Origin of the sequence: Cedecea sp. NFIX57, from assembly GCF_900177785.1 — a bacterium.
Lineage (GTDB): Bacteria > Pseudomonadota > Gammaproteobacteria > Enterobacterales > Enterobacteriaceae > Cedecea > Cedecea neteri_C.
This window is the reverse complement of the sequence record NZ_FXAS01000009.1, coordinates 56,745-113,646: the sequence shown is the minus strand read 5'-3', so window position 1 is coordinate 113,646 and position 56,902 is coordinate 56,745. Positions and strand designations below refer to the sequence as shown.

Annotated in this window: 51 protein-coding genes and 3 tRNA genes (2 of these 54 only partly in view); 37 read left to right on the top strand and 17 right to left on the bottom strand. The window is 55.1% G+C overall.

What is annotated here, in order from left to right; translation table 11 throughout:
- On the top strand, nt 1-1,816 hold the 3' portion of the coding sequence (recD, locus tag B9Y90_RS09865; protein WP_085541113.1) for an exodeoxyribonuclease V subunit alpha. Its footprint begins 26 nt before the window's first position; 1,816 of the gene's 1,842 nt are visible here — the last part of the coding sequence; the start codon falls outside the window, past its left edge; it ends in the stop codon at nt 1,814-1,816.
- Between the two features lie 37 nt (nt 1,817-1,853).
- Here recD and argA read toward each other — a convergent pair whose 3' ends face one another.
- The gene (argA, locus tag B9Y90_RS09860) at nt 1,854-3,185 is read right to left on the bottom strand and encodes an amino-acid N-acetyltransferase (protein ID WP_039287316.1); all 1,332 of its coding nucleotides are present in this window, start codon (nt 3,183-3,185) and stop codon (nt 1,854-1,856) included.
- Between the two features lie 227 nt (nt 3,186-3,412).
- Between argA and amiC the strand changes: the two genes are divergently transcribed.
- Nucleotides 3,413-4,663 (top strand): N-acetylmuramoyl-L-alanine amidase AmiC, encoded by a 1,251-nt coding sequence (amiC, locus tag B9Y90_RS09855; RefSeq protein ID WP_085541112.1) that lies wholly within the window; start codon nt 3,413-3,415, stop codon nt 4,661-4,663.
- 87 nt (nt 4,664-4,750) lie between these two features.
- Here the strand turns inward: amiC and B9Y90_RS09850 are convergent.
- From B9Y90_RS09850 to B9Y90_RS09840, 3 genes are all read right to left on the bottom strand, one after another.
- A tRNA-Met gene (locus B9Y90_RS09850) sits at nt 4,751-4,827 on the bottom strand.
- Between the two features lie 63 nt (nt 4,828-4,890).
- Nucleotides 4,891-4,967 (bottom strand) — tRNA-Met (locus tag B9Y90_RS09845).
- A gap of 59 nt (nt 4,968-5,026) precedes the next feature.
- Nucleotides 5,027-5,103 (bottom strand) — tRNA-Met (locus B9Y90_RS09840).
- A gap of 210 nt (nt 5,104-5,313) precedes the next feature.
- On the opposite strand from B9Y90_RS09840, the gene mltA reads away from it, so the two are divergent.
- Together mltA and tcdA are read left to right on the top strand one after the other, a co-directional pair.
- Nucleotides 5,314-6,411, top strand: coding sequence for a murein transglycosylase A (gene mltA / locus B9Y90_RS09835; RefSeq protein ID WP_085541111.1), 1,098 nt, complete (start codon nt 5,314-5,316; stop codon nt 6,409-6,411).
- A 71-nt stretch (nt 6,412-6,482) separates the two neighbouring features.
- Entirely contained in the window at nt 6,483-7,292 is an 810-nt protein-coding gene (gene tcdA, locus B9Y90_RS09830; protein ID WP_085541110.1) for a tRNA cyclic N6-threonylcarbamoyladenosine(37) synthase TcdA, read from the top strand.
- On the opposite strand, the gene csdE is transcribed toward tcdA, so the two are convergent.
- Both csdE and csdA read right to left on the bottom strand, forming a co-directional pair.
- Complete coding sequence (csdE, locus tag B9Y90_RS09825; protein WP_085541109.1) at nt 7,293-7,724, bottom strand: cysteine desulfurase sulfur acceptor subunit CsdE; 432 nt, start codon at nt 7,722-7,724, stop codon at nt 7,293-7,295.
- A complete protein-coding gene (gene csdA / locus B9Y90_RS09820) occupies nt 7,725-8,930 on the bottom strand; it encodes a cysteine desulfurase CsdA (protein ID WP_085541108.1) in 1,206 nt (401 codons plus the stop codon).
- A 196-nt stretch (nt 8,931-9,126) separates the two neighbouring features.
- Between csdA and B9Y90_RS09815 the strand changes: the two genes are divergently transcribed.
- From B9Y90_RS09815 to rlmM, 4 genes are all read left to right on the top strand, one after another.
- A complete protein-coding gene (locus B9Y90_RS09815) occupies nt 9,127-9,354 on the top strand; it encodes a YgdI/YgdR family lipoprotein (protein WP_038479329.1) in 228 nt (75 codons plus the stop codon).
- A 345-nt stretch (nt 9,355-9,699) separates the two neighbouring features.
- The gene (gene gcvA, locus B9Y90_RS09810; protein WP_016538028.1) at nt 9,700-10,617 is read left to right on the top strand and encodes a glycine cleavage system transcriptional regulator GcvA; all 918 of its coding nucleotides are present in this window, start codon (nt 9,700-9,702) and stop codon (nt 10,615-10,617) included.
- A 45-nt stretch (nt 10,618-10,662) separates the two neighbouring features.
- Nucleotides 10,663-11,058 carry a DUF423 domain-containing protein gene (locus B9Y90_RS09805; RefSeq protein ID WP_008458426.1) on the top strand — a complete coding sequence of 132 codons (396 nt, stop codon included), beginning with the start codon at nt 10,663-10,665 and terminating at the stop codon, nt 11,056-11,058.
- Nucleotides 11,051-12,151 carry a 23S rRNA (cytidine(2498)-2'-O)-methyltransferase RlmM gene (gene rlmM, locus B9Y90_RS09800; protein WP_039287269.1) on the top strand — a complete coding sequence of 367 codons (1,101 nt, stop codon included), beginning with the start codon at nt 11,051-11,053 and terminating at the stop codon, nt 12,149-12,151. The genes B9Y90_RS09805 and rlmM overlap by 8 nt, the downstream gene beginning before the upstream one ends.
- A gap of 43 nt (nt 12,152-12,194) precedes the next feature.
- On the opposite strand, the gene xni is transcribed toward rlmM, so the two are convergent.
- Entirely contained in the window at nt 12,195-12,965 is a 771-nt protein-coding gene (gene xni, locus B9Y90_RS09795) for a flap endonuclease Xni (protein ID WP_085541107.1), read from the bottom strand.
- A 182-nt stretch (nt 12,966-13,147) separates the two neighbouring features.
- Here xni and B9Y90_RS09790 point away from each other — a divergent pair, with 182 nt between their 5' ends.
- Nucleotides 13,148-14,332, top strand: a complete 1,185-nt coding sequence (locus tag B9Y90_RS09790; protein ID WP_039287253.1) for an aminotransferase-like domain-containing protein — start codon at nt 13,148-13,150, stop codon at nt 14,330-14,332.
- Between the two features lie 31 nt (nt 14,333-14,363).
- Here the strand turns inward: B9Y90_RS09790 and B9Y90_RS09785 are convergent, their stop codons facing one another.
- The 4 genes from B9Y90_RS09785 to queF all read right to left on the bottom strand — a co-directional run bounded on the left by B9Y90_RS09785 (nt 14,364) and on the right by queF (nt 19,870).
- Nucleotides 14,364-15,731, bottom strand: coding sequence for an L-serine ammonia-lyase (locus B9Y90_RS09785; protein WP_039287250.1), 1,368 nt, complete (start codon nt 15,729-15,731; stop codon nt 14,364-14,366).
- 63 nt (nt 15,732-15,794) lie between these two features.
- On the bottom strand, nt 15,795-17,084 hold the full coding sequence (locus B9Y90_RS09780) for an HAAAP family serine/threonine permease (protein WP_039287247.1): 1,290 nt from the start codon (nt 17,082-17,084) through the stop codon (nt 15,795-15,797).
- A gap of 463 nt (nt 17,085-17,547) precedes the next feature.
- Nucleotides 17,548-18,912 carry a nucleotide 5'-monophosphate nucleosidase PpnN gene (gene ppnN, locus B9Y90_RS09775; RefSeq protein WP_085541106.1) on the bottom strand — a complete coding sequence of 455 codons (1,365 nt, stop codon included), beginning with the start codon at nt 18,910-18,912 and terminating at the stop codon, nt 17,548-17,550.
- Nucleotides 18,913-19,027: 115 nt separating this feature from the next.
- Complete coding sequence (gene queF, locus B9Y90_RS09770; protein ID WP_085541105.1) at nt 19,028-19,870, bottom strand: NADPH-dependent 7-cyano-7-deazaguanine reductase QueF; 843 nt, start codon at nt 19,868-19,870, stop codon at nt 19,028-19,030.
- Between the two features lie 64 nt (nt 19,871-19,934).
- Between queF and syd the strand changes: the two genes are divergently transcribed.
- From syd to B9Y90_RS09750, 4 genes are all read left to right on the top strand, one after another.
- A complete protein-coding gene (gene syd, locus B9Y90_RS09765) occupies nt 19,935-20,480 on the top strand; it encodes a SecY-interacting protein (RefSeq protein WP_085541104.1) in 546 nt (181 codons plus the stop codon).
- A gap of 650 nt (nt 20,481-21,130) precedes the next feature.
- Nucleotides 21,131-21,460, top strand: coding sequence for a YqcC family protein (locus B9Y90_RS09760; protein ID WP_039287235.1), 330 nt, complete (start codon nt 21,131-21,133; stop codon nt 21,458-21,460).
- Nucleotides 21,460-22,239, top strand: coding sequence for a tRNA pseudouridine(65) synthase TruC (gene truC, locus B9Y90_RS09755; protein ID WP_039287232.1), 780 nt, complete (start codon nt 21,460-21,462; stop codon nt 22,237-22,239). The genes B9Y90_RS09760 and truC overlap by 1 nt, the downstream gene beginning before the upstream one ends.
- A 17-nt stretch (nt 22,240-22,256) precedes the next feature.
- Nucleotides 22,257-22,706 carry a flavodoxin gene (locus B9Y90_RS09750; protein WP_039287229.1) on the top strand — a complete coding sequence of 150 codons (450 nt, stop codon included), beginning with the start codon at nt 22,257-22,259 and terminating at the stop codon, nt 22,704-22,706.
- Between the two features lie 46 nt (nt 22,707-22,752).
- Here the strand turns inward: B9Y90_RS09750 and B9Y90_RS09745 are convergent, their stop codons facing one another.
- On the bottom strand, nt 22,753-23,094 hold the full coding sequence (locus tag B9Y90_RS09745) for a helix-turn-helix domain-containing protein (RefSeq protein ID WP_039287227.1): 342 nt from the start codon (nt 23,092-23,094) through the stop codon (nt 22,753-22,755).
- Nucleotides 23,095-23,136: 42 nt separating this feature from the next.
- Nucleotides 23,137-24,264, bottom strand: a complete 1,128-nt coding sequence (locus tag B9Y90_RS09740) for an MBL fold metallo-hydrolase (RefSeq protein WP_085541103.1) — start codon at nt 24,262-24,264, stop codon at nt 23,137-23,139.
- A gap of 182 nt (nt 24,265-24,446) precedes the next feature.
- On the opposite strand from B9Y90_RS09740, the gene B9Y90_RS09735 reads away from it, so the two are divergent.
- Nucleotides 24,447-25,019, top strand: a complete 573-nt coding sequence (locus B9Y90_RS09735; RefSeq protein WP_039287224.1) for a TetR/AcrR family transcriptional regulator — start codon at nt 24,447-24,449, stop codon at nt 25,017-25,019.
- Nucleotides 25,020-25,074: 55 nt separating this feature from the next.
- Here the strand turns inward: B9Y90_RS09735 and barA are convergent, their stop codons facing one another.
- Complete coding sequence (barA, locus tag B9Y90_RS09730; protein WP_085541102.1) at nt 25,075-27,831, bottom strand: two-component sensor histidine kinase BarA; 2,757 nt, start codon at nt 27,829-27,831, stop codon at nt 25,075-25,077.
- Nucleotides 27,832-27,892: 61 nt separating this feature from the next.
- Here barA and rlmD point away from each other — a divergent pair, with 61 nt between their 5' ends.
- The 7 genes from rlmD to queE all read left to right on the top strand — a co-directional run bounded on the left by rlmD (nt 27,893) and on the right by queE (nt 37,625).
- Nucleotides 27,893-29,206: a 23S rRNA (uracil(1939)-C(5))-methyltransferase RlmD gene (gene rlmD, locus B9Y90_RS09725; protein ID WP_085541101.1), complete on the top strand. Its 1,314-nt coding sequence runs from the start codon at nt 27,893-27,895 to the stop codon at nt 29,204-29,206.
- A 51-nt stretch (nt 29,207-29,257) separates the two neighbouring features.
- Nucleotides 29,258-31,489, top strand: a complete 2,232-nt coding sequence (gene relA, locus B9Y90_RS09720) for a GTP diphosphokinase (RefSeq protein ID WP_008458386.1) — start codon at nt 29,258-29,260, stop codon at nt 31,487-31,489.
- Between the two features lie 92 nt (nt 31,490-31,581).
- Nucleotides 31,582-32,373 (top strand): nucleoside triphosphate pyrophosphohydrolase, encoded by a 792-nt coding sequence (mazG, locus tag B9Y90_RS09715; RefSeq protein ID WP_085541100.1) that lies wholly within the window; start codon nt 31,582-31,584, stop codon nt 32,371-32,373.
- Between the two features lie 225 nt (nt 32,374-32,598).
- The gene (gene pyrG, locus B9Y90_RS09710) at nt 32,599-34,236 is read left to right on the top strand and encodes a glutamine hydrolyzing CTP synthase (RefSeq protein WP_008458383.1); all 1,638 of its coding nucleotides are present in this window, start codon (nt 32,599-32,601) and stop codon (nt 34,234-34,236) included.
- 87 nt (nt 34,237-34,323) lie between these two features.
- Nucleotides 34,324-35,628, top strand: coding sequence for a phosphopyruvate hydratase (gene eno, locus B9Y90_RS09705; RefSeq protein WP_016538007.1), 1,305 nt, complete (start codon nt 34,324-34,326; stop codon nt 35,626-35,628).
- Nucleotides 35,629-35,795: 167 nt separating this feature from the next.
- Complete coding sequence (gene adhP, locus B9Y90_RS09700; RefSeq protein WP_085541099.1) at nt 35,796-36,812, top strand: alcohol dehydrogenase AdhP; 1,017 nt, start codon at nt 35,796-35,798, stop codon at nt 36,810-36,812.
- Between the two features lie 141 nt (nt 36,813-36,953).
- A complete protein-coding gene (queE, locus tag B9Y90_RS09695; RefSeq protein ID WP_085541098.1) occupies nt 36,954-37,625 on the top strand; it encodes a 7-carboxy-7-deazaguanine synthase QueE in 672 nt (223 codons plus the stop codon).
- A gap of 298 nt (nt 37,626-37,923) precedes the next feature.
- Here the strand turns inward: queE and queD are convergent, their stop codons facing one another.
- Nucleotides 37,924-38,289: a 6-carboxytetrahydropterin synthase QueD gene (queD, locus tag B9Y90_RS09690; RefSeq protein WP_176227858.1), complete on the bottom strand. Its 366-nt coding sequence runs from the start codon at nt 38,287-38,289 to the stop codon at nt 37,924-37,926.
- A 302-nt stretch (nt 38,290-38,591) separates the two neighbouring features.
- Here queD and cysJ point away from each other — a divergent pair, with 302 nt between their 5' ends.
- The 3 genes from cysJ to cysH all read left to right on the top strand — a co-directional run bounded on the left by cysJ (nt 38,592) and on the right by cysH (nt 42,922).
- The gene (gene cysJ / locus B9Y90_RS09685; RefSeq protein WP_085541097.1) at nt 38,592-40,397 is read left to right on the top strand and encodes an NADPH-dependent assimilatory sulfite reductase flavoprotein subunit; all 1,806 of its coding nucleotides are present in this window, start codon (nt 38,592-38,594) and stop codon (nt 40,395-40,397) included.
- Nucleotides 40,397-42,109, top strand: a complete 1,713-nt coding sequence (cysI, locus tag B9Y90_RS09680; RefSeq protein ID WP_085541096.1) for an assimilatory sulfite reductase (NADPH) hemoprotein subunit — start codon at nt 40,397-40,399, stop codon at nt 42,107-42,109. Before cysJ ends, cysI begins: the two co-directional genes overlap by 1 nt.
- A gap of 81 nt (nt 42,110-42,190) precedes the next feature.
- A complete protein-coding gene (cysH, locus tag B9Y90_RS09675) occupies nt 42,191-42,922 on the top strand; it encodes a phosphoadenosine phosphosulfate reductase (protein ID WP_085541095.1) in 732 nt (243 codons plus the stop codon).
- Between the two features lie 31 nt (nt 42,923-42,953).
- Here the strand turns inward: cysH and B9Y90_RS09670 are convergent, their stop codons facing one another.
- A complete protein-coding gene (locus B9Y90_RS09670; protein ID WP_085541094.1) occupies nt 42,954-43,994 on the bottom strand; it encodes an aminopeptidase in 1,041 nt (346 codons plus the stop codon).
- Nucleotides 43,995-44,272: 278 nt separating this feature from the next.
- Between B9Y90_RS09670 and cysD the strand changes: the two genes are divergently transcribed.
- The 12 genes from cysD (at nt 44,273) to rpoS (ending at nt 54,041) form a co-directional block, all read left to right on the top strand.
- Nucleotides 44,273-45,181 carry a sulfate adenylyltransferase subunit CysD gene (cysD, locus tag B9Y90_RS09665; RefSeq protein ID WP_008458345.1) on the top strand — a complete coding sequence of 303 codons (909 nt, stop codon included), beginning with the start codon at nt 44,273-44,275 and terminating at the stop codon, nt 45,179-45,181.
- Between the two features lie 11 nt (nt 45,182-45,192).
- On the top strand, nt 45,193-46,620 hold the full coding sequence (gene cysN / locus B9Y90_RS09660; protein WP_085541093.1) for a sulfate adenylyltransferase subunit CysN: 1,428 nt from the start codon (nt 45,193-45,195) through the stop codon (nt 46,618-46,620).
- Nucleotides 46,620-47,225 carry an adenylyl-sulfate kinase gene (cysC, locus tag B9Y90_RS09655; RefSeq protein ID WP_085541092.1) on the top strand — a complete coding sequence of 202 codons (606 nt, stop codon included), beginning with the start codon at nt 46,620-46,622 and terminating at the stop codon, nt 47,223-47,225. Before cysN ends, cysC begins: the two co-directional genes overlap by 1 nt.
- A gap of 50 nt (nt 47,226-47,275) precedes the next feature.
- Nucleotides 47,276-47,599 carry a DUF3561 family protein gene (locus tag B9Y90_RS09650; RefSeq protein WP_008458338.1) on the top strand — a complete coding sequence of 108 codons (324 nt, stop codon included), beginning with the start codon at nt 47,276-47,278 and terminating at the stop codon, nt 47,597-47,599.
- Between the two features lie 185 nt (nt 47,600-47,784).
- On the top strand, nt 47,785-48,111 hold the full coding sequence (ftsB, locus tag B9Y90_RS09645) for a cell division protein FtsB (RefSeq protein WP_008458337.1): 327 nt from the start codon (nt 47,785-47,787) through the stop codon (nt 48,109-48,111).
- 19 nt (nt 48,112-48,130) lie between these two features.
- Nucleotides 48,131-48,841, top strand: coding sequence for a 2-C-methyl-D-erythritol 4-phosphate cytidylyltransferase (gene ispD, locus B9Y90_RS09640; RefSeq protein WP_085541091.1), 711 nt, complete (start codon nt 48,131-48,133; stop codon nt 48,839-48,841).
- Nucleotides 48,841-49,320 (top strand): 2-C-methyl-D-erythritol 2,4-cyclodiphosphate synthase, encoded by a 480-nt coding sequence (gene ispF / locus B9Y90_RS09635; protein ID WP_038479457.1) that lies wholly within the window; start codon nt 48,841-48,843, stop codon nt 49,318-49,320. Before ispD ends, ispF begins: the two co-directional genes overlap by 1 nt.
- Entirely contained in the window at nt 49,320-50,366 is a 1,047-nt protein-coding gene (gene truD, locus B9Y90_RS09630; RefSeq protein WP_085541090.1) for a tRNA pseudouridine(13) synthase TruD, read from the top strand. The genes ispF and truD overlap by 1 nt, the downstream gene beginning before the upstream one ends.
- Nucleotides 50,347-51,108 carry a 5'/3'-nucleotidase SurE gene (surE, locus tag B9Y90_RS09625; RefSeq protein ID WP_039287134.1) on the top strand — a complete coding sequence of 254 codons (762 nt, stop codon included), beginning with the start codon at nt 50,347-50,349 and terminating at the stop codon, nt 51,106-51,108. The genes truD and surE overlap by 20 nt, the downstream gene beginning before the upstream one ends.
- The gene (locus tag B9Y90_RS09620) at nt 51,102-51,728 is read left to right on the top strand and encodes a protein-L-isoaspartate(D-aspartate) O-methyltransferase (RefSeq protein WP_039287131.1); all 627 of its coding nucleotides are present in this window, start codon (nt 51,102-51,104) and stop codon (nt 51,726-51,728) included. Before surE ends, B9Y90_RS09620 begins: the two co-directional genes overlap by 7 nt.
- A 130-nt stretch (nt 51,729-51,858) precedes the next feature.
- The gene (gene nlpD, locus B9Y90_RS09615) at nt 51,859-52,992 is read left to right on the top strand and encodes a murein hydrolase activator NlpD (RefSeq protein WP_085541089.1); all 1,134 of its coding nucleotides are present in this window, start codon (nt 51,859-51,861) and stop codon (nt 52,990-52,992) included.
- A 56-nt stretch (nt 52,993-53,048) separates the two neighbouring features.
- A complete protein-coding gene (gene rpoS / locus B9Y90_RS09610; RefSeq protein ID WP_008458325.1) occupies nt 53,049-54,041 on the top strand; it encodes an RNA polymerase sigma factor RpoS in 993 nt (330 codons plus the stop codon).
- 68 nt (nt 54,042-54,109) lie between these two features.
- Here the strand turns inward: rpoS and mutS are convergent, their stop codons facing one another.
- On the bottom strand, nt 54,110-56,677 hold the full coding sequence (gene mutS / locus B9Y90_RS09605) for a DNA mismatch repair protein MutS (RefSeq protein ID WP_085541088.1): 2,568 nt from the start codon (nt 56,675-56,677) through the stop codon (nt 54,110-54,112).
- Nucleotides 56,678-56,836: 159 nt separating this feature from the next.
- Here mutS and B9Y90_RS09600 point away from each other — a divergent pair, with 159 nt between their 5' ends.
- Nucleotides 56,837-56,902: the 5' portion of a tyrosine-type recombinase/integrase gene (locus B9Y90_RS09600; protein WP_080916715.1), read on the top strand. Its footprint extends 1,404 nt past the window's final position; only the first 66 of its 1,470 coding nucleotides appear in the window; it begins with the start codon at nt 56,837-56,839; its stop codon lies off the right edge, out of view.

The window sequence follows — 56,902 nt, the reverse complement described above, 5'->3', positions numbered from 1 at the left end:
GGCGGTGGCGCTGAAAGCCCTCAGGCCGCTGGATTCACAGTTTGCCATGATGGTGGCTAACGATCAGCAGCCCGCCGTCATGCTGGCCGCAGCGCTACTGAGCCGTGAATCAGGCGAAGGGCATGTCTGCCTGCCGCTTGAGCGCATCCGGCCCGAATATGCCTTTGCTGGCAAACATCCTGAACTTGTGGCTCAGCTTTTTGCCGAGGCGGAGCCCGCATCAGGCTGGCACAGCGCGTTACTGGCTTCCCATTCAGTGAGCTCGGGCGACGAACCTACGCCGCTGAAACTCATTGATAACCGCCTCTACCTCAATCGTATGTGGAGTAACGAGCAGCGGGTGGCGGCCTTTTTCGGTGAACATAACCAGCCTGTTGCGGTGGATGAGACCCGGCTTCGCGAAATCCTCGATGCACTGTTTGGTAGCAGCCCACAGACGGACTGGCAGAAAGTGGCCGCAGCAGTGGCGCTGACCCGCCGTATTTCAGTTATTTCCGGCGGGCCGGGGACCGGTAAAACCACAACGGTGGCAAAACTGCTGGGCGCGCTGGTTCAGCTTTCCGATGGCCAGCCCGTACGTATTCAGCTTGCAGCGCCCACGGGTAAGGCAGCCGCACGCTTAACGGAATCGTTGGGAAGTGCGCTGCGCCAGCTGCCGCTCAGCGATGAGCAGAAAAAACGCCTGCCTGAAGAGGCTTCGACACTGCACCGGCTTTTAGGCGCGCAGCCGAACAGCCAGCGTCTGCGTCACCATGCCGGGAATCCTCTACACCTGGATGTGCTGGTGGTGGATGAGGCGTCGATGGTAGACCTGCCGATGATGTCCAGGCTTATCGAGGCTCTGCCGGAGCGGGCAAGGGTCATTTTCCTCGGGGACAGAGATCAACTGGCTTCCGTTGAAGCGGGCGCGGTACTGGGCGATATCTGCCATTACGTGAATGATGGTTATTCGGTGCAGCGTGCGGAGCAATTACAGCGGCTCACGGGCTGTGAGGTTCCCGTAGGCGATAGTGACCGGGCAAGCGCGCTACGAGACGGGCTTTGCCTGCTGCGTAAAAGCTACCGATTCGACAGCCAGTCCGGCATCGGGCAACTGGCGTTTGCGGTGAATGCCAGCGATAGCCGGCAGGTGAAAGCCGCATTTGGACAGGGATTTACGGACATCTCGCTGCAGCCGCTGCTGGAGCCTGAAGATTATACGGCGATGATTGCCGACGTGGTCAGCGGCTACGGTGAGTATTTGCAGCTGGTGCGCCAGAAAGCCGGCCCTGCGGAGATCATTAATGCTTTTGGCCGTTATCAGCTGCTGTGTGCCTTACGTGAAGGCCCCTTCGGCGTGAGTGGCCTGAATGAGCGTATTGAGCAGGCGCTTGTACAGGCGCGTTTGATTCAGCGACCTTCGCAGGCGTTGTCCCGTTGGTACAACGGGCGTCCGGTGATGATTGCCCGCAATGACAGCTCTCTTGGCTTGTTTAACGGCGATATCGGGATTGCTCTGCAGCGTGAGGAAGGGCTTCGTGTCTGGTTTTCGATGCCGGATGGCTCGGTGAAATCCGTTCAGCCAAGCCGCCTGCCTGCACACGATACGGCCTTCGCCATGACCGTGCATAAATCTCAGGGGTCTGAGTTTGACCACGCCGCGCTGGTATTGCCGAATCAGTTTGTGCCGGTGGTGACGCGTGAACTGGTGTACACCGCGATCACGCGCGCTCGTAAGCAGCTGTCGCTGTATGCCGATGAACGCGTTTTGAATAAAGCGATAGCCACGCGTACGGAGCGCCGCAGCGGGCTTATGGCGATTTTCTCTGGAGAATAAAAGATAAGGGAAGGCACACTTTATGCCTTCCCTTTTTTCAGGTCAGGTCAGCCATCAGCACTTTTGATTTGCGCTGATAGTTGTACATCTCTTTTTTGCTCGCCGGCAGCAGCTCAACGTCCACCGGCAGGAAGCCCCGTTCCTGGAACCAGTGAATGCTGCGGGTGGTCAGCACGAACAGCTTGCTCAGCCCCATTTGCCGCGCCTGGTTGGCGACGCGGTTCAGTAGCTCTTCGCCCCGGGACGAACTGCGATAGTCCGGATGCACCGCGACGCAGGCCATTTCACCGATGCTTTCTTCCGGGAATGGATAGAGCGCGGCGCAGGCGATGGTCAGGTTATCCCGCTGAATTATGGTGAACTTGTCGATCTCCATTTCCAACTGCTCACGGGAGCGGCGGACCAGGATCCCTTGCTGTTCCAGCGGGCGGATCAGCTCAAGAATACCGCCGATGTCGTTGATGGTGGCGCGGCGGATCTGCTCGGCGCTTTCCATCACAATCTGCGTACCGATCCCGTCGCGGGAGAACAGTTCCTGCAGCAGGGCACCATCTTCCTGATAGCTGAGCAGGTGGCTGCGGCGCACGCCGCTGCGGCAGGCCTTCACCGCTCCACGCAGGAAGCGTACGGTACCGGAATGATAGTCGCCGCTGTTTTCCAGGGCTTCAATGCGCTGCTGGGCCTCGTTCGGGAACAGTTCGGAAATCACGTTTCCCTGGTCGTCGGTCACGCCCTGAGCGGAGCAGAACCCAATCATTTTCTCTGCCTTCAACTTAACCGCTAGCTGGGTGGCGACTTCTTCGGAGGTGAGGTTAAAGCTTTCCCCCGTGACGGAGACCGCAACCGGCCCCATCAGCACAATCGCGCCGCTGTCCAGCTGGCGGTGAATGGCTTCTTCATCGATCCGGCGGACGCGACCGCTATGGCAATAGTCCACGCCATCGTCCACGCCCAGAGGCTGCGCGATAATGAAATTACCGCTGACCACGTTGATATGGGCGCCCTGAAGCGGCGTATTACCCAGACTCATGGAAAGCCGCGCGGTGATGTCGAGCTGAAGTAGCCCTGCCGCCTGCTTTACCAGTTCGAGGGTTTTTGCGTCGGTGACTCGGGTATGTTTATGGTAAACCGGCTCATGGTGGTGCTCAGCCAGGTTTTCGTCAATCTGCGGGCGTGCGCCGTACACCACGACCAGGCGAATGCCCAGACTGTGAAGCAGGCCGATATCGTTGACGATGCTGGAAAAGTTTTCATGTTCAATGGCTTCGCCGCCGAGCATGATGACAAACGTTTTTCCCCGGTGGGCATTAATATAGGGAACAGAATGGCGAAATCCCTGGACCAGTTCAGTTCTGCGTTCCTTTACCACGGCACACCCTCATTGCATGATTATTCGTAATTTGTGTATTTTTATTCTTTTATGGTGTCTGGTGCAAGTGCCAATTTTCATCCAGGATAAAATTCCTTCCGCCTGACTTTTGGTGACCTTTTCTGAACGTTTACCCTTTTATAGATGACAGTAACCGCGTGTTTCGCTAAAGTTTTTGGCTCAAATAAATAAATTCATCCATTTAGTGATTATCGCTCAGGGGAGCCATGCCAGATTCCAGTTCGTTAATGAGTCGCCGCCGTTTACTTCAGGGTGCAGGAGCCATGTGGTTGTTGAGCGTCAGCAAGGTCGGTTTTGCTGCCTCAAGCCAGGTGATCGCCGTGCGCGTCTGGCCGGCCTCGTCTTATACCCGTGTGACGCTGGAATCTAACCATCAGCTGAAGTATCGCCAGTTTGCGCTCAGCAACCCGGAGCGGGTGGTCGTAGATATTGAAGGGGCGCATTTAAATTCAGTTTTAAAAGGCATCGGCAGCCAGGTTCGCGGCGACGATCCCTTTATTAAATCCGCTCGCGTGGGGCAGTTCGATCCCAGGACCGTGCGCATGGTTTTTGAATTGAAGCAAAACGTGACCCCGCATTTGTTTGCGCTGGCCCCGGTCGCCGAATTTAAAGAGCGTCTGGTGATGGATCTGTATCCTGCCAATATGAATAGCGAACAAGATCCGCTGCTGGCATTACTGGAAGATTACAACAACGGCCAGCTAGACAAGAAAATGCCGGCGGAAAAAGGGCCGCAGCCGGGTAAAGCCGGGCGGGACAGGCCGATTGTCATCATGCTTGACCCGGGGCACGGCGGTGAAGACCCCGGCGCGATTGGCCCGAACAAGACCCGTGAAAAAGATATTGTGCTCAGCATTGCGCGCAGACTGAAGGCCTTGCTCGATAAAGAGGGCAATATGAAAGCCTACATGACGCGTAATGAAGATGTGTTTATCCCGCTGAAAGTGCGCGTTGCCAAAGCACAAAAACAGCGAGCCGATCTGTTTGTTTCTATTCATGCAGATGCATTTACGACCGCCGCCGCACGCGGATCGTCAGTCTTTGCATTGTCCACCAAAGGGGCGACCAGTACGGCAGCGAAATATCTGGCGCAAACGCAGAACGCCTCGGATTTAATTGGCGGCGTGGGTAAAAGCGGGGATCGCTATCTCGACCACACGATGTTCGACATGGTGCAGTCGCTGACCATTAACGACAGCCTGAAGTTTGGGAAAGAGGTGCTTAACCGGCTGGGGAAAGTGAACAAACTGCATAAAAACAGCGTCGATCAGGCCGGGTTTGCAGTGCTAAAAGCGCCGGATATTCCCTCTATTCTGGTGGAGACCGCGTTCCTGAGTAATCCAGAAGAAGAGCGCAAGCTGCGTACGGCCAGGTTCCAGCAGGAGGTTGCGGAGTCAATTCTGGCGGGGATCAAGGCGTACTTCTCGGACAGCTCGCGGCTGGCAAGACGAGGCTAAAATATCTGATAAGGGCGGGGGAAAACCTGCCTTATTTTTTTATCAACGGCAGAAACAAAAAAACACCCGTAAGGGTGTTCTCAATGTTGGTTGCGGGGGCCGGATTTGAACCGACGACCTTCGGGTTATGAGCCCGACGAGCTACCAGGCTGCTCCACCCCGCGTCCGTCATACTACTCTTTTTAATGATTTTTCATCATTGCGCTGTTAAATCAGCGACTTTTAATTGGTTGCGGGGGCCGGATTTGAACCGACGACCTTCGGGTTATGAGCCCGACGAGCTACCAGGCTGCTCCACCCCGCGTCCGTCATACTTCTTAATGATTATTCATCATTGCGCCGTTGAATCCGCGACTTTTTAGTTGGTTGCGGGGGCCGGATTTGAACCGACGACCTTCGGGTTATGAGCCCGACGAGCTACCAGGCTGCTCCACCCCGCGTCCGTGGATGCGCACTATACTCTGCTCGCTTTTTGTTGCAACCCTTTTTTGCCAGAAATGCCTGAATTTCCCATTGGTTGTTGAATTTACCCGCACAATGGCACTAAACAGACGTTTTTGCTACGCAGGCCGTTCAACACGTTTAATTCTCGCGGCGCGTTTGCTATCTTCGGCGAGGCATACAGAGGCAACGAGCAGGGCGAAAGGTAAATGAAAGGACGTTGGATTAAGTACATAGCAGCGGGAGCCATGTTAACCATGCTGGCTGCCTGTTCATCAAAACCGACCGATCGCGGTCAGCAATATAAAGACGGGAAATTCTCCCAGCCTTTCTCACTGGTGAATCAGCCTGATGCGGTTGGCGCGCCCATCAACGGCGGCGACTATGCCGAGCAGGTTAACCAGATTCGTTCTGCTTCTCCCCGCCTCTATAACAGCGGCAGCGATATTTATAATGCCGTGCAGCAGTGGCTGCGTGCCGGGGGAGATACCCGCCAGCTGAAACAGTTCGGCCTTGATGCCTGGCAAATGGAAGGGGCTGACAACTACGGTAATGTGCAGTTTACCGGCTACTACACCCCGGTGATTCAGGCTCGCCATACCCGTCAGGGCGAATTCCAGTACCCTATTTACCGCATGCCACCCAAACGTGGGCGTCTGCCGTCCCGCGCGGAAATCTACAGCGGCGGGCTGAGCGACAGCTACGTGCTGGCTTACAGCAACTCCCTGATGGATAACTTCATCATGGATGTGCAGGGCAGCGGCTACATTGATTTTGGCGATGGTCAGCCTTTGACCTTCTTCGGCTATGCCGGTAAAAATGGCCACGCTTACCGCAGCATCGGTAAAGTGCTGATCGACCGCGGCGAAGTGAAGAAAGAAGACATGTCGATGCAGGCGATTCGCCACTGGGGAGAAACCCACAGCGAAGCGGCAGTGCGGGAGCTGCTTGAGCAGAATCCTTCTTTTGTCTTCTTTAAGCCGGCAAGCTATGCGCCGGTGAAAGGTGCGAGCGCGGTACCTTTGATTGGGCGTGCTTCCGTGGCGTCTGACCGCTCCATCATTCCTGCGGGTACCACGCTGCTGACCGAAGTCCCGTTGCTGGACAACAATGGTAAATTCACCGGCCAGTATGAGCTGCGCGTGATGGTGGCACTCGATGTGGGTGGCGCGATTAAAGGCCAGCACTTCGATATCTATCAGGGCATTGGCCCGGATGCCGGGCACCGCGCGGGTTGGTACAACCATTACGGGCGCGTCTGGGTGCTGAAAGCGGCCCCTGGCACGGGCAGCGTTTTTAACGGTTAATGCTGCAACGTTTCCACCCTGAACAACGGGCTGTATAATCAGCCCGTTTTTTATTTCTGAGGATTTCCCCGATGTCTGTCGTTCTCTCTGATGCCTGGCTGCAACGCTTTGGCGGCACCGCTCGTCTGTATGGCCAGGCGGCGCTACAGCTTTTTGCTGAGGCTCACGTTTGCGTGATTGGCATCGGTGGGGTGGGCTCGTGGGCGGCAGAGGCGCTGGCGCGAACCGGCATTGGGGCAATTACGCTTATCGACATGGATGATGTTTGTGTCACCAACACCAACCGGCAAATCCATGCCCTGAAAGGCAGCGTCGGTCAGGCCAAAACGGAAGTGATGGCGGCGCGTATCAAAGAGATCAATCCGGAGTGCCGGGTTACGGTGGTGGATGATTTTATTACCGCTGACAACGCCGCTGAGCTGCTTAACCAGGGGTTCAGCTATGTCATTGATGCCATTGACAGCGTGCGCCCAAAAGCAGCGCTGATAGCCTATTGCCGTCGCTATAAGATCCCGCTGGTGACCACGGGGGGAGCCGGCGGGCAAATCGATCCGACGCAGATCCAGGTCAGCGATCTGGCCAAAACCATTCAGGATCCGCTGGCGGCCAAACTGCGCGAGCGCCTGAAAAGTGACTTTGGCGTGGTGAAAAACAGCAAAGGGAAGCTGGGCGTAGACTGCGTATTTTCCACGGAAGCGCTGGTGTATCCGCAGGCTGACGGGTCGGTTTGTGCCATGAAAAGTACCGCCGAAGGCCCAAAACGAATGGACTGCGCCTCGGGTTTTGGCGCGGCGACCATGGTAACCGCCAGCTTTGGTTTTGTAGCGGTGTCTCATGTGCTGACGAAGATGATGGCGAAGGCGGCGCGAACCGCCTCCTGATTAATCCTTTTGCGCGGCCTGTTGAACGGCCGCAGCCAGAGCCGTGAGTCCGCTGCTGCGGGAAGCGCTGAGCTGATGGCGCAGCCCCAGATCGTCAAACAGGCTGAGCGGATCGTTGTCCAACAGCTGCTGGGCGGTTTTCCCTTCTACTGCCGTTAACAGCACCGCCAATAATCCGCGAACGATGCGTCCTTCGCTGTCGCCATAGAAGTGCAGCGTGCCGTCCGGCAGGCATTCGTGGCCCAGCCAGACGCGGTTTTCGCAGCCGCTGATTTCAATACGCTCGGTTTTTAATGCCTCCGGCAGCGCCGGCAGCTTCTTGCCCAATAAAATCAGCTGGCGGTATTTCTCTTCCCACTGCCGCTGCGCCCCAAACGTGGTACGCAGCATCTCTGTGTTAATCTCTGTCCCGAAAGGATGATCAGTCTGCATTCAGTCCACCAGAATATCGAGGGCGCGATCGACTGCGGCGAGCAGTTCGTGCACATCCTGCTGTGTGTTGTAAGGGGCGAAAGAGGCGCGCAGTGTTCCGCTAACCCCTAATGCGGCCATCAAGGGTTGTGCGCAGTGCTGGCCCGCCCGCAGCGCAATGCCTGATTCGGCCAGCAGCGTGACCATATCGCTATGGTGAACATCAGCAAAATCAAACGCCAGCAGGCTGGAGTCCTGACAGCGGAAGCTGCGGAAACCCGGGCGCGTCGCCAGCTCTGACTCGGCGAGCGTGGCCAGGCTACGGCTCCAGTTTTCCGCCTGCTGTAAATCGACAGTTTCAAGCCATTCCAGCGCAGCGCTGAGGCCAATGACGCCCGCGACGTTTGGCGTCCCGGCTTCAAAACGATAAGGCACTGGCTGAGTTTTAAAACCGTCGAACGAGACATGGGTAATCATTTTACCGCCGCCGAGCCACGGTGACATTTGCTCGAGGAGCTGAGCTTTGCCATAGAGCGCGCCGATGCCGGTTGGGCCATACAGCTTATGGGCTGAGAAGGCGTAAAAGTCGATATCCAGCGCTTGCACGTCCGGCGGGCAGTGAACAATGCCCTGTGCGCCATCGACCATCACGATAGCCCCCGCTTCGTGAGCAAGCTCGATGGCTTTCGCAAGGTCGGGGCAGCCCCCGGTGACATTAGACATCTGTCCAATCGCCAGGATACGTGTGCGGTCATTCAGCAATGCCGGGAGCTGGTGAAGATCGGGCAGAGCCTGATCATTCAGAGGCAGTTTCACCACTTTCGCACCGGTTTGTTCAGCCACCATCAGCCACGGTACAAAATTGGCGTGATGTTCTGCTTCACTCACAATGATTTCATCCCCGGCCCTGAGGCGAGGGCGGGCATAGCATTGCGCGACCATATTGATGGCTTCTGTTGTGCCACGGGTCCAGACCACGGCTGTACTGCTTTCGGCGTTGATCCATCGTGCTACCTGGTCGCGAGCTGCTTCGTAACGCGCGGTCAGACGCTGCGCTTCGGGAAACTGGCTGCGGTGCACGTTCCCGGCGCTCAGGCTGTAAAACTGCTGGGTCGCGTCGATCACGGCCTGGGGTTTTAACGCCGTGGCCGCGCTGTCGAGATAGACGCCTGCATCTGCCAGCGCGGGAAACTGCGCGCGAAAATGGGCGGGGTTAAATGCTGTCATGGGGATCCTCGGTTCAATGCACAGATCGTCGCGCAAAACTGACGTTGGCACAAGGTTTCCGTCTTTCTCGGAATCGTCTGTTTCTCCTGGCAGAATCCGAGAAGCAGGTTATGCTAATTATTGTTGTACTAATATTTAAGCATGTTAGTAGAAGAGATTTAAGTAGCATTAAACTCTATCCACAAGGAGAAGAATAATGAACAAAGCCACCGCTATCGTTTCTGCCTGTATGATGACCTTTGCACTTGCAGCTTGTTCCAGCCCGAACTACATCATGCATACCAATGATGGACGCGCGATCGTCTCCGAAGGTAAACCGAAGACCGATGACGAAACCGGGATGATCAAGTACAAAGATGCCAACGGAAATATGCAGCAGATTAACCGCTCGGACGTGAAAGAGATGGTTGAGCTGAAGAAGTAATACGCCAGGCAAAAAAAAGCACCGCATTCGGCGGTGCTACATTAATCACTATGGACAGACAGGGTAAATGTACAGGAAGTGAAAAGGGGTAGCTTCGCTACCGTGGTCCGAAATGTCAGACCAATTGCAAACACAACAACACAACATCACAACCGTAAGCCAAAAGCCCTCCAGAACACGCATTCCAGACAACTTTTCGTTCCGACTCAGGAAGTGCCGCCACTATAGGTATTTGCTGGTGCATCCTCAACGGACAATTTATAATGGCTCAGATAAAAAAAACTAATAGGTAAACAAACGCTATCTGTTTGTTAACTATTATTAACACTTAAGCCAAATAACCCTATGTCTAAGCGATTACCCCCTCTGAATGCGCTGCGCGTTTTTGACGCTGCGGCTCGTCACTTGAGTTTTACTAAAGCGGCTGAGGAACTGTTTGTTACCCAGGCTGCGGTAAGCCACCAGATCAAGTCCCTGGAGGATTTTCTTGGCCTGAAGCTGTTCCGCCGCCGCAACCGTTCGCTGCTGCTGACGGAAGAGGGGCAGAGTTATTATCAGGATATTAAAGAGATTTTTTCCCAGCTGACGGAAGCCACCCGCAAATTGCAGGCACGCAGTGCAAAAGGCGCGTTAACGGTGAGTTTATTGCCGAGTTTCGCGATTCACTGGCTGGTGCCTCGTTTAACAAGCTTTAACTCAGCTTATCCGGGCATCGACGTGCGAATTCAGGCGGTGGACCGCCAGGAAGACAAGTTGTCCGACGATGTGGACGTGGCGATATTCTATGGGCGCGGCAACTGGCCAGGGCTAAGGGTTGAGAAACTTTATGCTGAGTATTTGCTGCCGGTGTGCTCGCCTATGCTATTAACCGGCGACAAACCGATTAAAACGCCGGAAGATTTGGCAAAGCACACTTTATTGCATGACGCTTCGCGCCGCGACTGGCAGACTTATACCCGCCAGCTTGGCGTGAGCCATATTAATGTCCAGCAAGGGCCTATTTTCAGCCACAGCGCAATGGTACTCCAGGCCGCGATTCACGGGCAGGGGATTGCGCTGGCCAATAACGTCATGGCCCAAACGGAAATCGAAGCGGGCCGTCTGGTATGCCCGTTCAATGATGTGCTGGTAAGTAAAAACGCCTTTTATCTGGTTTGTCATGACAGCCAGGCAGAACTGGGTAAAATAGCCGCGTTTCGACAGTGGATCCTGGCAAAGGCGGCCAGTGAGCAAGAAAAATTCCGTTTTCGCTACGAACAATAAGCAACCTTCGCGTGGCGCCGCCACGCCTTACTTTAGGGTTACACCATGACCAGCCGATTCATGCTGATTTTTGCCGCCATCAGCGGTTTTGTTTTTGTTGCCCTGGGCGCCTTTGGGGCGCACGTATTGAGCAAATCTCTGGGTGTTGCAGAGATGGGATGGATCCAGACCGGGCTTGAGTATCAGGCGTTTCACACGCTCGCGATTTTTGGCCTTGCGGTAGCGATGCAGCGTCGGATCAGCATTTGGTTCTACTGGAGCAGCGTCTTTATGGCGCTAGGCACCGTATTGTTTAGCGGCAGTCTTTACTGCCTGGCTCTGTCGCACCTGCGGCTGTGGGCGTTTGTTACCCCGGTGGGCGGCGTCAGCTTCTTGGCCGGCTGGATATTGATGTTAATTGGTGCTGTGCGCCTGAAACGTAAGGGCGTAAGCCATGAATAAAGTGATTTTGTACTGCCGCCAGGGATTTGAGAAAGAGTGCGCGGCAGAGATAACCGACAAAGCGGGTCAGCGTGGTGTCTATGGCTTTGCCCGCGTCAAAGAGCAGAGCGGCTATGTCGTTTTTGAATGCTACCAGCCGGAAGAAGCGGATAAGCTGGCGCGCGAGCTGCCGTTCAGCGACCTGATTTTTGCCCGCCAGATGTTTGTTGCCGGGGAACTGCTAAAAGATTTACCGCCGGAGGATCGCATCACGCCTGTTGTCGGCATGCTGCAGGGCGTGGTGGAGAAGGGCGGCGACCTGCGGGTTGAAGTGGCCGACACCAACGAAAGCAAAGAGCTGATGAAGTTCTGCCGCAAGTTTACCGTGCCGCTGCGTGCCAGCCTGCGCGAAGCCGGAGTGTTGACCAACTACGAAACGCCGAAGCGCCCGGTTGTGCATGTGTTCTTTATCGCGCCAGGCTGCTGCTACACGGGTTACTCCTACACCACCAACAATTCGCCGTTCTATATGGGCATCCCGCGCCTCAAGTTCCCGGCGGATGCGCCAAGTCGCTCCACGCTGAAGCTGGAAGAGGCGTTTCACGTCTTTATTCCCGCCGATGAATGGGACGAGCGTCTGGCCAACGGCATGTATGCTGTGGATTTGGGTGCCTGCCCGGGCGGCTGGACCTATCAGTTGGTGAAACGCAATATGTGGGTTTCTTCCGTTGATAACGGCCCGATGGCGCAGAGCCTGATGGACACCGGGCAGGTGACCTGGCTGCGCGAAGACGGCTTCAAATACCGCCCAACCCGCACCAACATCTCCTGGATGGTCTGCGACATGGTAGAGAAACCGGCAAAAGTGGCCCATTTAATGGCGACCTGGCTGGTGAACGGCTGGTGCCGTGAGACTATCTTTAACCTCAAGTTACCGATGAAAAAGCGCTACGAAGAGGTGTCGCAAAACCTGGCGCAGATCCGCGAAATCCTTGAGAGCAACGGGATTAATGCTGAGATCAAAGCCCGCCAGCTTTACCACGATCGTGAAGAAGTGACCGTTCACATTCGCCGCTGGTGGGCGGCCGTGGGTGGCCGTCGCGACGAACGTTAATGACTAACCCCTTGCTCATTTGGGCAAGGGGAATTCTTTTCCGTTACGCAGAAGGCAATGCACCAGGCAGCCTTAACTGCTGTAAATTCCCGTCGAGTTGTAAATCCGTTTCAAGCCTTGCCACCTGGCGGCTGATAAACGCACTTTCTCTGTGCTGCTCCAGCTTCTTACGCCATTTTTCCGGGACTTCATCCAGCCGCTGATACAGCGTTTCCAGGTCAGAAAACTGGTTAATGAGCTGCGTGGCGCTTTTGGGGCCAATACCGGGCACACCAGGAATTTTGCTGCTGCTGATGCCTGCCAGCCCCCAGAAGTCCCCCAGTTGTTCCGGCTGAACGCCATATTCCTGAGCAATGAAAGGCGCATCCAGCCAACGTTTTTGGAAGTAGTCGCGAATTTGCAGCGTTGGGGCCAGCAGCTGGCAATAGCCTTTGTCGGTGGACACAATGGTTGCCCAATGGCCGCTGGAAGCGACTTTCACCGCCAGCGTGGCCGCAAGATCGTCCGCTTCGCTGCCTTTTGAATGCCAGCACTGGACGCCACGGCGGGTAAACGCCTCCCGCAGGGCGGGCATTTCGGCATGCAGATCGTCTGGCATCGGCGAACGACCTGCTTTGTAGTCGGGCAGAACCTGATGCCGCCAGCCTTCGCGGCGTTCTTCGTCATCAAACACCGCCACCGCATGCGTGGGCTGGCTGTGGCCGATAAGCTGGTCTAGCGCATGCAGACATGTATCGACACAGGGCGAACCCTGCACCGCATGTATACGGCGAATCAGGTTCAGGGCATCGACGATAAGTAAATGAATAGCCATAAGAAATTAACTCGTCACTCTGATGGGCCTACCCTAACACTTCCCGGCATGATGAGCTATTCTCATCGCAGTATTCAGGAATGCCTCTCGCAAAACCTTATGGGGACCGGGTGGAAAGCCATTGCGTAGTTGTTAGCGGGCTATGTATATTTCTAACGCATAAAAAAATAGAGAACATCAATATGAGTAATACTAAACACCTCGCGCAACGCATTCAAAACCTGCAACCCTCGGCCATCCGCGAACTTCTTAAGCACAGCAAAATGCCCGGCGTGATTTCGCTGGCTGGCGGTATTCCTTCCAGCGAGCTGTTTGATAAGCAAGGGCTGGAGCTGGCGACCCGTAAAGTGCTGGAAGAGAACTTCAACGATGCTTTTCAGTATGGCCTGACCGAAGGCAATTCTGAGCTGCGCGACCAGCTCGTTGAGCTGTGCAAGGCTCGCGGGATTACTACACGCAGCGACCAGTTGCTGATTACCTCAGGTTCTCAGCAGGCGTTGGATTTGCTGATTCGCGCGCTGGCAGACGAAGGCGACGTTTTCGTCGTTGAGCGCCCAACCTACCTTGCCACGTTGCAAATCCTCAGTTTGACCGCCGCGAAGGTTGAGTCCGTAGGTGGGGACGAGCACGGCATGATTGTCGATGAGCTCGAAGCGCTGCTGAAAACCACGCGGGTGAAAGGCGTTTATCTCGTGCCAACCTTTGGTAACCCAAGCGGCACAACCCTGAGCGCTGAGCGTCGTGAAAAGCTGGTGAAACTGGCTGCCGAACATGATTTTGTGATTATTGAAGACGATCCGTACGGGGCGATTAGCTTTACCGATCGCCGCGAGAAGACCCTGATTCAGGTCGCCAAAGAGTTAGGGTATGAAGACCACGTGGTCTATACCTCAACATTCTCGAAAATTCTGGCCCCGGGGCTGCGTGTTGGCTGGATCATTCTGCCGGAGTGGATGAAGCAAAAGGTCGCGATCATTAAGCAGGCGACTGATTTACACGCTAACTCGTTTACGCAGGCGCTGGCGGCGGCTTACCTGAAACTGGGGCGTCTTGATCAGCAGATTGAGCTGATTCGTGAGGCTTATAAGCAGAAGTGTCTGACGTTGTCGCGCCTGCTGGAAGACGAACTTGGCGAGCACATTACTTTTAACCAGCCACAGGGTGGGATGTTCCTTTGGGCCTCTTTCCGCTATGACTTCGATACTACGGCGTGGCTACAAAAAACGCTGGAGAAAGGTGTGGTATATGTGCCGGGTGAATTCTTCTTTAGCGATCATGCAGATAAACGAACCCTGCGCTTCTCCTATGCGACGGCAACCGATGAACAACTGGTTGAAGCTGTGAAGCGTTTGAAAGCGGCGCTCTAAGAAAAAGGCTCCCAACCGGGAGCCTTAATTTTTAGTCACAGGCGACAATTTTCAGCGCCAGGCCACCGCGAGAGGTTTCGCGGTATTTGGCGTTCATGTCCTTGCCCGTTTCATACATCGTCTCGATAACCTTATCCAGGCAGACGCGAGGCTCGCTGGTGCGGCGCATCGCCATACGCGCAGCGTTAACTGCTTTTACGGCGGCAATGGCGTTACGCTCAATGCACGGAACCTGAACCTGGCCCGCAACCGGGTCACACGTCAGCCCCAGGTTGTGTTCCATGCCGATTTCCGCGGCGATACACACTTGAGTCGGGCTACCGCCCAGCAGCTCGGCAAGTCCGGCGGCTGCCATTGAACAGGCTACGCCCACTTCCCCCTGGCAGCCTACTTCGGCACCAGAGATAGACGCGTTCATTTTATACAGAGAACCGATAGCACCGGCGGCCAGGAAATAGCGGGCGCAGGAGTTAGCGTTCACCTGACGAATGAATTTGTCGTAGTACGCCAACACAGCTGGAACAATACCGCAGGCACCGTTCGTTGGGGCGGTGACCACGCGGCCACCGGCAGCGTTTTCTTCGTTCACCGCCAGCGCGAACATATTGATCCAGTCCACAACTGCCATCGGGTCAGAGTTATTTTTATCGGTGGTCACCAGCATACGACGCAGGGCTGCAGCACGACGCGGAACGCGCATTTTGCCCGGCAGCACGCCTTCCGTAGTGATACCGCGTTCAATCCCGCTGCTCATCACTTCCCAGACCGCTGCAAAGTGGGCGTCGATCTCTTCCTGGCTGTGCAGGGCGCGTTCGTTCTGCATCATCAGGCCGGAAAGCGATAAGCCCGTTTCACGGCAGTGTTTTTGCAGGTCTGCAGCATTCTTATACGGATACGGCACGCTGACCGGATTTTCACTCTCTACGCCAAAATGCGCTTCATCAACGATAAAGCCGCCGCCGATGGAGTAGTACGTTTGGGAGTACAGGACTTTGTCGCCCGCCAGCGCGGTAATACGCATGCCATTCTCGTGAAGCGCCAGGTTGTCGGCATGGAAGTTCATGCAGCAGTCCACCGGGAATTCAACTTCATGTTGGCCGTTGGCCAGCATCAGGCGCCCGTGGGTATTCACATCCTGGATGAAGTGCGGAATAGCGTCGATATCGACGGTGTCCGGCAGGTTACCCGCCAGGCCCATAATAATCGCGATATCGGTATGGTGACCTTTACCGGTCAGGGATAGTGAACCGTAAACGTCCACGACAACGCGGGTAACGTCGCGCAAGATCCCTTGCTCAATCAGGTCATCGGAAAATTGTTTACCGGCTTTCATCGGGCCGACGGTATGTGAGCTGGAGGGGCCAATACCGATTTTGAAAATGTCGAATACGCTAATCATAAGATTTCCCTGCGTAAGTGACTTGAGAAGAGAGAGCCGCCCGAGCGGGCGGCTTTATAAGGCTTAGCTGAACAGCGAGTAGAAGATAGCGGAGATAGCAATCAGGCCCATAATCACAACGAAGATGTTGCTGATATGGCCGCTGTATTTACGCATCGCCGGTACTTTCTGAATCGCATACATCGGCATCAGGAACAGAATCATCGCAATAACCGGGCCGCCCAGGGTTTCAATCATCCCGAGGATGCTTGGGTTCAGGGTCGCGACAATCCAGGTTGTGACGAGCATAAAGATCGCGGTGATGCGGTTCAGCTTGTTCAGTTCAATGGTTTTGCCTTTGCTGCGCAGAGACTTAATGACCATGCCGTTAAAGCCTTCACGCGCGCCCAGGTAGTGGCCGAGGAAGGATTTAGTGATGGCAATCATTGCAATGATTGGTGCCATCCAGGCGATAACCGGTGCATTAAAGTGGTTAGCCAGGTAAGACAGGATAGAGATGTTCTGCGCTTTTGCCGCGGCCAGGTCTGCCGGGGTCAGGCTCAGCACACAGCTGAACACGAAGAACATAACGGTCAACACCATCATGACGTGGGCACGTGCCAGAATGCTGGAGCATTTTTTCTCAGCGCCTGCGCCGTACTCTTCGCGTTTAGCCACGGCGAAGGAGGAGATGATCGGCGAGTGGTTGAACGAGAAGACCATCACCGGAATCGCCAGCCACAGGGTCATCCACAGGCCGCTGCCGGTTGCCGGGGTTGCGCTGAAGGACAGGGTTTCAAACGCTGCACCGCTCCAGTTTGGAATCAGGTACAGAGCCAGAATCATCAGTGCTGCAACAAACGGGAATACCAGGATGCTCATCGCTTTGACGATCATCTGCTCGCCAAAGCGCACGATGGTCATCATGCCGATGATCAGGATCAGGGAAAGAATCGCGCGCGGCGGCGCGGTCATGCCCAACTGGTGGGTGATGAAGCTGTCCACGGTGTTGGTGATCGCCACGCTGTAAACCAGCAGGATCGGGTAGATAGCAAAGAAGTACAGCAGGGTGATGAGCTTACCTGCGCCGATACCAAAGTGCTCTTCTACAACTTCGGTAATGTCTTCACCTGGGTTTTTACCCGACAAAACAAAGCGCGTCAGGCCACGGTGGGCAAAGAAAGTCATCGGGAAAGCCAGAATCGCCATGATGAACAGCGGAATCAGGCCACCAACGCCGGCGTTGATTGGCAGGAACAGGACGCCTGCACCGATAGCCGTGCCATAAAGGCCCAGCATCCACATGGTGTCGGTCTTGCGCCATGCGCCTTTTTTCTCAGCAGAGACAATACTGCCGGTTTGAGTGGTTTCCATTTACATCTCCAAAGGAATGTTTCGTGCAATGTTTAAAAATTCGCAGTTAACGCAATGTGTGTGGCGTAACTGCTGAAACTAAATTCTGGCCGGGGGCGTTTTTGTAGTAGTTGTGGCCCGTAACTATCGGCGGGCGGAAAGATACATTTATGTCATCTATGTATCAGTGATCGCGATCCCAAATGCGATAATCTACGTTTGTTAAGCGACAAATCCGCATAACAGTCTGTTCATAGACATCAATATGACATTTATGGTCGCGAAGCCTAACACTTGTGGATGATGCAATAAATTAAACCTGACCAAATAACTCGGTTTTTGCCAAAGAAAGTGCCTAAAACAGCATTTTTCAACGAGTATTTGCTTCAGGTCGCAATGTTTGTGCTTTTAAGTGTGAGCGCAATCGATTAAATGGCTTCGGGGAGCGTAAAAAGAAGGGCGACTGATGGGTCGCCCTGGAAGGTTAGCGTACGATTTCGTAGCAGGGGATGTAGGCGCTGCCGGGCAGCTTCATGCGGTGTTGGGCGACAAAGCCCTGCAGCAGAACGTCCATGCGTTTCATCATGTCCGGATCTCCGTGCAGTTTGTACGGGCCGTATTTTTCGATGGCATGAATGCCGGGTTCCTTCACGTTGCCGGCAACAATGCCTGAGAAGGCGCGGCGCAGTGATGCCGCCAGTTTTTCTGCAGGCTGGTCAGGGTAGAGTTGCAGGTTAGCCATGTTTTCGTGGGTCGGCTCAAACGGCATCTGCAGATCCGGCGAGATGCGAATAGACCAGTTGAAGCCGTAGGCATCGCCGGTCTCACGGCGGTTCTCTTTCACCTGCGGCATGGCTTTTTTCATCAGGCGGGCGACTTCAGTTGCGTCGTCGATGATGATTTTATAATGCCGGCGCGCTTTCTCGCCCAGGGTACTAACGATAAATTCATCCAGCACGCGGAAGTAATCAGCGCTTTCTTTCGGCCCGGTCAGGATCAGCGGCAGAACCTGATCGTGGTTATGCGGGTTCATCAGAATACCTAACAGGTAGAGTAACTCTTCTGCGGTTCCGACCCCGCCAGGGAAGATAATAATACCGTGGGCAATACGCACGAACGCCTCAAGCCGCTTTTCAATATCTGGCATGATGATCAGTTCATTGACCAGTGGGTTAGGCGGCTCGGCGGCGATAATAGAAGGTTCCGTCAGGCCGATAAAACGCCCTTCTTTATAGCGCTGCTGAGCGTGGCCGACGGCGGCACCTTTCATCGGCGCTTCCATCGCACCTGGCCCACAGCCGGTACAGATGTTCAGCTCGCGCAGGCCAAGCTGAGTGCCCACGCGGCGGGCATAAAGGTATTCATTTTCGTTAATGGAGTGGCCGCCCCAGCACACCACCAGGTTAGGTGCTTCACCCACGTGCAGCGCACGGGCATTTCGTAAAATAGAAAACACCATGTTTGTGATGTGAATAGAGTTTTCTTTGTTCAAATGTTGAAAACGGCCTGCGTTGTCAATTTGGCCGTTAACAAACAGAATATCGCGCAGGACGGCAAACAGGTTAGCCTGCAACGCGCGGATGATTCTGCCGTCAACAAAGGCGTCTTCCGGGGGATTAATCAGTTCGAGTTTTACGCCACGTTCACGGCGTAACACATTGATGTCAAAGTTCTGGTAGCGGGAAAGCAGCTCTTTGCTGCTGTCGGTTTGACTGCCGGAATTAAGGACCGCCAGTGAGCAGTTGCGAAACAGTTGATAAAGGTCGCTGCTGGCGGTGCGTTTAAGCATATCGACTTCCAGCTGCGACAACATATCCATTGAGCCAAGCGGGCTAATATGTGTAATCAAGTGAACTCCTTACGGAACGAAAAGTGCCGTTCTCACAGATTACAATAGCCCTGGCTTGTTCACTTTAACAACCCGTAAACCACATTCACTTTTGGCGCTGGGAGCTATTTCGCACTTATTGGCGGGTCAGGCGGCCAAAAGCAGGATGGAAACCGGTATTGGTACGCCACGGGTTAATGTCCAGCCCGCCCCGGCGCGTGTAACGTGCATAAACGCTGAGGGATTGCGGTTGGCAGAAGCGTTGCAGGTCATTAAAGATGCGCTCCACGCACTGTTCATGAAACTCGTTGTGATGGCGGAAGGAGACCAGATAGCGCAGCAGTTTTTCGCGATCGATTTTCGGGCCGCGATAGCGAATCTGTACGGAGCCCCAGTCTGGCTGGTGGGTGATCAGGCAGTTGGACTTCAGCAGGTGGCTAACCAGCGTTTCTTCCACGATCTCTTCACCCGCGGCCTCTTGCAGGTAATCTGCGTTAAAGTCGTAGCTGTCGATGGTGATGTCCTGCTCGTCGATGCATTCTCCGCTGAAAGCTGCAATTTCCTGACCTTCCAGCTCATGCAGGCGGAACAGCACCACGCTGACGTCACCTTCGGCGCAGGCACTTAGGTCGCGCTTCAGCGTTGCCTGGACGGTTTCCCAGTCGGCGAAGCGAGTCTGGTTAAAGCTGTTCAGGTAGAGCTTAAAGCTTTTGGACTCCACAAGATTGACGCTGTTGGCGTCTAATTGCACATGGCCCACGGCGACCTGAGGCAGGCCTTTACTGTTCAGCCATGAGAGTTCGTATAGCGTCCAGATGTCGCCGCCGCTAAATGGCAGGCTGTCGGCGTGGAGGCCAAGCGGGTCGCGATTCAGGCTACGTGGTACGGCCTGCAGTAACGAAGGCTGGTATTGATCCTGATAAGCCGTGGGCTTACCCAGCGTCAGGCCACTAAGTGCCTGGTGATTTTCGTAGGACATGTTTCACCGAGATAAAGGTACAATTGGCTTTTATTGTACCCCAGCCTACGCGAGTGAGAAATTAATGAACGAAGTCGCCTTTGCCCTTAAAGAGTTTACCCGCCGTTTTTGCGACCAGTGGCAGGAGGAAACAGGAGGCTGGCCTGCCAGTGAAGCGCTATACGGCATTCCGTCGCCGTGTATTGTAACGACCACCGGGGGAGACGTGCGCTGGCAGCCCCAACCGTTTACCCCAGAAGCGGATTTAAGCGCCGTAGAGCGAGCATTGGATATTTCCCTCCAACCTGCCGTTGAAGCGTTTTACACCACGCAGTTTGCCGGAGATATGCCTGCCGTACATGGGAATACTGCGCTGACGCTGCTGCAGGCCTGGAGTGAAGATGACTTTGTTCGCGTGCAGGAGAACCTGATTGGCCACCTGGTGACACAGAAGCGTTTGAAGTTATCCCCGACGCTGTTTTTAGCCACCACTGAAGATGAAATGGAAGTCGTTTCACTATGCAACTTGACAGGTGAAGTGGTGATTGAAAGAATCGGCACCCCGCAGCGCACCGTGCTTTCCAGCTCCCTTTCTGACTTTCTTAATGCCTTAACACCCCAGGTGATTTAGCTTTTTTGCCCAAGGTCTTGTGAGAGATCTCTTACAAGCCGTGTGAGAGATCGCTACATTTGATGGCAGATGAAAGCGACTCTCATTTATCGATGCCTTTATAAAACAATAAGTTATTTTTGTTTTAGGAAAGTTCCGAATGAAAGTTTTTGCCCGCGGCACCGCTGCATCCCTTGTCACATGCGGGCAAATAGGGGATTCTATATACATCGACAGGATGTCGACGTAATGAAGGAGATATCAGGATGATGTCGCTTCTTACAAAAGGAACCCGCCGGGATGGCGAACAAGGAAGGCTTCACAGATGAAGCACGGATAACTCAGGCAGAGTTAAAGGACACCTCCAGGACGGAGAATGAGAGCCGTAACAGGAGTACGGTGGGTCAGGAAGACTCAAGGATTTAGCGTCAGGATGATGTTGGACACCCATCAGGATGATGGCAGCAGGAAGCCCTGGCGATGGATTGCTGGTCAGGAGACCAGAGGACAAAGTTGTCATGGATGAGCAGGGAGCATAAAAAGTAGCTGGATTAGCTGCGAAACGAACCGGGAGCACTGTGTAAACAGTGCTCCCTTTTTTATGCCTTTTTCACGGGCAGTGAAGAAGTGGTATTCTGTACCGCTCTTTTCCACTGACGTATGAGGTTTTCATGGAGCGCCAGACGCTGGTTCGCCATCATTTACTCACCATTGAGCAGATCCTGCGCGATCATTCCCTCTGGCAGGGCCTGCCTCCCGATCCCACAGCATTTGAGAGCACTCAGCCTTTCTGCATGGATACGCTGCAGCCCCACGAATGGCTGCAATGGGTACTGATCCCTCGTATGCACGCGTTACTGGACAGCCAGCATCCTCTGCCTGAAGCCTTTGCTATCGCCCCTTATTATGAGATGGCGCTGGATGCGACGCATGCCGTGCGTGAACCTCTCCTTGCCGTGCTGCTTGAGCTGGATGCATTGTTTGACGCGGAACAGGGTTAATGCTGGAGATTATTTACCAGGATGAATGGCTGGTTGCCGTGAACAAACCGTCCGGCTGGCTGGTTCACCGTAGCTGGCTGGACAGGCACGAAAAAGTCGTGGTGATGCAAACCGTTCGCGACCAGATTGGCCAGCACGTGTTTACCGTTCATCGCCTCGACAGGCCAACTTCCGGCGTGCTGTTGATGGGGTTGTCCAGCGAAGTCGGCCGTCTGCTGTCGCAGCAGTTCGAGCAGCATCAAATGCAGAAACGTTATCATGCCGTTGTGCGCGGCTGGCTGCAGGACGAAGCCGTGCTGGATTATCCTCTGGTTGAAGAGCTGGATAAAATCGCCGATAAATTTAGCGACCAGGACAAAGGGCCACAGCCCGCAGTGACGCATTATCGCGGGCTGGCAACGGTCGAAATGCCGGTGGCGGTGGGGCGCTATCCAAGCGCGCGTTACAGTCTGGTGGAACTTGAGCCAAAGACGGGCCGAAAACATCAGCTCCGGCGGCATTTGGCGCATCTTCGGCATCCCATCATTGGCGATTCCAAACACGGCGATTTGCGCCAGAATCGCGGTGCGGCGGAGCATTTCGGCTGTCAGCGCCTGATGCTGCATGCCAGCCAGCTTTCTTTAAATCATCCTGTCACCGGGGAACCGCTGACGCTAAAAGCGGGGCTGGATGAAACCTGGATGCAAATGCTGACACAATTTGGCTGGCGTGGTCTGTTGCCGGATGTTGAAAATAGTGAGTGTGATCCGGCGAGCTGCCAGGATAAGCCTTGTCTCTAATTCTTAAGGAGTTACCGATGGCCGAAGTGGGTATTTTTGTAGGTACAATGTACGGCAATGCGTTGTTAGTGGCGGAAGAAGCCGAAACCATTCTGAAAAAACACGGCCATCAGGCAAAGGTGTTTGAAGATCCTGACCTGACCGAGTGGCAATACTACCGCAACCATTATGCGCTGGTGGTCACGTCCACGACCGGGCAGGGCGATCTGCCGGACAGCATTGTCCCGCTGTTTCAGGCTATCAAAGATCAACTGGGTTACCAGCCTGAACTGCATTACGGCTTGATTGCGCTGGGCGACAGTAATTACGACCACTTCTGCGGTGGCGGCAAGCAGTTTGATGCGTTATTGCAGGAGCAGGGCGCAACCCGCATCGCCGACGTTTTAACGATTGACGCTAACGACCATCCGGAGCCTGAAGTGGTTTCTGGCCCATGGGTTGAACAGTGGTCGACTTTACTGAAGTAAGTGAAAACTGGGTGGGTAAGCGGCGCATACCCACCCAGAAAAGGTCTTAATTAAGCGGCTGTTCGTGCTCGCGGCGGTAGGCGCCGGGAGAGGTATTGAACCGTTTTCCAAATGTGCGGGTAAAAGATTGCTGCGAATCAAAACCGTAGCGCACTGAGATATCGAGGATTTTGTCCTCGGTATTTTTCAGATCTTCTGCCGCTAACTGCAATTTACGTTCACGAATGTAGGCCCCGAGGCTCTTCCCCGCCCAGTCTGAGAACATCCGCTGCAGGTACCACTTCGAGTAGCCGGACTGCCTGGCGACTTCTTCAATACGCAGCGGGCGCTGCATATTGCCATCGACCCACTCAAGCAGAGATTCCATAAAATCTTTAGGCATGGACATATCACCTCCTTCTACATCTTGCTCGTTCGATAATTGATAATGCTATTCCCACCAGGCATCGAAGGCCTGACGCGGTTGACTGACTTCCAGTATTTGCCCCATTTCCGGCGTGAGAAGCTGATAGCCGCGGCCTATGCTGGCGGTTGCTATGCGGCGGAAAGGCTCGTCCCAGCTGTGATTCGCCAATGCAAACCGGCCTGCGTGCCCCGGCACCATGGTTTTCGCCCCCAGCTCTTCCGTCGCCCGAGCGGCTTCTTCCGGCATCATGTGGATGTATTTCCAGCCTTCGTCGTACTGGCCGTTTTCCATGATGGCGAGATCGATATCGCTAAACTGTTCGCCGATTTGTTTGAAATGCGGGCCGTAGCCAGTGTCGCCGCTGTAATAAACTTTTCGCTGCGGCGTGACGAACATAAAGCTTGCCCACAGCGTTTTGTTGCCGGTTAACCCGCGGCCAGAGAAGTGGCGTGCCGGCAGGGCATGGATCGTTAACTCGTTATCAATAGCGACTTTTTCCTGCCAGTCCAGCTCGTGGATAAGCGCGGGATCGAAGCCCCAGGCTTCAAAATGTGCGCCAACGCCAAGCGGGGTGACTACCTGCTTAATCTTTGGCTTAAGCGCCCGCAGCGTGGGATAGTCCAGGTGATCCCAGTGATCGTGAGAGATGATCAACGTGTCGATGTCCGGCATATCCTCCGCCCGCCACGGATAATCGCCCGCAAACGCTTTGTTCAGGAAGGCGAACGGGGCGGCATAGTGGCTGAACACCGGATCGATCAGAATGCGCTTGCCGCCGAGCTGAATAAACCAGGAGGAATGGCCCAGCCACACCACGAGATCCTGCTGTTTATCAAGCTTCGCCAGATCGGTTTTGATCAGCGGCAGAGGGCGGTCGGGTTTGACCGTATCTGGTCGGGCGAAAAAGAAATCCCATAGCGCTGCAATGCGACCGCGTTTGTCGGTCATCATTGGCGTGTCCTGCTGATTGTGGAACTTGCCGTCGCGGTACTGGGGAGATTGCTGGATGCGCTCAAGACGGCTGCCCTGCGGCAGTTTGCCAAATTCAGTCATCGGGAACAGCGCAGCGCTAGTGGCAGTAAGGCCTAATAACATAATCACGACCATGAATTTTAGGGTTAACGAACGCTTGCCAGAATGCGCGGCAGCCATAAAGGATTCTCTTAGAAACTGTGCGGGTTATATTGCTATTGAGTGAGTAAACACTCATTATAGGCAGGCAAGGTCAACCGTCAACAAAATTTACGGTATGATAAAGAACATGACATTCAGCGATCGCGGCGATCCCGATAACTGAAACCCTACCCACTCAGATAACTGGCTTGTGAGGAACCGTGGCTCGTCCAAAAAGTGAAGATAAACGATTAGCATTACTCGATGCGGCAACCGACGCGATAGCGGAGCTGGGATTAGGGGCGGCGACCTCTTTGATTGCCAGAAAGGCGGGGGTAGCCGAAGGGACGTTGTTCCGTTATTTCCCCACCAAAGACGAGTTGCTGAACGCCGTTTATCTTCATCATAAGCAAGATCTTGGTAACGAGCTGATGAAAACCTACGACCGCCATGCGCCCAGCAAAGAACGTTCCAGAACGGTATGGGGAAATTACATTGACTGGGGGCTGGTGAACGTTAATGCCCGCAAGGCGATGCGCCAGCTGGCGGTTTCCGGCAAGATCACGCCTGAAACGATGGAGCAGGTTTACCAGGCATACCCGGACCTGCGCGATTTGTCGAAAGAGTGCGTCACTAACGAGGTGCTTACCGGCATTGAATCGGCATTTGCGGACGCCATTTTCTTTGGTCTGGCTGAAACCACGATGGAATTTGCCGGGCGTGACCCTTCACGCAGGGATGAATACAAATCTGCCGGGTTTGACGTGATGTGGCGCGGTATGACCAAAGGCTAACATTTTTGTAAAAGCGAAGAGGGGGGCGGGATCCCTCTTCGTACCTGGTTTAAGCTCAAATCTGATACTTCTTCGCTTCCCGCGCAACGTTATCCATCTCGTCCAGCAGTTCCAGAATTTCAGGCTCCATCTCCTCCGGCGCTACGCCGTGACGCAGCTCGTGCTCCAGCGTCTGGCAGAGTTTTTTCATCCGCGGGACACCGCTATAGCTGCAGCTCCCGTGCAGTTTATGCACGATATCGATCAACCCTTCGGGATTATCACCCACCAGCTGTTCTTCGAGAACATTTCTCACTTCCGGCAGAAACTCCAGCAGCATGTCAAGCATCTCCCGGGCGAGATCGGCTTTGTTGGCGGCCTGGCGCAGCGCCAGGTTCCAGTCCAGCGTTTTATTGATGTTAATCGCCGGTGGCGCGGGCTCTTCCTGCTGAACGGGAAGCTGGCCGATGTTGCCCGGATGGTAACGCATCAGCAGGCGATGCAGCTTTTCCTCTTCAATCGGCTTGGCGAGATAGTCGTTCATCCCGGCGCTCATGAGTTTCTCTTTTTGCCCCGCCAGCGCATGGGCGGTAACGGCAATCACCGGGGTTTGCTGGTGATGCGGCAACTGGCGAATCAGCTCGCAGGCGCGGATGCCGTCCATTTCCGGCATCTGAATGTCCATCAGGATAATGTCGATGTTCATTTGCCGGGCCCGCTCCAGCGCCTGAGCGCCGCTTTCACACAGTACAACTTGCTGAACTCTGTCTTCCAGTAACGCGCCGATCAGCTTCAGGTTGGCCGGATTATCGTCCACCGCCATGACGGCCATCGGCAGCTTATCGCTATGCTCAACGAACGGCAGGGCCAGATTAGCTTTGGGGCAGCTTTCAAGCAGCATCGGGAACAGGCGTGTAGAGGTGATCGGTTTTAACAGGCAGCCCGCCACACCCTGGCGTTTCAGCTCTTCTGCGCCGACCTGAGTATGGCAGGGCAAGGCCAGAATCAGGCAATCAGCCATGGTCACCGCTTTGGCGAGTTTGGGGTTTGCCAGCGTGAGCGTTTCTGTAAAGGTGACGGGAATGCCACACAGTAAAATATCATAGTGCTCATCAGGCAGCGCGGTGAGCGACGGACTGTGCACGACATCCAGCGGTGTGTTTTGCAGCAAATTCAGGGTGCTCTGTGCAGCGCTCGCGTTTGGCTCGACGTAACCCAGGCGTTTGCCTGCCAGCTTGTCCAGCACCTGTCTGTCGTTCACGGCGTTCGGGTTCAGGTCCAGGCTGATGTGGAACCAGAACGTCGAACCGCGATTCGGCTTACTGTGGAAAGAGATATCCCCGCCCATTTCATTCACCAGCTTTTGGGTGATCACCAGCCCCAATCCGGTGCCGCCGTGGCGGCGGGAAATGCTGGCATCCGCCTGGCGGAAGGCCTGGAAGAGACGAGATTGTTCCTGTTCAGGAATGCCGATGCCGGTGTCGTGGATCTGCATTTCAATCTGAACTTTGTTGTTTCCTTCCGCCCGTTTTTCCACCAGCAGGTCAATGTTGCCGGTTTCGGTGAATTTAATCGCATTGCCCACCAGATTTGTGATGACCTGTTGCAGGCGCAGAGGGTCGCCAATCACGTTATCCGGTACGTCATTTTTAATGTTGAGCGTTAGCTCAAGGCCTTTGTCGTGGGCGGAATGTGCCAGCAGAGTTACCACTTCATCCAGGGTGTTGCGCAGCGGGAAGGGAATGGATTCCAGCAGCAGCTTGCCTGCTTCGAGCTTGGAGAAGTCCAGCACGTCATTAATGATGGTGAGTAAGTTATTGGCCGAGCGTTCAATCGTGTAGAGATGGTCGCGCTGAGTTGGTGTCAAATCGGTTTTTAAGGCCAGGCGAGTGAAGCCAATGACGCCGTTGAGCGGGGTGCGCAACTCGTGAGACATATTTGCCAGAAACTCAGATTTTATACGGGCGGCTTCCTGGGCGCGCTTCTTGGCAAGATCGAGCTCCACGTTCTGAATTTCCATCTGCTCAAGGGTTTCACGCAGATCGGATGTGGCCTGGTCGACGTTGTGCTGCATCTCTTCGTGATAGGCCGTCAGAGACATTGCCATCGAGTTGATGCCGTTTTTCAGCATATCCAGCTCGCCCAACATAAACCCTTCCACGCGGCTGTCGAGCTGCCCGCGGCGAATGCGGTCCACGGTATTCACCATATTGCGGATCGGCCCGGTCACGTCGCGCATCAGGCGATAGGCAAACAACATCGCAATGCCGATACAGAACAGCATCATCAAGGTGGAGATGAAGATCTCGCGGTACTGTTGCAGGCGAACGGATTTGAGATCCAGCTCCATGGCAACGTAGCCGAGGGTGCTGTTACTCTGTTTGACGTTAGCTTCAGCGGACTCATCCGGTGAATATCTTTCGGAAATAATCGGCATTCGCAGGATCATGATGTCGCCCGCGCGGGTGACGGTGAGATCTTTTGGTGGCTTTTCCCCGTCAGGCAGCCTCAGACGAGTGGCGTTATGCTGAAAATTAGAGGTGACGAACAGCTTGTTGCTGTCATCGTAAATCGAAATGCCCCGCACGATATCCGAATGGCGGCGGTGCAGCACGCTGACCAACTGGCGAATCGACTCCCGGCTGTGGAAGTTCATGCCGTACTCGCTGGAGACCGCCAGCGGCTCAATAATACTGGCGCCGGCATCTTCCAACTGGCGCTGTAAGTCATTGTAACGATGGACAACGAAAAAGATGCTGAGCAGCAAACCGACCAACAGCGTCGGGGCCAGAATCAGGATCATCATACGTGCGCGCAGGCTGTAGTTGGTCATGGGGTTCCGATATGGGACAATAAAAGCAACAGTGACATTTGAGAACACATCTACTTACATCATGGCGCAATTCTACTCTGCAAAGCGACGCGATACGAATCGTGAATTACTTACCGTGACCGTAACCGACCTCGATCCATTCGGTCAGGGCGTCGCGCGCCACAAAGGCAAGGCGCTCTTTATTCGCGGCGCGCTGCCCGGCGAACAGGTTGAGGTTCGCATTACCGAAGATAAGCGTAGCTACGCTCAGGCTGAGGTAAAGCGCCGTTTAAACGACAGCCCGGAAAGGGTGAAGCCACGTTGCCCGCATTTTGGGATTTGCGGCGGCTGTCAGCAGCAGCACGCGAGCGTGGCGCTGCAGCAGGAAGCAAAATCTAAGGCCCTGGGGCGCATGATGGGCGAGCGCGAACAGCCTCGTCAGGTGGATGAAATTATTTCTGCCGGGTCATGGGGATACCGCCGTCGTGCACGGCTGGGGTTGAATTATCAGCCCCGCACGCAAACCTTACAGATGGGTTTTCGCAAGGCGAGCGATAAAGCGCTGGTGGATATTCATCATTGCCCCGTGCTGGCGCCCCGGCTTGAAGCATTACTGGAACCTTTACGCCAGTGCTTGTCTGAATTAAGTATCGTGAACCGGTTAGGGCACGTGGAGCTGGTCCTGGCCGACGGTGGGCCGCTGATGGTGCTGCGCCATTTGGCTCCGCTCAGCAAGGATGACCGACAAAAACTGGAACAGTTTTCGCATTCCAATGAAGTGGCGTTATTCCTTGCCCCGGACAGCGACAGCCTGGAATCCCTGGCCGACGAAGAGCCCTGGTATCATTCAGACGGGCTACGCTTAACCTTTAGCCCACGAGATTTCATCCAGGTTAACGACGCGGTGAATCAGCAAATGGTGGCGCGGGCGATCGAGTGGTTGGAGGTGCAGCCTGAGGATCGGGTGCTAGATTTGTTCTGCGGAATGGGGAATTTTACCCTGCCATTGGCAAAACGAGCCGCCGCGGTCGTGGGGGTCGAAGGCGTTGCTGCGCTGGTGGAGAAAGGCGAATATAATGCACAACGTAATGCGCTGAAAAACGTGACATTCTTCCATGAAAACCTGGAAGACGATGTGACGCGTCAGCCCTGGGCGCAACAAGGATTTACGAAAATATTGCTCGACCCGGCGCGTGCCGGTGCGGCGGGCGTTATGCAGCACGTCATCAATCTTGCGCCGAGCCGCGTGGTGTACGTTTCCTGCAACCCCACCACGCTTGCGCGTGACAGTGAAACGTTGCTGGCCGCCGGGTACCACATTAAACGACTGGCCATGCTCGATATGTTCCCCCACACCGGGCATCTGGAGTCTATGGCGCTCTTTGAGCGTAATTAAAAGGGTTAATCAGGCGTATTGGCCTGAGCGTTAGCCTGACAGGAGAGGATAATGGTTGCGGTAAGAAGTGCACATCTCAACAAAGCTGGCGAATTTGCGCCCGAAAAATGGATTGCAAGCCTCGGGATTTCCAACCAGCAGTCGTGTGAACGCTTAGCCGAAACCTGGGCGTATTGTGAACGCCAGACCAAAGGTCATCCTGACGCTGAATTATTGCTGTGGCGCGGCGTGGAGATGGTCGAAATCCTCTCGATGCTGAGCATGGACAACGATACGCTTCGCGCAGCACTGCTGTTCCCGCTGGCGGATGCCGGCGTGGTCAGCGAAGAAGTGATGCTGGAAAGCGTCGGCAAACAGGTGGTGACGCTGATTCACGGCGTGCGCGACATGGACGCGATTCGCCACCTGAAAGCGACCCATAACGACTCTGTTTCCTCCGACCAGGTGGATAACGTTCGCCGTATGTTGCTGGCGATGGTGGATGACTTCCGCTGCGTGGTCATTAAGCTTGCGGAACGTATCGCCCATCTGCGTGAAGTGAAAGACGCGCCGGAAGATGAACGCGTGCTGGCGGCCAAAGAATGTACCAACATTTACGCCCCGCTGGCGAACCGCCTCGGTATTGGCCAGCTCAAATGGGAGCTGGAAGATTACTGTTTCCGCTACCTGCACCCTGAGGAATACAAGCGTATCGCGAAGCTGCTGCACGAGCGCCGGATCGATCGCGAGCAGTACATCGATGATTTTGTCGGCACATTACGTTCTTCAATGAAAGAAGAGGGCGTAAAGGCTGAAGTCTATGGCCGACCAAAACACATCTACAGCATCTGGCGCAAAATGCAGAAAAAACATTTGGCGTTTGATGAGCTGTTTGACGTGCGCGCGGTACGTATTGTTGCCGAGCGGCTGCAGGATTGCTACGCGGCGCTGGGGATAGTACATACTCACTTTCGCCATTTGCCGGATGAGTTTGACGACTATGTCGCAAACCCTAAACCGAATGGCTACCAGTCTATTCATACCGTGGTGCTTGGCCCGAACGGCAAAACCATAGAGATTCAGATCCGCACCAAGCAGATGCATGAAGAGTCTGAGCTCGGCGTGGCCGCGCACTGGAAGTACAAAGAAGGCAATGCGCGCAGCGGCAGTTCCGGGCATGAAGACCGCATTGCCTGGCTGCGCAAGCTTATCGCCTGGCAGGAAGAAATGTCCGACTCCGGCGAAATGCTCGACGAAGTCCGCAGTCAGGTCTTTGACGACCGCGTATACGTGTTTACGCCGAAAGGGGACGTGGTTGACCTGCCTGCTGGCTCGACGCCGCTGGACTTTGCCTACCATATTCACAGCGATGTCGGGCACCGCTGCATCGGAGCAAAAATCGGCGGGCGCATCGTGCCGTTTACTTATCAGCTGCAAATGGGGGACCAGATCGAGGTCATCACCCAGAAGCAGCCGAACCCGAGCCGTGACTGGTTAAACCCTAACCTGGGATACATCACGACCAGCCGCGGGCGTGCGAAAATCCATAACTGGTTCCGTAAGCAGGACCGGGACAAGAACATTCTTGCCGGACGCCAGATTCTGGACGACGAGATTGAACATCTGGGCATCAGTCTGAAAGAGGCAGAGAAAACGCTGCTGCCTCGCTACAACTTCAACGAAATTGAAGAACTGCTGGCGGCCATCGGGGGTGGCGACATCCGCCTCAACCAGATGAGCAATTATCTGCAGGCGCAGTTTAATAAACCAAGTGCCGAGGAGCAGGATGCCGCCGCGCTGCGTCAGCTGACGCAAAAAAGCTATTCGCCGCCGCAGTCGCGCAGTAAAGACAATGGCCGGGTAGTCGTTGAGGGTGTAGGGAATCTGATGCACCATATCGCCCGCTGTTGCCAGCCGATTCCGGGGGATGAAATCGTCGGCTTTATTACCCAGGGGCGCGGGATCTCGATTCACCGTGCCGATTGTGACCAGCTGGCCGAGCTGCAGTCCCACGCGCCGGAACGTATCGTCGATGCGGTTTGGGGGGAAAGCTACTCCAGCGGTTATTCGCTGGTGGTGCGCGTCACGGCGAACGACCGCAGCGGCCTGCTTCGCGACATCACCACGATTCTGGCTAACGAAAAGGTCAACGTGCTTGGCGTGGCCAGCCGCAGCGATACAAAGCAGCAACTGGCCACCATCGACATGACTATCGAGATCTACAACCTGCAGGTGCTTGGCCGCGTGCTGGGCAAACTCAACCAGGTGCCGGACATTATTGATGCCCGCAGGCTGCACGGTTAATTTATTGCCCCTCAGCCCTGAGAACCATTCTACTCGATCCAGCCCCTCTCCCTTTCAGGGGGAGGGTTAGGGTAAAAAAACAAGGAATAACAATGACTCAAATTGACCGCCTGCTTGGGATCATGCAACGCCTGCGTGACCCTGAAAACGGCTGCCCGTGGGATCGTGAACAAACCTTTGCCACCATCGCCCCTTACACGCTCGAAGAAACCTATGAGGTGCTTGACGCCATTAACCGCGAAGATTTTGATGACCTGCGCGGCGAGCTGGGTGACCTGCTGTTCCAGGTTGTGTTTTACGCGCAGATGGGACAGGAGGAAGGGCGCTTTAATTTTGAAGATATTTGCCAGAGTATCAGTGACAAGCTTGAGCGTCGCCACCCGCATATCTTCGCTGACGGCGATGCCGCGACCAGTGGAGAAGTGCTGGCGAGATGGGAGCAAATCAAAATTGAAGAGCGTGCGCAGAAGGCTCAGCACTCGGCGCTGGACGATATCCCAGAGGCGCTCCCTGCGCTGATGCGAGCGCAAAAAATCCAGAAGCGCTGCTCAAACGTCGGCTTCGACTGGAAGACGCTTGGTCCGGTGCTGGATAAAGTGCACGAAGAGATCGACGAAGTGATGTTTGAAGCCCAGCAGGCCGTGGTGGATGAAGCCAAACTGGAAGAAGAGGTGGGCGATTTATTGTTCGCTACCGTCAATCTGGCTCGCCATTTGGGCACCAAAGCGGAGATAGCGTTACAAAAAGCTAACCGAAAATTCGAGGCTCGTTTCCGAAAAGTGGAGGCGATTGTCGCCGCTCAAGGGTTGACCATGGAACAGGCGGGGCTGGAAATTATGGAAAAAGCCTGGCAAGAAGTGAAACGCCAGGAAACTGATATCTAAAGCATTTTTGCTATCAGTTGCACTTTTTAGAACTTTTTATTTAACAAGCGATTGATTTGCGTCAAAAACATTTATCGCGGAAGGGCTATTTTCTTAGCCTGACTGTGGGGCCGGATTGATTTCCGGGGAACAGAATGAATGTTTGTGGCGCCCATGCTGTTCGGGTATACTACTTTCCCGTCCTGGTTATTCCATCGTCTTTAAACCTAACTTCTCAGGTTCAGCATGACAACGAACTATATTTTTGTGACCGGCGGGGTCGTTTCCTCTCTGGGTAAAGGCATTGCCGCAGCCTCCCTCGCAGCTATTCTTGAAGCCCGTGGCCTCAACGTATCCATCATGAAACTCGATCCGTACATCAACGTCGATCCGGGTACCATGAGCCCTATTCAACATGGGGAAGTGTTCGTTACCGAAGACGGCGCTGAAACCGACCTGGATTTGGGTCACTACGAGCGTTTCATCCGTAACAAGATGAGCCGCCGTAACAACTTCACCACCGGCCGTATCTACTCTGACGTTCTGCGTAAAGAGCGCCGTGGTGACTATCTTGGCGCGACCGTGCAGGTTATCCCGCACATCACCAATGCCATTAAAGAACGTATTCTGGAAGGCGGCGAAGGCCACGACGTGGTGCTGGTTGAAATCGGCGGCACCGTCGGGGACATCGAATCCCTGCCGTTCCTTGAAGCGATTCGCCAGATGGCGGTAGAAGTGGGCCGCGAGCACACGCTCTACATGCATCTGACGCTGGTGCCCTACATGGCCGCAGCCGGTGAAGTGAAAACCAAGCCGACTCAGCACTCCGTAAAAGAACTGCTCTCCATTGGTATCCAGCCAGACGTGCTGATCTGCCGTTCTGACCGCGTTGTTCCGGCCAACGAACGTGCGAAGATTGCATTGTTCTGTAACGTTCCAGAGAAAGCGGTAATCTCTCTGAAAGACGTCGATTCTATCTATAAAATTCCAGGCCTGTTGAAATCCCAGGGGCTGGACGATTATATTTGTAAACGATTCAGCTTGAACGCGCCGGAAGCCAATCTGGCAGAATGGGAACAGGTTATCTACGAAGAAGCCAACCCAACGGGCGAAATCACCATCGGTATGGTCGGCAAGTACATTGAGCTGCCGGATGCCTATAAGTCGGTGATTGAAGCGCTGAAACACGGTGGGTTGAAAAACCGTCTGACCGTGAACATCAAGCTGATTGATTCACAGGATGTTGAAACCCGTGGCGTTGAGTTGCTGAAAGGTCTGGATGCGATTCTGATCCCAGGCGGCTTTGGCTACCGTGGCGTTGAAGGCAAGATTGCCACCGCGCGCTATGCCCGTGAAAACAACATCCCGTACCTCGGCATTTGCCTGGGGATGCAGGTTGCGCTTATCGAGTTTGCCCGTAATGTGGCGGGCATGGATAACGCCAACTCCACTGAATTTGTGCCAGACTGTAAGTACCCTGTGGTGGCATTGATCACCGAGTGGCGCGATGAAGAAGGCAATGTTGAAGTGCGCAGCGAGAAGAGCGATCTGGGCGGCACCATGCGTCTCGGCGGCCAGCAGTGTCAACTGACCGACGGTAGCCTGGTTCGTCAGATGTACGGTGAGCCAACCATCGTTGAACGCCATCGCCATCGCTACGAAGTCAACAACATGCTGCTGAAACCGATTGAAGCAGCTGGTTTACGTGTTGCAGGTCGTTCCGGTGATGACCAACTGGTAGAAATCATTGAGGTGCCAAACCATCCATGGTTTGTTGCCTGCCAGTTCCACCCGGAATTCACTTCGACTCCGCGTGACGGGCACCCACTGTTTGCAGGCTTCGTGAAAGCCGCCGGTGAGTACCAGAAACGCCAGGCGAAGTAAGCAGAGTTAGAACGGCAACGCGCGACATTATCGCGCGTTGTTTGTCTGGAGTTTTAGTTTAACGTTGTGACTTGAGGAAAACCTACTATGTCCAAAATTGTGAAAGTGATCGGTCGTGAAATCATCGACTCCCGCGGTAACCCGACTGTTGAAGCCGAAGTTCACCTGGAAGGCGGTTTCGTTGGTCTGGCGGCTGCACCATCAGGTGCTTCTACCGGTTCCCGTGAAGCTCTGGAACTGCGCGATGGCGACAAATCTCGTTTCATGGGTAAAGGCGTACTGAAAGCTGTTGCTGCGGTTAACGGCCCGATCGCTGAAGCTGTGCTTGGCAAAGATGCTAAAGACCAGGCTAACATCGATAAGATCATGATCGATCTGGATGGCACCGAGAACAAATCCAAGTTTGGCGCAAACGCCATTCTGGCTGTTTCTCTGGCTGCTGCTAAAGCTGCTGCTGCCTCTAAAGGCCTGCCGCTTTACGCTCACATCGCTGAACTGAACGGCACCCCAGGCAAATACTCTATGCCTCTGCCAATGATGAACATCATCAACGGCGGCGAGCACGCTGATAACAACGTTGATATTCAGGAATTCATGATTCAGCCTGTTGGCGCGAAAACCCTGAAAGAAGCGGTACGTATCGGTTCTGAAGTGTTCCACAACCTGGCAAAAGTGCTGAAATCCAAAGGCATGAACACGGCTGTAGGTGACGAAGGTGGCTACGCGCCTAACCTGGGTTCCAACGCAGAAGCGCTGGCTGTTATCGCTGAAGCGGTTAAAGCAGCAGGCTACGAGCTGGGCAAAGATGTTACCCTGGCAATGGACTGTGCAGCGTCTGAGTTCTACAAAGACGGCAAATACGTTCTGGCTGGCGAAGGCAACAAAGCGTTCACCTCTGAAGAGTTCACTCACTTCCTGGAAAACCTGACCAAAGATTACCCAATCGTTTCTATCGAAGACGGTCTGGACGAATCTGACTGGGCTGGTTTCGCATACCAGACCAAAGTGCTGGGCGACAAAATCCAGCTGGTTGGTGACGATCTGTTCGTAACCAACACCAAGATCCTGAAAGAAGGTATCGAGAAAGGCATCGTTAACTCCATCCTGATCAAATTCAACCAGATCGGTTCCCTGACCGAAACTCTGGCTGCGATCAAAATGGCGAAAGACGCTGGCTACACTGCGGTTATCTCTCACCGTTCTGGCGAAACCGAAGATGCGACCATCGCTGACCTGGCTGTGGGCACCGCGGCTGGCCAGATCAAAACGGGTTCTATGAGCCGTTCTGACCGTGTTGCTAAGTACAACCAGCTGATTCGTATCGAAGAAGCACTGGCTGCACAGGGCACCCCAGCGCCGTTCAACGGTCTGAAAGAAGTTAAAGGCCAGTAAGTTCTTACTGCTGCTTTAGACGTTGAAAAACCCGCTTCGGCGGGTTTTTTTTCGCCTTTTCATTAAATCCCCTCACATAGAATGCTTAATTAAAATTAATAGGTTGCACTCACCTTTTTTCAGGGTCAGGCTGGTCTGAATATTCACGACAGGTCAGGAGACCGCTTATGAAAGCAGCAGTAGTGAGTCACACCCATTCAGTCGATATCATTGATAAACCTGTGCGTTCACTGGAGCATGGTGAAGCATTGTTAACGATGGAATGCTGCGGCGTTTGCCACACGGATTTGCACGTTAAGAACGGCGATTTTGGCGATGTCACCGGCACCACGCTGGGGCATGAAGGCATCGGTATCGTGAAGGCAATCGGCCCTGGCGTCAGCTCATTGAAAGTGGGGGACAGGGCGAGCGTGGCCTGGTTTTTCCGCGGATGTGGCCACTGTGAATACTGTAATTCTGGTAATGAAACCCTGTGCCGCAGCGTGACCAACGCGGGCTTTACCGTGGATGGCGGTATGGCGGAAGAGTGCATCGTGGTGGCTGATTATGCGGTAAAAGTGCCGGATGGACTGGCCTCTGCCGAAGCCAGCAGTATTACCTGTGCCGGGGTAACAACCTACAAAGCGGTGAAAGTTTCCCATATCAAGCCGGGCCAGTGGATTGCTGTCTATGGTTTAGGGGGGCTCGGGAACCTCGCGCTGCAGTACGCCAAAAATGTTTTTAATGCCAAAGTGATTGCGGTTGATGTCAATGATGCTCAGCTTGAGTTCGCGAAAGAGAGCGGGGCTGACCTGGTGATCAACTCCCGCAATGACGACGCGGCGAAAATTATTCAGGAAAAAACCGGCGGTGCTCACGCAGCTGTGGTGACCGCGGTAGCGAAAGCGGCCTTCAACTCTGCCGTTGACGCTGTGCGTGCCGGGGCTCGTATCGTGGCTGTTGGCCTGCCACCGGAATCTATGAGCCTGAATATTCCGCGCCTGGTGCTGGACGGTATTGAGGTTGTAGGCTCTCTGGTCGGTACGCGTCAGGATCTGGCAGAGGCATTCCAGTTTGCAGCGGAAGGAAAAGTGATGCCGAAGGTAACGCTGCGCCCGCTGGAGGACATCAATACCATTTTCCATGAAATGGAGAGCGGCAAGATCAAAGGCCGCATGGTGATTGATTTTAAAATGAAAAAATAATGAAGCAGGCCGGGAAGCTCCCGGCCTGCTATTAGACATTTGGTTTCCTTCCAGTATCTGCTGCGCCACGCAGCCGCTTTCGCATGATCTCAGTCGCCAGTTCTGCGATAATTACTTTTTGTGACTATGACTGAGATGATTATGCAGTACCCGATTAACGAGATGTTCCAGACCCTGCAAGGGGAGGGCTATTTTACCGGCGTGCCCGCCATTTTTATCCGCCTGCAGGGTTGCCCGGTAGGCTGCGCCTGGTGCGATACCAAACATACCTGGGATAAGCTCGCGGATCGTGAAGTGTCGCTGTTCAGCATCCTGGCAAAAACCAAAGAAAGCGATAAATGGGGCGCGGCGAGCGCTGAAGATCTGCTGGCCGTCATTGGCCGCCAGGGCTACACCGCGCGGCATGTGGTGATCACCGGCGGTGAACCTTGCATTCATGACCTAACTCCGCTGACGGATTTGCTGGAGAAGAATGGGTTTAGCTGCCAGATAGAAACCAGCGGCACGCATGAAGTTCGCTGCACGGCAAACACCTGGGTGACGGTTTCCCCGAAGGTAAATATGCGCGGCGGCTACGACATTCTCTCCCAGGCGCTGGATCGCGCGGATGAAATTAAGCACCCGGTGGGGCGTATGCGTGACGTTGAAGCGCTGGACGAACTGCTGGCTACGCTGACGGATGAGAAAAACCGTATTATCGCGTTGCAGCCGATCAGCCAAAAAGAGGACGCGACGCGCCTGTGCATTGAAACCTGCATCGCGCGCAACTGGCGTCTGTCGATGCAGACGCACAAGTATTTGAACATTGCCTGACGCGCCACGCCGGGTGCTGTTAACACACCCGGCGTAAACCGTGAGTTAAGCGTTGGGCTCGCTTTTAATCGAGTCCGTGTTATCTAACTCACCGTGCTTTAGCCCGGGGCGCAAGCTTACTCTACCGCGCAGCAGGTACCGGCGATCCCCGCGCCAGCGACGATAATATCGAAATCTGTAGTGGCCATCCCGCGCACCTTTTAGTTGCGGCCTAATAGCTTACCAACGCGGGACAAAAAGTCGCTTGATGAGGGGCGCAGAGAGAAAAAGTCCGGTGTGATTTCCGGACTTTTTTGGGTTATTCGCCGCGGTAGATGCAGCCTGCGGTGCAGGTTTCTTTGATCATCACTGCGCTCAGCAGCGGTACGACAGGCTTCATCTGATCCCAAATCCATTTCGCCAGCACTTCGCTGGTGGGGTTTTCAAGCCCTGGGATATCGTTCAGATAATAGTGATCGAGGCGATCGTAGGTCGGCTTAAATGCCGCTTTCAGTTCGGAGAAGTCCATGATCCAGCCGGTATACGGATCTACCTCGCCGGTAATTTCCAGGCGCACCATAAAGGAGTGGCCATGCAGGCGGCCGCATTTGTGGCCTTCCGGGACGTGCGGCAGGCGGTGGGCGGCTTCGAAGGTAAAATCTTTAAACAGGGTGGTGGACATCATTCGACTCTCTGGAATTCAAAAAACCGCCGCATGATAGCGGAATGGACTATTTTTCGCATTAACTAAACGGCGCATTGCCCGGCGGCACGGTGTAAGCAACGGTGAATGTGCTGAAATCTTATATTCATCAGATAGTTAGTTAATCACTTTTAACACTATGATTTACCTGAAAAAACGATTAGTCGTTTTAGTTATTTATTATTTCCATCCCTTCTTTAATTGTTGATAACCTGCTGGTTAACCTTGACTCATTACAGTCTGTAAGCCCTTTTTTGCCCTTTGCTACTGGAAGCTAAATACGTATGACTTCTCAGGTTCCACCGAGCGCTTTGCTGCCGCTAACGCCGGACCAGCTGGCACGCCTTCAGGCGGCGACCACTGATTTTTCAACCACTCAGCTGGCCTGGTTATCCGGTTATTTCTGGGGAATGATTAACCAGCAGCCGGGTGCTGTCGCGGCGGTTCCGGCCCCAGCGGCAGAAGTACCGGTGATTACGCTGATTTCCGCTTCGCAGACCGGCAACGCGCGCCGCGTGAGCGAGCAACTGCGGGACGACCTGCTGGCGGCGAAGCTGAACGTCAACCTGGTGAACGCGGGCGACTATAAATTCAAACAAATTGCCCAGGAAAAGCTGCTGATTGTCGTCAGTTCCACGCAAGGGGAAGGGGAGCCGCCAGAAGAGGCCGTGGCCCTGCACAAATTCTTGTTCTCGAAAAAAGCACCCAAGCTGGACGGCACCGCGTTTGCCGTCTTTGGCCTGGGCGACAGCTCGTATGAATTCTTCTGCCAGTCCGGCAAAGACTTCGACAGTAAACTGGCTGAATTAGGCGGCGAGCGCCTGTTGGATCGCGTTGATACCGACGTAGAGTACCAGCCTGCGGCCCAGGCATGGCGCAGCAAAATCGTTGAACTGCTGAAATCCCGCGTACCGGCCGAAACCCCGGCTCAGGCTACCGCGACGGCCACGGGCGTGAGCAACGAAATCTTCACCAGCCCTTACAGCAAAGAATCACCGTTGACCGCCACGCTTGCGGTTAACCAGAAAATTACCGGGCGCGACTCCGATAAAGACGTGCGCCACATCGAAATCGATCTTGGCGACTCCGGCCTGCGCTATCAGCCGGGCGATGCACTTGGCGTCTGGTATCAGAACGATCCGGCGCTGGTGAAAGAGCTGACGGAGCTGCTGTGGCTGAAAGGCGATGAAAGCGTCACCGTCGACGGCAAAACGCTGCCGCTGAGTGAAGCGCTGCAGTGGCACTTCGAGCTGACGGTCAACACCGGCAATATCGTTGAAAACTACGCCCAGTTGACCCGTGACACGGCGCTGCTGGAGCTGGTGGGCGATAAAGCAAAACTTCAGCATTACGCGCAGACCACGCCGATTGTGGACATGGCGCGCTATGCCCCGGCAGAGCTGACGGCTGAGCAACTGACTGGCCTGCTGCGTCCGCTCACGCCGCGCCTTTACTCCATCGCTTCTTCGCAGGCGGAAGCTGAAACCGAAGTTCACATTACCGTGGGTGCGGTGCGCTATGACATCGAAGGCCGTGCCCGCAGCGGTGGGGCTTCCGGCTTCCTGGCCGACCGCCTTGAGGAAGATGGCGAAGTGCGCGTGTTCATTGAACATAACGATAACTTCCGCTTACCGGCCAACCCGGAAACCCCGGTCATTATGATTGGCCCTGGCACCGGTATTGCCCCGTTCCGCGCCTTTATTCAGCAGCGCGACAACGACGGCGCTGGCGGCAAGAACTGGTTGTTCTTCGGCAATCCGCACTTTACCGAAGATTTCCTGTATCAGGTGGAATGGCAGCGCTATGTCAAAGACGGTCTGCTGACGAACATCGATTTAGCCTGGTCCCGTGACCAGCAGCATAAAATATACGTACAAGACAAACTGCGCGAAAAAGGCGCGGAACTGTGGCGCTGGATTCAGGAAGGTGCCCACATTTACGTCTGCGGCGACGCCAACCGTATGGCGAAGGACGTTGAGCAGGCGTTACTGGAAGTGGTTGCCGTCCACGGTGGCATGGACACCGAAGCGGCAGATGAATTTTTAAGTGAGCTGCGCGTTGAGCGCCGTTATCAGCGAGATGTCTACTAATGAGCGAAAAACACCCTGGCCCTCTGGTGGTCGAAGGCAAACTGGTCGACGCCGAACGCCTGAAGCGCGACAGCGATTTTCTGCGCGGCACCATCAAAGAAGATCTGCAGGATGGCCTGACCGGCGGTTTTAACGGCGACAACTTCCTGCTGATCCGCTTCCACGGCATGTATCAGCAGGATGACCGCGATATTCGCGCCGAACGCGCTGAGCAGAAGCTGGAGCCACGCCACGCGATGATGCTCCGCTGTCGTCTGCCGGGGGGGATTATCACCACCCAGCAGTGGCAGGCCATTGATAAATTTGCCGAAGATAAGACTATCTACGGCAGCATTCGCCTGACCAACCGCCAGACATTCCAGTTCCACGGCATTCTGAAGAAGAACGTTAAGCCTGCACATGAAATGCTGCACGAGGTTGGCCTGGACGCGCTGGCGACCGCCAACGACGTGAACCGCAACGTGCTGTGTACCTCTAACCCGGTAGAGTCTGAGCTGCATCAGGAAGCCTACGAATGGGCGAAAAAGCTCTCCGAGCACCTGCTGCCGCGCACCCGCGCCTACGCCGAGATTTGGTGGGATAAAGAAAAAGTCGCCACCACCGATGAAGAGCCCATTCTGGGGCCGACCTATCTGCCGCGTAAGTTTAAAACTACGGTCGTGATCCCGCCGCAGAACGACGTGGATCTGCACGCCAACGACATGAACTTCATTGCGATTGCGGAAAACGGCAAGCTGGTTGGCTTTAACCTGTTGGTTGGCGGTGGTTTGTCCATCGAGCACGGGAATAAAAATACCTATGCCCGCACGGCAAGCGAATTCGGCTACATCCCGCTGGCGCATACTCTGGCGGTAGCAGAAGCGGTGGTAACAACTCAGCGCGACTGGGGGAACCGTACCGATCGTAAAAATGCCAAAACCAAATACACCCTTGAGCGCGTTGGTGTCGACGTGTTTAAGGCGGAAGTTGAGCGTCGGGCTGGCATCAAGTTTGAGCCAACCCGTGCTTATGAATTTACCGGCCGCGGCGATCGTATTGGCTGGGTGAAAGGTATCGACGACAAATGGCACCTGACGCTGTTTATCGAAAATGGCCGCATCCTGGATTATCCAGGCCGACCGCTGAAAACCGGCCTGCTGGAGATCGCTAAGATCCACAAAGGTGATTTCCGCCTGACGGCAAACCAGAACCTGATCGTCGCCGGCGTGCCGGAAAGCGAAAAGGCTAAAATTGAGAAACTGGCAACCGAACACGGCTTAATGAATGCGGTCACGCCGCAGCGTGAGAACTCAATGGCCTGCGTGGCGTTCCCGACCTGCCCGCTGGCGATGGCGGAAGCGGAGCGTTTCTTGCCTGAGTTTGTCACCAAAGTTGAGCAGGTGATGGATAAACACAAGGTGCCGGATGAGCACATTGTGATGCGTGTAACCGGCTGCCCGAACGGCTGTGGCCGCGCGATGCTGGCCGAAATTGGTCTCGTGGGAAAAGCCCCAGGACGCTACAACCTGCACATCGGCGGCAACCGCATCGGGACGCGTATTCCGCGCATGTACCGCGAAAACATCACCGAGCCGGAGATCCTCAGCTCGATTGATGAGCTGGTGGGGCGTTGGGCGAAAGAGCGTGAGGCCGACGAAGGTTTTGGTGATTTCACCGTGCGCGCCGGGATTATTCGTCCGGTGCTCGATCCGGCCAGGGATTTGTGGGACTAGTTTTTTACCCCCTCACCCTAACCCTCTCCCTTCCAGGGAGAGGGCCGGGTTGAGGGTCGTTTATCACTAAGTGAGGCATATATGTCCGTACTCGATCTTAACGCGCTGAACGCCCTTCCTAAGGTCGAACGCGTCATGGCGCTCGCCGAAGTGAACGCTCAGCTGGAAAAATTCAGCGCGCAACAGCGCGTGACCTGGGCGCTGGAAAATCTGCCGGGCGAATTTGTGCTCTCGTCCAGCTTCGGCATTCAGGCCGCCGTATGTCTGCATCTGGTCACGCAGCAGCGCCCCGATATCCCGGTGATCCTGACCGATACCGGCTATCTGTTCCCGGAAACCTACCAGTTTATTGATGAGCTCACCGACAAGCTGAAGCTGAACCTGCAGGTGTTCCGCGCGACCGAAAGCCCGGCCTGGCAGGAAGCGCGTTACGGTAAGCTGTGGGAGCAGGGCGTGGAGGGGATTGAGCGTTACAACGACATTAACAAAGTTGAGCCGATGAACCGCGCCCTGAAAACGCTGGAAGCGCAAACCTGGTTTGCGGGCCTGCGCCGTGAGCAATCCGGTAGCCGGGCTAATTTGCCGGTGCTGGCGGTACAGCGTGACGTCTTTAAAATTCTGCCGATCATCGACTGGGATAACCGCACGGTGTACCAGTACCTGACCGAGCACGGGCTGAAGTACCATCCGCTCTGGGATCAGGGCTATTTGTCCGTCGGCGATACCCACACCACCCGTAAATGGGAACCAGGCATGGCAGAAGAAGAGACGCGTTTCTTTGGCCTGAAACGCGAGTGCGGTTTGCACGAATAAGTATGCCCTCGCCATTACGGCGAGGGGAAAATCACTTCCCGGCCTTCGCCAACTCTTTCATCAGCGGGAGCAGAATACGCACCGTGTCATGGCTGCGTCGCTTAATTCTGCCCGGCAGCGCTTTATCCAGATACTCAAGGTTGTCGAGCGTGGCGTTATGCCAACTGGTGCCGTCCGGAAATGCCTTGTTTTTACTGCGCTGCTGATAACCGTCTTTCGCCCCAAGCGCCCAGTTGGTGGCTTCCACGGACAGCACCGGGATCCCGGCCTTGTCGAACGGTTCAGCGTCGCCACAGCAGCCGGTGCCTTTCGGGTATTTCGCATTCAGTCCCGGGTTGCTGGTGGCCTGAATCCCGGCGCGATGCGCCAGCGTCAGCGCGCGATCGCGGGTCAGTTTGCGCACGGCCGCAGGCGTTGATGCTCCGCTGTTGAAATAGAGCTTATCGCCAACGATCAGGCTGTCGAGGTTGATCACCAGCAGCGTGTTGGCCTGCTCCTCTTTGCTCATGCGGGCCAGAATATTTTTCGCGCCCAGGGCGCCAATTTCTTCTCCACTGGTGGCAATAAAGCGGACGCCGTAGCGGGTAGGGATATCTTTCAGGCGCTCGGCCAGCTCCAGCATGACGCCAAGGCCGGAAGCATTATCGTCCACGCCCTGCAGCGTGAGGCCGCCGAGATTGTTGTCCACGTCTTTATCATTGAGCGGCGTATAGGTGTCCAGATGCGCCATGATAATAATTTGCTGCGGCAGTTTACCTTCCCGGGCGGCAATCACGCTGCTGGTAGTGACGTTATGCCAGGTCTGGTGTCCCGCTTTCGTGGTGTAGATATAGCGGGTATTAAACTGGCGAATATCGCTCTGGTATCCCCAGCTTTTAAACTGCTGCTGAATGTAGTCTGCGGCCAGCATTTCGGCAGGGCTACCGGTCATTCGGCCCGGAAAATAAGTTGCGATATGGCGGGTTTGCTGGTCGGCAATGTCGCCCTGCTGTGTGACCTTTGCCACTGCGGGAAAGCTAAAGCACGCGCCCAGCGCCAGGCAAATCACCGAGCGGCGCAATGCGGAAAACATAGTACGTCCTTATTCATCTTTATTAGTCGGAAGCTTTAAGCGCCGTTAGTATGAAACTGTGAGCCAGGTTAAACAATTTCATTTGCTCTTAAACCCGCGAAAAAACGGCTGGTTAAGCACATTTTGTTGTTAGCTTTACCGCGGCGTTATTCTTTTCGGGAACTAGTCATTCCAATTCGTAATTTCATAACAAATAAGCCCAAGACTTATAGTCCCCTTAGATTAAATCTCAAGCGGCTGCGATGAACGGCCGCGGCGCATCTGCTTAAGGGAAGGTTATGGACCAAAAACGACTCACTCACTTGCGGCAACTGGAGGCTGAAAGCATCCATATTATCCGCGAGGTTGCTGCCGAATTTTCTAATCCGGTGATGATGTATTCCATTGGGAAAGACTCTTCGGTCATGCTGCATTTGGCCCGTAAAGCTTTCTACCCAGGTACGCTGCCGTTCCCGCTGCTGCACGTCGATACCGGCTGGAAGTTCCGCGAAATGTACGAGTTTCGTGACCGCACGGCGAAAGCCTACGGCTGCGATCTTATTGTGCACCGTAACCCTGAAGGCGTGGCGATGGGCATCAACCCGTTCGTTCACGGCAGCGCAAAGCATACCGACATCATGAAAACCGAAGGGCTTAAGCAGGCGCTGAATAAATACGGTTTTGATGCCGCCTTTGGCGGCGCACGCCGCGATGAAGAGAAATCCCGGGCCAAAGAGCGTATTTACTCTTTCCGCGATCGCTTCCATCGCTGGGACCCAAAAAACCAGCGCCCAGAGCTGTGGCATAACTACAACGGGCAGATAAACAAAGGCGAAAGCATTCGTGTGTTCCCGCTGTCTAACTGGACCGAGCTGGATATCTGGCAGTATATCTACCTGGAAAATATCGACATCGTTCCGCTGTATCTGGCGGCACCGCGTCCCGTGCTGGAACGCGACGGTATGTTGATGATGATTGACGACGATCGTATCGATCTGCAGCCGGGTGAGGTAATTGAACAACGTATGGTGCGCTTCCGTACTCTGGGCTGCTGGCCGCTGACCGGCGCGGTGGAATCCACCGCGCAGACGCTGCCGGAGATCATCGAAGAGATGCTGGTCTCCACCACCAGTGAACGCCAGGGACGCATGATTGACCGCGACCAGGCCGGCTCGATGGAGCTGAAAAAACGCCAGGGTTATTTCTAAGGAGCCGCCAGATGAACACCACTATTGCACAACAAATCGCTGATGAAGGCGGCGTCGAAGCCTACCTGCACGCCCAGCAGCACAAAAGCCTGCTGCGCTTTTTGACCTGCGGCAGCGTCGACGACGGCAAAAGCACCCTGATTGGCCGCCTGCTGCACGACACGCGCCAGATTTATGAAGATCAGCTCTCCTCGCTGCATACCGACAGCAAACGTCACGGCACCCAGGGCGAGAAGCTCGACTTAGCGTTGCTGGTCGACGGGCTGCAGGCTGAGCGCGAGCAGGGCATCACCATCGATGTAGCCTACCGCTATTTTTCCACCGAGAAGCGCAAATTCATTATTGCCGACACGCCGGGGCACGAACAGTACACCCGCAATATGGCGACCGGGGCATCAACCTGCGACCTGGCGATCCTGCTGATCGACGCCCGCAAAGGTGTGCTGGATCAAACCCGTCGCCACAGCTTTATCTCCACGCTGCTGGGGATCAAACACCTGGTGGTGGCGATCAACAAAATGGATCTGGTGGCGTTCAGCGAGCAGACCTTCGAGCAGATCAAACAGGATTACCTGACCTTCGCCCAGCAGCTGCCGACGGACCTGGATATCCGTTTTGTGCCGCTTTCCGCGCTGGAAGGGGATAACGTCGCCAGCGCCAGCGCCCAGATGCCGTGGTACAGCGGCCCGACGCTGCTCGAAGTGCTGGAAACAGTAGAAATTATTCGCGGCGTGGAGCAGCAGCCAATGCGCTTCCCGGTGCAGTACGTGAACCGCCCTAATCTCGACTTTCGTGGCTATGCGGGCACGCTCGCCTCGGGCATCGTGAATGTCGGCCAGCGCGTCAAAGTGCTGCCGTCTGGCGTGGAATCCAGCATCGCCCGAATCGTGACTTTTGATGGAGATTTGCAACAAGCTGGCGCGGGGGAAGCCATCACTCTGGTGCTGAAAGACGAAATCGACATCAGCCGGGGCGACCTGCTGGTAGAGGCCACGGAATCGCTGGCAGCGGTGCAGAGCGCGAAAGTGGATGTCGTGTGGATGGCGGAACAGCCGCTGGTGCCGGGCCAGAGCTTTGATATCAAAATCGCCGGGAAGAAAACCCGCGCGCGCGTCGACAATATTCAGTATCAGGTCGAGATTAACTCGCTGACCCAGCGCGTGGTGGAAAGTCTGCCGCTGAACGGGATTGGGCTGGTGGATCTCACCTTCGATGAGCCGCTGGTGCTCGATAAATATCAGGCTAACCCGGTGACCGGTGGGCTGATTTTCATTGACCGACTGAGCAACGTGACCGTCGGCGCTGGCATGGTGCGCGAGCCGCAGGCAGAGGTTTATCAGGAACCTTCGGCCTACAGCGCGTTTGAGCTTGAGCTTAACGCCCTGGTGCGTCGCCACTTCCCGCACTGGGGCGCGCGTGACCTGCTGGGAGGCAAATAATGGCCGACCATGATGAAAATGTGGTCTGGCATGCTTATCCGGTGACGCGTGAGCAACGTGAAGCCTTGCACAAGCACCGCGGCGCGGTGCTGTGGTTTACCGGCCTGTCCGGCTCCGGGAAATCGACCGTCGCCGGTGCTCTTGAGCAAGAGCTGCATAAACTTGGTGTAAGCACGTATTTGCTTGATGGTGACAATGTGCGCCACGGCTTGTGCAGCGATTTGGGCTTTAGCGATGAGGATCGCAAAGAGAACATCCGGCGGGTCGGCGAAGTGGCTGGCCTGATGGTGGATGCGGGCCTGGTCGTGCTCAGCGCGTTTATCTCGCCGCACCGGGCTGAAAGGCAAATGGTGCGCGAGCGCGCCGGAGAAGGGCGTTTCTACGAAGTGTTTGTGGACACGCCGCTGGCCATTTGCGAAACGCGCGATCCTAAAGGGCTTTACAAGAAGGCCAGGGCTGGGGAACTGAAGAATTTTACCGGGATTGATTCGGCGTATGAGGCACCGCTAAAGGCGGAAATTCACTTAGACGGCGAACAATTAGTAACAAATTTAGTGGCCCAAATATTAGACCTGCTACGTCGCGACGATATCATCAATTGCTGAAGACGCCCGGAAGCACAACGCTTCCGGCCATCAGGGTTATGAAATCAGTTATGCGCAACAGCACGAATATCGTTATATCTCAGGCTGAACCCAGCCCGACGGTCGAGGAAACCACCTGGTCATTGCCCGGGGCGTTTATCGGCTTTTTGTCGTGGCTGCTGGCGCTAGGTATTCCCTTCCTGGTCTATGGCCCCAACACGCTCTTTTTCTTCCTCTACACCTGGCCATTCTTCCTGGCGCTGATGCCGGTTGCGGTGGTGGTGGGTATTGCCTTGCACTCCATTTTGCGTGGCAAGCTGCTGTTCAGCTGTGTGGCTACGCTGCTCTCCGTGGCGCTGATGTTCGGCGTGCTCTTTATGTGGCTAATGGGCTAGCCGTGCCGAACTGCGTCAAACCGTAACAGACTATTTATGGGCAACGTTAAGCTAAACTTGCTGCAATCGCGCATGAATGCGCGTTATGTGGTAAATTCTGGCGCGATTTGGCGGGCAAGGTTGCTTACCGCAGTGGAGTCGACGAAAAAGTTGTGGGATGATTGTGCCGTTTTTCAGGGGGCAGGATGGGTAAACTAACGCTGCTGTTGCTGGCCTTGCTGGTCTGGCTTCAGTATTCGCTGTGGTTCGGAAAAAACGGCGTACACGATTACACACGCGTCAGCGAAGATGTCGCTGCGCAGCAGGCAACCAATGCCAAACTAAAATCTCGCAACGATCAGCTTTTTGCCGAAATTGACGACCTCAACGGTGGCCAGGAAGCGATTGAAGAGCGCGCTCGCAACGAACTCAGCATGACCAAGCCGGGGGAGACTTTCTATCGCCTGGTGCCGGATGCCTCCAAACGCGCAGCCAACGGTAATACCTCCAACGCCGGGCAAAATAATCGATAACTCAGCATAAGTGAAAGGCATGGCAGACTCCTCCCCGGACGTAATTGCCGTGGTACCGGCCGCCGGTATCGGCAGCCGTATGCAAACGGAATGTCCTAAGCAGTACCTACACATCGGCGACAAAACGATTCTCGAACACGCGGTGGCCAGCCTGATGGCGCATCCGCGTGTGGGTCAGGTGATCGTGGCTCTCAGCCCCAACGACACCTGTTTTTCCTCTTTGCCGCTGGCAATCCATCCTCGCGTCACCGTGGTGACTGGCGGCAAGCAGCGCGCAGATTCTGTGCTGGCTGGCCTTCAGGCTGCGGGCGATGCGGAATGGGTGCTGGTGCACGATGCCGCACGCCCCTGCCTGCACCGGGACGATCTGGATAACCTGCTGGCGATTACCGCCAGCAGCAAAGTCGGCGGTATTCTGGCGGCCCCGGTTCGCGATACCATGAAGCGGGGCGAACCCGGCAAAGGGCTGATTGCCCATACGGTTGATCGTGAAGATCTCTGGCATGCCCTGACGCCGCAGCTTTTCCCTCTCGAACTTTTGCGCAGCTGCCTGCTGCGCGCGCTGGATGAAGGCGCCACCATTACCGATGAAGCGTCGGCCCTCGAATATTGCGGCTTTCATCCAGAACTGATTAGCGGCCGGGCGGATAATATCAAGGTGACTCGCCCTGAAGACCTTGCCCTGGCGGCTTTCTATCTTACGCGGTTAACCCAAACGGAGAATGTATAATGCGTATCGGACATGGTTTTGATGTTCATGCTTTTGGCGGCGAAGGCCCGATTATTATTGGCGGCGTTCGTGTTCCGTTCGAAAAAGGGCTGCTGGCTCATTCCGACGGCGACGTTGCTCTGCATGCCCTGACCGATGCGCTGCTGGGTGCGGCTGCGCTGGGGGATATTGGCAAGCTGTTCCCGGACACCGATCCTGCTTTCAAAGGGGCGGACAGCCGCGAACTGTTGCGTGAAGCCTGGCGCCGGATTCAGGCCAAAGGTTTTACCCTCGGTAATGTTGACGTGACGATTATCGCCCAGGCGCCGAAGATGGCTCCGCACATCCCGCAGATGCGCGTCTTCATTGCCGAAGATCTCGGCTGCCATATGGATGACGTCAACGTCAAAGCAACCACCACCGAGAAACTCGGCTTTACCGGCCGCGGCGAAGGTATCGCCTGCGAAGCCGTCGCGCTGCTGCATAAGGCCAGCAAGTAATGGACATGCAGAACCTGACCTGGCTGCACGGCAAGCCGCAGGGTAGCGGCGTGATCAAGGCCAGCCCGGAAGATTTCGTGGTGATTGAGGATCTGGGCTTTGGCCCGGACGGTGACGGCGAACATCTGCTGCTGCGCATTCTGAAAAGCGGCTGCAATACGCGTTTCGTGGCCGATGCGCTGGCGAAATTCCTCAAGGTTCATGCGCGCGAAGTCAGCTTTGCCGGGCAAAAAGACAAACATGCGGTGACCGAACAGTGGTTCTGCGTTCGCCTGCCGGGCAAAGAGATGCCGGATATGAACGCTTTTACGCTCGAAGGTTGCCAGGTGCTGGAGTTTGCTCGCCACCGCCGCAAGCTGCGCTTAGGCGCGCTGAAGGGAAACCGCTTTACCCTCGTGCTGCGCGAGGTAAGCGATCGCCACGAGATGGCGCAGCGTCTGCAGGCCGTCGCGGAGCAGGGCGTGCCTAACTATTTCGGCAGTCAGCGTTTTGGCATCGGCGGGAATAACCTGCATCAGGCGAAGCGCTGGGCAGAAAGCAATGCGCCGCTGCGCGACAGAAATAAACGCAGTTTTTGGTTGTCGGCGGCCCGCAGCGCGTTGTTTAATCAGATTGTTAGCCAGCGCCTGAAAAAAACAGACTTTAATCAAGTTGTTGATGGCGATGCGCTACAATTGGCAGGACGCGGCAGCTGGTTTGTGGCGACCCCGGAAGAACTTCCTGGCCTGCAACAGCGAGTGAATGACGGCGAACTGCTGATCACCGCTTCGCTGCCGGGCGATGGCGAGTGGGGAACGCAAAATGCAGCGCTGGCTTTTGAGCAGCAATCCGTGGCGGAAGAAGAGATTCTGCTGGGGTTGTTGACGCGTGAACGGGTGGAAGCGGCACGCCGTGCGATGCTGGTTCAGCCGAAAGGGCTGAGCTGGAACTGGTGGGATGATGTTACCGTCGAGCTGAACTTCTGGTTACCGGCGGGAAGCTTTGCCACCAGCGTTGTCAGGGAACTCATGAACACAGCGGGTGATTATGCGAATATTGCTGAGTAACGATGACGGAGTCCATGCGCCTGGCATTCAGGTGCTGGCGAAGGCGTTGCGTGAATTTGCCGAGGTGCAGGTGGTGGCGCCGGACAGAAACCGCAGCGGCGCATCAAACTCGCTGACGCTCGAGTCATCGCTAAGAACCTTTACCCTCGCCAACGGGGATATCTCCGTTCAAATGGGAACGCCGACGGACTGTGTCTATCTCGGCGTCAATGCCTTGATGCATCCGCGCCCGGATATTGTGGTGTCGGGCATCAACGCCGGGCCAAACCTCGGCGACGACGTTATCTACTCCGGCACCGTTGCGGCGGCGACGGAAGGGCGTCATTTAGGGCTCCCGGCACTTGCCGTCTCGCTGGATGGCCATCAGCATTATGAAACCGCTGCGGCGGTCACCTGCTCTATCCTCCGGGCGCTGGCTCGGGAACCGCTGCGCACCGGGCGCATTCTGAACATCAACGTTCCAGATTTACCGCTGGACCAAATCAAAGGCATTCGCGTGACCCGTTGTGGCAGCCGTCATCCGGCAGACCAGGTGATTCGGCAGGAAGATCCGCGTGGCAACACGGTTTACTGGATTGGCCCGCCGGGGGAAAAACTGGATGTTGCGCCGGATACCGACTTTGCTGCCGTTGACGAAGGCTATGTTTCGGTGACGCCGCTGCACGTCGATTTAACCGCACATAGCGCCCATGAAGTCGTTGGCCACTGGCTTGAAAAGGCCGGAGTTGAGGCGCAATGGTAAGCAAACGCGTACAAACTCTTCTCGATCAATTACGTGCCCAGGGCATCAAGAATGAACAGGTTCTTGAGGCTATCGCGCAGGTGCCGCGTGAGAAGTTTGTCGATGAAGCGTTTGAACACAAAGCCTGGGAAAACACCGCGTTACCTATTGGGTCTGGCCAGACTATCTCTCAGCCGTATATGGTGGCGAGGATGACGGAATTACTGGAACTGACGCCCCAGTCAAAAGTGCTGGAGATTGGTACCGGCTCGGGCTACCAGACCGCGATTCTGGCACATCTTGTGGGGCATGTTTGCTCCGTAGAACGAATCAAAGGGCTGCAATGGCACGCCAGACGTCGTTTGAAGCAGCTGGATTTACACAATATCTCGACCCGCCACGGCGATGGCTGGCAGGGCTGGCAGGCAAAAGCGCCGTTCAACGCTATCATTGTGACAGCGGCCCCGCCGGAAATCCCTACTGCGCTGCTGTCGCAGCTGGATGACGGTGGCATTCTTGTTTTACCCGTGGGGGACGACCGGCAGTTTTTGAAGCGCGTGCGGCGTCACGGGGATGAATTTTTAATCGACACGGTAGAAGCTGTTCGCTTTGTGCCCTTAGTGCGCGGCGAATTAGCATAACCCGGAAATATCCGGTTTTCTTGCTGCCGATTCGGCGTAACGTAGCCGAATTCAGCAAAAGCTGGCGTGGTTTACGCCGCTTTTCTACAGTGTTTTATGCATATCTGGTTGTTATCATTTTGGGGGATAAATGAGCGCGGGAAGCCCAACTTTCACTTTACGCCGGGCGGCGATGTTAACGCTGACCAGCCTTTGGCTGGCAGGCTGTACAAGCAATAATAACACCCAGGCACCCATCAGTTCCGTTGGCGGCAACGGCAATCCTTCAGGCTCTTCAACCGGTAGCCTGCTGGTGACGAAGCCACCGACAATGTCCGCCCCGATTCAGCAACCTCAGATCCAATCTGTTCAGCAGCCGCAGATTCAACCGGTTCGTCAGCCTCAGGCTCAGCCCGTCGTTTCAGAGCCAGTGCACACCGAAAATGGTCGTATTGTTTACAACCGTCAGTACGGCAACATCCCTAAAGGGAGCTACGCGGGCGGCAGCACCTACACCGTTAAACGCGGCGATACGCTGTTCTACATTGCGTGGATCACCGGGAACGACTTCCGCGACCTTGCGCAGCGCAACAACGTACCGGCCCCGTACGGTCTGGAAGTGGGGCAAACCCTCCAGGTCGGCAACGCCTCCGGCACGCCAATCACCGGTGGGAACGCGGTGACCGCCGCCGATGCCCGCGCGCAGGGCGTCGCGACGCCAGTTGAACAAAACTCAACCAGGGTAGTTGCTTCTAAACCGACAATTACGTATTCTGAGGATTCAGGTGAACAGAGTGCTACTAAAATGTTACCAGGCAATAAGCCAGCTGCGACTGTCGTCACAGCACCGGTAACGGCACCTGTGGTTAGCTCTACCGAACCGACCGTCAGCAGTACGTCTAACAGCTCCCCAATTTCAACCTGGCGCTGGCCGACAGACGGTAAGATTATCGAAAACTTTGCGGCAACCGAAGGGGGCAACAAAGGCATCGATATCGCGGGCAGTAAAGGACAGGCCATTATCGCGACCGCCGCAGGGCGCGTGGTATATGCCGGTAACGCGCTGCGCGGTTACGGTAATCTAATCATCATCAAACATAACGATGATTATCTGAGTGCCTACGCCCATAACGATACAATGCTGGTCCGGGAACAAGAAGAAGTTAAGGCGGGGCAAAAAATAGCTACCATGGGTAGCACCGGAACCAGTTCTACACGATTGCATTTTGAAATTCGTTACAAGGGGAAATCCGTAAACCCGCTGCGTTATTTGCCGCAGCGATAAACCGGCAAAACATTCATTGAGTGTATTGCCCAGGGATCACGGGTAGGAGCCACCTTATGAGTCAGAATACGCTGAAAGTTAACGAGTTAAACGAAGACGCGGAATATGATGAGAACGGAGTTGAGGCTTTTGACGAAAAAGCCCTTGTAGAAGAGGAACCCAGTGATAACGACCTTGCAGAAGAAGAGCTGCTGTCACAGGGTGCAACACAGCGTGTACTAGATGCGACTCAGCTTTATCTTGGAGAGATCGGTTACTCTCCATTATTAACAGCCGAAGAAGAAGTTTACTTTGCTCGCCGCGCCCTGCGCGGTGATGTGGCCTCCCGCCGACGCATGATCGAAAGTAACCTGCGCCTGGTGGTAAAAATTGCCCGTCGTTACAGTAATCGTGGTCTGGCGCTGCTGGATCTGATTGAAGAGGGCAATCTGGGGCTGATTCGTGCGGTTGAGAAGTTCGATCCAGAACGTGGATTCCGTTTCTCAACGTACGCTACATGGTGGATTCGTCAGACCATCGAACGGGCAATCATGAACCAAACCCGTACGATTCGCCTGCCGATTCATATCGTGAAAGAGCTGAACGTTTACCTGCGTACCGCTCGCGAACTCTCCCACAAGCTCGACCATGAGCCGAGTGCCGAAGAGATTGCCGAGCAGCTGGATAAACCGGTTGATGACGTTAGCCGTATGCTGCGTCTCAACGAGCGCATTACCTCGGTAGACACCCCGTTGGGCGGTGACTCTGAGAAAGCGCTGCTGGATATCCTCGCGGACGAGAAAGACAACGGCCCGGAAGACACCACGCAAGACGATGACATGAAACAAAGCATCGTGAAGTGGCTGTTCGAACTGAACGCTAAACAGCGTGAAGTACTGGCTCGCCGTTTTGGTCTGCTGGGTTATGAAGCTGCGACGCTGGAAGATGTGGGTCGTGAAATCGGCCTGACTCGTGAACGCGTTCGTCAGATTCAGGTTGAAGGCCTTCGCCGCCTGCGTGAAATTCTGCAGGCTCAGGGGCTGAACCTCGAAGCGCTGTTCCGCGAATAATCGACTCTTCAAATAAAAAAGCGGTGATGCAAATCACCGCTTTTTTTATGCCTGCTGTTCGGTAACGGCTACACCAAACTCTTCAGCCGATAGATCCACTCCAGCGCCTGGCGTGGAGAAAGTGAATCCGGATCGAGATTTTCCAGCGCTTCTACGGCCGGAGATGTCTCTTCTGCCGCAACCAGCAGTGACATTTGTGTGCCATCCACCTGGCTTGCGGCCGCATTGCCGGAAATGCTTTCCAGCTCGCGTAGCTTCTGGCGCGCACGTTTGATCACGTCTTTTGGCACACCCGCCAGCGCGGCTACGGCCAGACCGTAACTTTTGCTGGCTGCGCCGTCCTGCACGCTGTGCATAAAGGCGATGGTATCTCCATGCTCCACGGCATCCAGATGAACGTTGGCTACGCCTTCCATTTTCTCCGGCAGCGTGGTCAGCTCGAAATAGTGGGTAGCGAACAACGTCAGTGACTTAATACGGTTGGCCAGGCTTTCGGCACAGGCCCAGGCCAGCGACAGGCCATCATAGGTCGACGTGCCGCGGCCAATCTCGTCCATCAGCACCAGACTATTTTCCGTGGCGTTGTGCAGAATGTTGGCGGTTTCTGTCATCTCCACCATGAAGGTTGAGCGACCGGAAGCCAGGTCGTCGGCAGCGCCCACGCGGGTAAAAATGCGGTCAACCGGGCCGATTTCTGCCTGCTGCGCCGGCACAAAACTGCCGATATAGGCCAGCAGAGCAATTAACGCGGTCTGGCGCATATAGGTACTTTTACCGCCCATGTTCGGGCCAGTAATAATCAGCATTCTGCGCTGAGGGGAAAGGTTTAGCGGGTTAGCGATAAACGGTTCGCTGAGCACTTGTTCCACCACCGGATGGCGGCCACCGACCAGCTTAATGCCGGGCTTGTCGGTCAGCGTCGGGCAGGTGTAGTTCAGGGTATAAGCGCGCTCGGCCAGGTTCACCAGCACGTCCAGCTCTGCCAGTGCGGTGGCGCTTTTTTGCAGCGCTTCAAGGTGCGGCAGCAGCAAATCAAACAGCTGATCGTAAAGCTGTTTCTCCAGCGCCAGCGCTTTGCCTTTAGAGGTCAGGACCTTGTCTTCGTACTCTTTCAACTCAGGAATAATGTAGCGCTCGGCGTTTTTCAGCGTCTGGCGGCGAACATAGTTGATCGGCACCAGATGGCTTTGGCCGCGGCTGACCTGGATGTAGTAGCCGTGCACGGCGTTAAATCCAACTTTCAGCGTATCCAGGCCCAGGCGTTCGCGCTCGCGGATTTCCAGCCGATCCAGGTAGTCAGTTGCGCCATCGGCCAGGGCGCGCCATTCGTCTAACTCTTCGTTATAGCCGGGGGCGATAACGCCGCCGTCACGCACCAGCACCGGCGGCGATTCGATAACGGCATGCTCGAGTAATTCGCGCAGCTCTGCAAATTCGCCCATCTGCTCGCGCAGGGTTTGCACATAGTCGGTGCTTACGTCCGACAAGGTTTCACGCAGGGCGGGCAGCTGCTGGAAGGCATAACGCATACGAGCCAGATCGCGCGGGCGAGCGGTGCGCAGCGCCAGGCGCGCGAGAATACGTTCCAGGTCGCCGACCTGGCGTAGCGTAGGCTGAATATCTGTGGTGCGCTCCTGCAGGGCCGCAATAGTTTGCTGCCGCTTGGTGAGCACATCAACGTTACGCACCGGCATATGCAGCCAGCGTTTGAGCATACGGCTGCCCATTGGCGTCACGGTGCAGTCCAGCACCGAGGCCAGCGTGTTTTCCACGCCGCCAGACAGGTTCTGGGTGATCTCGAGGTTACGTCGGGTGGCGGCATCCATAATGATGCTGTCCTGCTGCCGGTCCATGGTCACGGAGCGAATATGCGGCAGAGAAGTGCGCTGGGTATCTTTGACGTACTGTAACAGGCAGCCGGCGGCGCATAGCGCATGGTGGGCGTTCTCGACGCCAAAACCGGTCAGGTCCCGGGTGCCAAACTGCAGATTTAGTTGCTGGCGCGCGGTTTCAATCTCGAATTCCCAAAGCGGACGGCGACGCAGGCCACGGCGACCATCAATCAGGCTCATCTCGGCAAAATCTTCCGCATACAGCAGCTCGGCTGGATTGGTACGCTGAAGCTCGGCGGCCATGGTTTCACGGTCTTCCGGCTCGGTCAGGCGGAAGCGCCCGGAGCTGATATCGAGGGTCGCATAGCCAAAGCCTTTGCTGTCCTGCCAGATAGCCGCCAGCAGGTTATCCTGACGCTCCTGTAACAGCGCTTCGTCGCTGATGGTACCCGGCGTAACGATGCGAACGACTTTACGCTCAACCGGCCCTTTGGTGGTTGCCGGGTCCCCAATTTGTTCGCAGATAGCCACGGACTCGCCGAGATTCACCAGCTTAGCCAGGTAGTTTTCCACCGCGTGATGAGGCACGCCCGCCATCGGAATAGGTTCGCCTGCAGAAGCCCCGCGCCTGGTCAGGGAGATATCCAGCAGCTGAGAAGCACGTTTTGCGTCGTCATAGAACAGTTCGTAGAAGTCACCCATGCGGTAAAACAGCAGAATGTCACGATGCTCTGACTTAAGACGCAGATACTGCTGCATCATTGGCGTGTGGTCTGATAGATCCTTGTCAATAGACTCATTCATATTGATTTTGCTCGTTTTTTAATTCTTTCAAGTGCTCATGTGGCCCCAGGTAAAACCCTTTTAAACCCACATAAACCCAAAAATTTGTAGCTCACTTGTAGCCCAAGACGTGATAGATTGGTTTTACTCCTTCTCTGGGCTACAAATGGTAGTGATACTTTGAAAACAACTCTCAATCAGGCTTTTATTATCAATAAGTTAAGTATCAATGTTAAGCCTGAGCTC

Excerpts from the sequence above, each read along its gene's own strand:
- amiC (WP_085541112.1), top strand. The coding sequence starts at position 3,413 with ATGCCAGATTCCAGTTCGTTAATGAGTCGCCGCCGTTTACTTCAGGGT.
- mltA (WP_085541111.1), top strand. The coding sequence starts at position 5,314 with ATGAAAGGACGTTGGATTAAGTACATAGCAGCGGGAGCCATGTTAACC.
- tcdA (WP_085541110.1), top strand. The coding sequence starts at position 6,483 with ATGTCTGTCGTTCTCTCTGATGCCTGGCTGCAACGCTTTGGCGGCACC.
- csdE (WP_085541109.1), bottom strand. The coding sequence starts at position 7,724 with ATGCAGACTGATCATCCTTTCGGGACAGAGATTAACACAGAGATGCTG.
- csdA (WP_085541108.1), bottom strand. The coding sequence starts at position 8,930 with ATGACAGCATTTAACCCCGCCCATTTTCGCGCGCAGTTTCCCGCGCTG.
- B9Y90_RS09815 (WP_038479329.1), top strand. The coding sequence starts at position 9,127 with ATGAACAAAGCCACCGCTATCGTTTCTGCCTGTATGATGACCTTTGCA.
- gcvA (WP_016538028.1), top strand. The coding sequence starts at position 9,700 with ATGTCTAAGCGATTACCCCCTCTGAATGCGCTGCGCGTTTTTGACGCT.
- B9Y90_RS09805 (WP_008458426.1), top strand. The coding sequence starts at position 10,663 with ATGACCAGCCGATTCATGCTGATTTTTGCCGCCATCAGCGGTTTTGTT.
- rlmM (WP_039287269.1), top strand. The coding sequence starts at position 11,051 with ATGAATAAAGTGATTTTGTACTGCCGCCAGGGATTTGAGAAAGAGTGC.
- xni (WP_085541107.1), bottom strand. The coding sequence starts at position 12,965 with ATGGCTATTCATTTACTTATCGTCGATGCCCTGAACCTGATTCGCCGT.
- B9Y90_RS09790 (WP_039287253.1), top strand. The coding sequence starts at position 13,148 with ATGAGTAATACTAAACACCTCGCGCAACGCATTCAAAACCTGCAACCC.
- B9Y90_RS09785 (WP_039287250.1), bottom strand. The coding sequence starts at position 15,731 with ATGATTAGCGTATTCGACATTTTCAAAATCGGTATTGGCCCCTCCAGC.
- B9Y90_RS09780 (WP_039287247.1), bottom strand. The coding sequence starts at position 17,084 with ATGGAAACCACTCAAACCGGCAGTATTGTCTCTGCTGAGAAAAAAGGC.
- queF (WP_085541105.1), bottom strand. The coding sequence starts at position 19,870 with ATGTCCTACGAAAATCACCAGGCACTTAGTGGCCTGACGCTGGGTAAG.
- syd (WP_085541104.1), top strand. The coding sequence starts at position 19,935 with ATGAACGAAGTCGCCTTTGCCCTTAAAGAGTTTACCCGCCGTTTTTGC.
- B9Y90_RS09760 (WP_039287235.1), top strand. The coding sequence starts at position 21,131 with ATGGAGCGCCAGACGCTGGTTCGCCATCATTTACTCACCATTGAGCAG.
- truC (WP_039287232.1), top strand. The coding sequence starts at position 21,460 with ATGCTGGAGATTATTTACCAGGATGAATGGCTGGTTGCCGTGAACAAA.
- B9Y90_RS09750 (WP_039287229.1), top strand. The coding sequence starts at position 22,257 with ATGGCCGAAGTGGGTATTTTTGTAGGTACAATGTACGGCAATGCGTTG.
- B9Y90_RS09745 (WP_039287227.1), bottom strand. The coding sequence starts at position 23,094 with ATGTCCATGCCTAAAGATTTTATGGAATCTCTGCTTGAGTGGGTCGAT.
- B9Y90_RS09740 (WP_085541103.1), bottom strand. The coding sequence starts at position 24,264 with ATGGCTGCCGCGCATTCTGGCAAGCGTTCGTTAACCCTAAAATTCATG.
- barA (WP_085541102.1), bottom strand. The coding sequence starts at position 27,831 with ATGACCAACTACAGCCTGCGCGCACGTATGATGATCCTGATTCTGGCC.
- rlmD (WP_085541101.1), top strand. The coding sequence starts at position 27,893 with ATGGCGCAATTCTACTCTGCAAAGCGACGCGATACGAATCGTGAATTA.
- relA (WP_008458386.1), top strand. The coding sequence starts at position 29,258 with ATGGTTGCGGTAAGAAGTGCACATCTCAACAAAGCTGGCGAATTTGCG.
- mazG (WP_085541100.1), top strand. The coding sequence starts at position 31,582 with ATGACTCAAATTGACCGCCTGCTTGGGATCATGCAACGCCTGCGTGAC.
- pyrG (WP_008458383.1), top strand. The coding sequence starts at position 32,599 with ATGACAACGAACTATATTTTTGTGACCGGCGGGGTCGTTTCCTCTCTG.
- eno (WP_016538007.1), top strand. The coding sequence starts at position 34,324 with ATGTCCAAAATTGTGAAAGTGATCGGTCGTGAAATCATCGACTCCCGC.
- adhP (WP_085541099.1), top strand. The coding sequence starts at position 35,796 with ATGAAAGCAGCAGTAGTGAGTCACACCCATTCAGTCGATATCATTGAT.
- queE (WP_085541098.1), top strand. The coding sequence starts at position 36,954 with ATGCAGTACCCGATTAACGAGATGTTCCAGACCCTGCAAGGGGAGGGC.
- queD (WP_176227858.1), bottom strand. The coding sequence starts at position 38,289 with ATGATGTCCACCACCCTGTTTAAAGATTTTACCTTCGAAGCCGCCCAC.
- cysJ (WP_085541097.1), top strand. The coding sequence starts at position 38,592 with ATGACTTCTCAGGTTCCACCGAGCGCTTTGCTGCCGCTAACGCCGGAC.
- cysI (WP_085541096.1), top strand. The coding sequence starts at position 40,397 with ATGAGCGAAAAACACCCTGGCCCTCTGGTGGTCGAAGGCAAACTGGTC.
- cysH (WP_085541095.1), top strand. The coding sequence starts at position 42,191 with ATGTCCGTACTCGATCTTAACGCGCTGAACGCCCTTCCTAAGGTCGAA.
- B9Y90_RS09670 (WP_085541094.1), bottom strand. The coding sequence starts at position 43,994 with ATGTTTTCCGCATTGCGCCGCTCGGTGATTTGCCTGGCGCTGGGCGCG.
- cysD (WP_008458345.1), top strand. The coding sequence starts at position 44,273 with ATGGACCAAAAACGACTCACTCACTTGCGGCAACTGGAGGCTGAAAGC.
- cysN (WP_085541093.1), top strand. The coding sequence starts at position 45,193 with ATGAACACCACTATTGCACAACAAATCGCTGATGAAGGCGGCGTCGAA.
- cysC (WP_085541092.1), top strand. The coding sequence starts at position 46,620 with ATGGCCGACCATGATGAAAATGTGGTCTGGCATGCTTATCCGGTGACG.
- B9Y90_RS09650 (WP_008458338.1), top strand. The coding sequence starts at position 47,276 with ATGCGCAACAGCACGAATATCGTTATATCTCAGGCTGAACCCAGCCCG.
- ftsB (WP_008458337.1), top strand. The coding sequence starts at position 47,785 with ATGGGTAAACTAACGCTGCTGTTGCTGGCCTTGCTGGTCTGGCTTCAG.
- ispD (WP_085541091.1), top strand. The coding sequence starts at position 48,131 with ATGGCAGACTCCTCCCCGGACGTAATTGCCGTGGTACCGGCCGCCGGT.
- ispF (WP_038479457.1), top strand. The coding sequence starts at position 48,841 with ATGCGTATCGGACATGGTTTTGATGTTCATGCTTTTGGCGGCGAAGGC.
- truD (WP_085541090.1), top strand. The coding sequence starts at position 49,320 with ATGGACATGCAGAACCTGACCTGGCTGCACGGCAAGCCGCAGGGTAGC.
- surE (WP_039287134.1), top strand. The coding sequence starts at position 50,347 with ATGCGAATATTGCTGAGTAACGATGACGGAGTCCATGCGCCTGGCATT.
- B9Y90_RS09620 (WP_039287131.1), top strand. The coding sequence starts at position 51,102 with ATGGTAAGCAAACGCGTACAAACTCTTCTCGATCAATTACGTGCCCAG.
- nlpD (WP_085541089.1), top strand. The coding sequence starts at position 51,859 with ATGAGCGCGGGAAGCCCAACTTTCACTTTACGCCGGGCGGCGATGTTA.
- rpoS (WP_008458325.1), top strand. The coding sequence starts at position 53,049 with ATGAGTCAGAATACGCTGAAAGTTAACGAGTTAAACGAAGACGCGGAA.
- mutS (WP_085541088.1), bottom strand. The coding sequence starts at position 56,677 with ATGAATGAGTCTATTGACAAGGATCTATCAGACCACACGCCAATGATG.